A 55,756-nucleotide genomic window follows, 5' to 3' on the forward strand; every position below is an offset into this window, starting at 1 on the left:
AGATGATCCATGATCTCGTCGAGCGATTCCTCGGCCGCGGCGCGGCCGATCTCGGGAAGCGATCCGGCGCCCAACCCTTCGGTGACATGCGCGCCAAGCTGGATCAGCCGCGTTGCCTTCGACATGGTCAGCGCCTGCGCGTCGGTGTTGGCGGCGATGAATTCGGTCCCCTGAAGCTGCTCCGCGATCATGTTGTTGACGGCGTTGCCGCCGCCACCGCCGACGCCGATAACGGTGATCTTGGGTCTCATCTCGGAGATTTCGGGCTTCTTGAACTCGGCCATGCCTGTTTCTCCTTCGCCAATTGCGCGCGCTTCACGACCCATCCGCAGACTGCCTTGGGGAGATTGCAATCGAGCGGCATGACGCGAATCAGTCCGTCCGGATGGGTACCTCAAAAAGCCAGAGAGCGGCCAGAGGTGCAAGTGCGTGCAAGGTCAAGATTTGTGATGATGGTTTTGCACACCGTGGCATGGACGCCGGCAGCCAGGGTCCCGGCTGTGCCGACACGGCTTGCGGCGCTGCGATCGGTGCGTCTATCATGCCGCCTAGAAGTCGCTGACTTCGGCGTTCTCGCCGCGTTCGGCCAACCAAGACTATCTGCGGCTGATGTCGTCAGGGTCAATTTCAGAACGAATGAAGTAGCGCCCCCCGCTAATGGCCGACAAAACACAATTCGGGTTGACCGCCGTCGACACCGTCCCCTTGCATGAGAAGGTCTATCTCGAGCTCGTCAGAGCCTTGATGTCCGGCCAGTTCTTGCCTGGCCAGAAACTGACCTCGCGCAAGCTCGCCAAGGAACTCGGTACCAGCGACATGCCGGTGCGCAGCGCCTTCATGCGGCTGCAGGCGCTGCGGGCGCTCAGCCCGATGCCGAACGGCAGCGTGGAAGTACCGGTGATTTCGGCTGAGCGGTTCTCACAGCTGACCGCCGTGCGGACGATCCTCGAAGGCTCGGCGACCGAATTTGCGACAAAGCTCATCAACGGCAACAACCTGCGGACGATCCGACGCCACTCCACCGACCTGACTTTGGCGGCCCGCAAGGGCGACATCGATGACTATCTGCGGAAGAACTACGACTTCAAATTCTCGATCTATCGCCATTGCGGCAACGAGCAGATGATCTTCCTGATCGAAACCGTCTGGATGCAGGTCGGCCCTTTTTTGAGGAACCTGGCCATGGGTTTCGAGGACGATCTCGCCTCTATTCTCGACATCGACTATCACGACGAAGTTGTCGCGGCGATCGAGGCCCAGGACGGGGTGCGCGCGCGCACGGCCATCGTTCGCGACATCGACGAGGGCGCCACGCACATCCTTCAGCAGGCACGATTTCCGCAACCGAGAGCCTAGAGCGGTTCACCGTTTCACGGAAACGCCGAACCGCTCTATCTCTTCGTTTTGACGCAATTCCGGACGGAAAACCGTTTCACACTTTTCCTGGAATTGCTCTAGGGCGCTAGACCACGGCCATGATCACGTGGGCCTGAATTTTGGCGGCAACCTCGCCGCCGCCATGTCTGTCGGCAATCGCGGAGGCGGCGTAGTCGGTTGCAGCTTCCAGTTCTCCCGCGCCCCTGGCCTCGATTTCGTTGCGAAGAGGAGTTCCCTGGCAATAAGCAACGGCCGCAAGGCGCGGCGAGGATGCACGGCTTTGTTCGGCTCTCGTCTCGATCACCACATGGGAGAAGCCCGCGTCCTCCAGTTCGCTACGGATCAGGGCCGTGTCGTGGTAGCCGTGTGGCGTGCGTGCCATAAAGCGCGGCGGATCGTTCGGAAACATCCTTGCGAGAGCATTCGTCACATCATTGGCAAATACATTCTCCTCGAGGCGATCCCATACGTTGAACAGAAAATGACCTCCGGGCTTCAGGACCCGCTTTGCTTCGCGGTAGCCAGAGGGGCGATCGGGAAAGAACATCGCGCCGAACTGACAACAAACGAGGTCGAAGGCCGCATCTTCGAACGGTAGCGCCAAAGCGTCCGCCTGGCGCCATTCGATGCGACTGTCGGGACCTTGTTGCGAAGCGGCGTAGTCGAGCATCGGCTGGTTGAGGTCGGTGACGACATAGCTTGCGCTCGTGGACAGTTTTGGCGCCAATGCGCGGGTGACGACCCCGGTGCCCGCGGCGATCTCCAAGACGGCACTTGGCGACAGGGACGCCGCTCGTCGTGCAAGATCCGCGGCGAACGGCTCGAAAATCAACGGCACCATATAGCGGTCGTAGTTTTCCGGAATCGAGCCCGCGAACATCTTGTCCGTTTCTGACATCACCACCACCGCCATCATTCAAAAGCGCGCGAGACTAGCACATAATTGTCGGCCTGGTCGCTTTTGACCGAGAGGCTCCAGCAGCATATGCGGCTATGTCGGCGGTGAGCCGCGGCAGTTCAAATGCCCCCTTGGCTTTCCGCCCTCTTGCCTCTATGTTGCGATCGCAGATCGCGTAATTGGTTTTGAAATGCCTCCCGACATCCCGGCTAGTGACTTGAAAAAATAAGAAAAACGCCTGGCAATGGTCAGGTTTCGTTTTCGAAAACTCACGAGCTATTTTTACCAGGGACAGTGTAGCCGATCAGGCTGCGGCACCTTCAAAAACCAGAGGTTACAAATTGAGCGATGCAATTGCGGACGTTTTGAACTGGCTTGAAAGCCGAAACGACATCCAGAGCCTGAGGGCGGCTGTGTGCGACCTCAACGGTGTCATGCGCGGCAAGCGCATCCCGGTCGAGCAGGCGCGCAAGGCGCTCGAAGGCAAGCTGCGCATGCCCTATTCGCTGATCGGGCTCGACATCTGGGGCGAAGACATCGAAGGCAACACGCTCGTTTTCTCGACAGGCGACGCCGACGGGCTTTGCCAATGGACGGGACGCGGCATTCTCCCGGTGGCCTGGACGGCGCATCCGACGGCGCTTGTCCCGCTCTGGCTCGCCGACGAAACCGGCGCGCCGTATCTTGGCGATCCACGGCGGGCGCTGGCCCGCATTCTCGATCGCTACAAGGCCTTGGGGTTGACCCCGGTCGCGGCGACGGAACTCGAATTCTACCTGGTCGATCCGCAGTCGCAGCGGCCGGTCGGACCCGTCTCGCCGGTCACCGGGCGCCGTCTCGATTCCGATGCGGCGCTGTCGATCGACGAGATCGACGACTTCGAATCTTTTATCCACGACGTCTACGAGGCCTGCAGAACGCAAGGCATTCCAGTCGACACAGCCATTGCCGAAAACGGTGTCGGCCAGTTCGAGATCAATCTGAACCATGTCGCCGACGCCCTGCGGGCGGCTGACGATGCGGTGTTGTTCAAGCGCACGGTGAAGGGCATTGCGCGCAAGCACGGCTTTGCCGCCTGTTTCATGGCCAAGCCCTATGGCGACCGCGCCGGCAACGGCTTTCACGTCCACTTCAGCCTGACCGACGCCGAGGGGCGCAACGTCTTCGACGACGGGACGGACCAGGGCTCGGAAATCATGCGCCATGCGGTCGGCGGCCTGCTGGCAGCGATGGCCGAGAGCACGCTGGTGTTCGCGCCGCACTTCAATTCATACCGAAGGCTGCGTCCGAGATCCTATGCACCGACCGCCGTGGCCTGGGGCTACGAGAACCGCATGGTCGCGATCCGCATTCCCGGCGGCCCGACCGGCGCGCGTCGCATCGAGCATCGCGTTTCGGGAGCGGATGCCAATCCCTATCTCGTGCTTGCCGCCATATTGGGCGCCGCACTCATCGGCATCGAACGACAGATGTCGCCTGGCGATCCGACCGGGAGCGACGGGCAAGGGCTTGTGCCGGCCAAGCTGCCGCCGGACTGGGCATCGGCGATCGCCAGTTTTGAGAGCGGAACACATGTGGCCGAGATCTTTCCGGCGATCCTGCGCGACTCCTTTGTCGCCTGCAAACGCCAGGAGTTGAATACGTTCGCCCTCAATGTCAGCGACTTCGAGATCGAGACCTATCTGGAAAGCGTTTGAAGCATTTTACGAGGACAGCTCGGCCTTCAGCACCGAGACCGCCACCTCACTGTTGTGGACATACTCGTTGGCGTCCGGCTGCCTCTGCAGCAGCAGGATGAACAGAAGGTCGGTCAGCGCCAGCTGCGCGTCGCGCGCGGTGATGGAGGACGAGCGCGCACGCTCCTCGTCGGCGATGGTGTAAAGGCAGATGTCGGCCACCCGGCTCAGCGGATTGTCGTGGACGCCGGTGACGGCGATCACCACCGTGCCGCGCTTGCGGGCAAGCTCTGCGATGCGCAAGGTTTCGATGCTGGCGCCTGAATAGGAAAGCGCGAACAGCACATCGCCTGGCCCGAGCGTCGAGACATTGGCCATCTGGATGTGGCTGTCGCTGTCATGCAGGACATTACGGCCGAGCTTCATCAGCTTGTAGGAGAAATCGCGCGCCACCAGCGAGGAGGCGCCGACGCCGACCAGATGGATGCGGCGCGCGCCATCCAGCAGTTCCAGCGCCCTGGAGATGACCCGCTCCGTGTTGGCGGCGACGGTCCGCTGCATGGACAGAAGCTTGCTGCCAATCAGCTTCTTGAGGATGACCTGGTAGCTGTCGCCGACCTCGATCGAACCGTGGATGACGCCGGCCGGTACGTGCCATTCCTGCGCCTTGGCCTCGCTGACCGCGAGCTTGAGCTCCTGATAGCTGGCATAGCCGAGCTTCTGGCTGAACTTGACGACGCTCGACTGGCTTCGTCCGATCTCGGCCGCAAGTGCGGCCGTCGACAGGCGCAGCATCTGGTCGGGATTGTCGACGATGTACCGGCCGATCTCACGATCGCCAGGCGCCATGCCGTCGAGCTTCGCATTGATCCTGTTCAGAACGGACACGGGATCCCCTCTATGCCTTTCAGGCCGGCAAGCCGCACAGCGTGCCACGATAGGAATAAAATATTCCAATTCTGATTGACAGCCAAGAACGCACAATTAATTCTCGAACCTCATCACACAAGGTTTCGGCGCATGGACAGACTGCGGATCGTCGGCGGACAGAGACTGGAAGGCGCGGTCACCATATCCGGTGCCAAGAACGCCGCCCTGCCGCAGATCGCGGCCGCCCTGCTCAGCCCCTACCCGCTCGAACTGACCAACCTGCCTGATGTGACCGATGTCGAAAACATGCTGGGCGTGGTGCGGCTGCACGGCGCCGAAGTGACGAGGTCGGCCCATGCCGCGACGATCGACACCAGCGCCGCCGTTTCCAAGGAGACGTCCTACGACACGGTGCGAAAGATGCGGGCGACGGTGCTCGTGCTGGCGCCGCTGCTGGCTCGGTTCGGCCATGCGCGGGTTTCGCTGCCAGGCGGCTGCGCGATCGGCGCGCGGCCGGTCGACATGCATGTCGCCGCGCTCGCGGCCCTCGGCGCCAGGATCGCCATCGAGAATGGTTCGATCGTCGCATCAGTGCCGAACGGGCTGACCGGCACGCGCATCGTCTTGAGTTCGCCATCGGTAGGAGCGACGGAAACCGCTATGATGGCGGCGGCCACGGCAAGGGGCGAAACTGAGATCCTCAACGCGGCGCGCGAACCCGAAGTGGCGGACCTCGCCGCTTGCCTCAACGCCATGGGCGCGCGCATCGAGGGCGCCGGCACCCACCGCATCCTGATCGCCGGCGACACGAACTGGCATGCCGCCAGACACGACATCATCCCGGACCGGATCGAGGCCGGCACCTATGCCATCGCCGCTGCCATCACCGGCGGCCAGCTGGAACTGACGCATGCCCGGCTCGAGCATATGGCCTCGGTTGTGCAATTGCTGGAAGCAACGGGCGTCAGCGTCTGGCCGGGCGACCGTGGCCTCATCGTGTCACGCGACCGGCCGTTGAAGGCTGTCGACGTCACGACGGAACCCTATCCGGGTTTTCCGACCGACCTGCAGGCGCAGTTCATGGCGTTGATGTGTTGCGCCGAGGGTGCATCGCTGCTGCGTGAAACCATCTTCGAGAACCGCTTCATGCATGTTCCCGAACTGATGCGGCTCGGCGCCAACATCAAGCTGCAGGGCACCACGGCGCTGGTGCGCGGTGGCGCCAAGCTGCATGGCGCGCCGGTGATGGCCACGGACCTGCGCGCTTCGGTTTCGCTGGTGCTGGCGGCGCTGGTCTGCGAGGGCGAGACGACCATCAACCGCGTCTATCACCTCGACCGCGGCTATGAGCAACTGGACCGCAAGCTGCGCCTGTGCGGTGCCGACATCGAGCGGCTGAGCGCATGAGCAGCGGTGCGGATTATTTTCTCGGCGTCGATGGCGGCGGGACCGGGTGCCGCGGCCGCATCGAGGACGCCCAGGGAAACGTGCTGGGACAGGGCCTGTCGGGCCCGGCGACCACGCGGCTCGGCATCGACGCGGCCTGGGCCTCCATCGCGAAAGCCTTTGGCGCGGCGATCGAAGAGGCAGGCTTCGGACCGGCCGACACAGCCAGGATCCGCGCCGGCATCGGCCTTGCCGGCATCGGCCGCAAGGGTGCGCTGGAGGCGTTGCGGGCGATCGCGCATCCGTTTGCCAGCATCGATTTCGTCAGCGACGGCGTCGGCGCCTGCCTTGGCGCGCATTCCGGCCAGGACGGCGCCATCGTCATTGCCGGCACCGGCTCGATCGGCCTCGGTTTTGTCGACGGGCGCGACCTGCGTGTCGGCGGCTACGGCTTTCCGATCTCCGACGAAGGCAGCGGCGCCGATCTTGGACTGAAGGCCGTGCAGCTGGCGTTGCGCGCCCATGATGGCCGGCACGAGCGGACGGCGCTGTTGGCCGAGGTGATGCAGCGCTTCGAGGGCGACCCGATGGCAGCGGTCGCCTGGATGGATCGCGCCAGCGCCACGGACTACGCAGCCCTGGCGCCGATGGTGATGCGCCATGCCGACCAGGGCGATCCGGCCGGGCGGCGCATCGTACAAGGTGCCGCCGAGCAGATCGACACGCTGGTACGGGTGCTGTTCGAACAAGGCGCGCCGCGCGTGACCTTGCTGGGCGGTCTCTCCAGCCCGCTCGAGCCCTGGCTTTCTCCCGATGTCCGTCGTCGCCTGAAGCCCGCTGATGGCGATGCGGTTTCGGGCGCAATCATCCTCGCCAAGCGGTCCTGTGGCGGGCGATAGTGCCTTGTCCAGTTAGGAATATTCTATTCCATATTCCTGTTGACGGTACGAATATTCAATTCTAAAAAGTTAACAAGCGAAAACAGGGTAGCTGCAAACGGACTCTGGATCCGTGTGCGCTGGCGCCGGTCGGGAGCTCTGCTCAACGCCGGCCGTGCAGCATGATTTGAAAGCACTGGGATGACCGAACAAGGGTTGATGTCCGAGCTGGACCGGCTGGTTTCCGAGGGCCGCAACCCAAGGACGATGGACATCGACCTGCTGCCGACCATCGACGTCCTGCGCAAGATCAATGACGAAGACGAGGCTGTCCCGGCGGCGGTCGAAAGGGTCGTGCCGGAAATCGCGGCCGCGGTGGACCGTATCGTGCTTGCCTTCCAGAAGGGCGCGCGGCTCATCTATATGGGCGCCGGCACCAGCGGCCGGCTCGGCGTTCTCGACGCTTCGGAATGCCCGCCGACCTTCGGCGTGCCCGAAGGCATGGTCGTCGGCCTGATCGCTGGCGGTCCCGACGCCCTGGTGCGGTCGACGGAAGGCGCCGAGGACGATCCGAAAATGGGCGCGAGGGCGCTGCAGGAGATCGGGCTCACATCAGACGACGTGGTGGTCGGCATCGCGGTCAGCGGGCGCACGCCCTATGTCATCGGCGGGTTGACCTATGCGAAGCAGGTTGGCGCGACGACGGTCGCCTTGTCCTGCAATCCGGCCTCGACCATTGCCGGTATCGCCGACATCGCCATCTCGCCGGTTGTCGGGCCGGAAGTGCTGACAGGGTCGACCCGGCTGAAGTCGGGAACCGCGCAGAAGCTGGTGCTCAACATGCTGACCACCGCCAGCATGATCCGCATCGGCAAGAGCTACCAGAACCTGATGGTCGACCTCAACCCGTCCAACAAGAAGCTGGTCGCCAGGGCGACCAGGATCGTCATGCAGACGACCGGTTGCGCGGCGCACCAAGCCAAACAAGCGCTCACCCAGACCGGCAATGATGTGAAGCTGGCGATCCTGGTGACGATCACCGGCTTGGGCGTCGAGGAGGCGCGCGTGGCTCTCGGCAAGGCCGGGGGCTTCCTGCGAAAGGCAATCAGCGACACGACAGCATGAAGGTACATCAGACACGACGGCAAAGCCGCATGAGACATGACGGCAAAGCCGCATGAGACAAGACGGCGTGAAGCCGCATAGACTGGGCCGATAACTCCAAAGCATGTGTGTCTTGGAAGCGGTCCGCAGAAACTGCAAGGCATCAAGTTCAATCATAATGGGAGACGAGAATGGTTCACCTCACAAGAAAGCTGCTGTCGGGCATCACGCTGGCGGCGATGCTCGGCGTGGCTGTGGTTTCAACGCAGGCGAATGCCGCGACGCTGCATATGGCCTGGTCGCAGGACGCCACCGGGCTTGATCCGCACAAGCAGACGGCCTTTTCGTCGCTGCGGCTGCTGGAGCTGATCTATGAGCCGCTGGTGCGGGTCGACGCCAGCCTGCAGATCATTCCCGCCATCGCCACCTCCTGGGAATTCTCCAAGGACGGCAAGGAACTGACCTTCAAGCTCGATCCCAAGGCGAAATTCCAGGACGGCACGGCGGTGACCTCGGCCGACGTCAAGGCATCGTTCGAGCGCATCCTCGACGAGAAGACGGGAGCGGCCGCCCGCGCCAACTTCCTGTCGATCGCCGGCATCGACACGCCCGATCCGACGACCGTCGTGTTCCATCTGTCGCAGCCCGACGTGCCGATCCTGACGGCGATGAGCGACGTCAACGCGGCCATCGTTCCGGCAAGCCAAATCAAGGCCGGCTCGATCGGCACCAAGGCGGTCGGCTCCGGCCCCTTCAAGCTCGACAAATGGGACCCCAACGCCAAGGAAGTTCTGAGCGCCAACAAGGATTGGGCCGGCGGCCCGACCGGCGTCGACGGCATCGAGATCAGCGTGCTTCCCGACGAAGCCGCGATCCTGGCCGCCATGCGCACCAAGCAGATCGATTTCGCGCTGCTCAACGACCCGCTTGTCGCCACGCTGGTGCCGAAGGAAGCCAGCCTGCAGCTGAACCGCGTGCCGGTGCTCGCCTATCACGTGCTGCAGCTCAATCCCTCACGCAAGCCGATGACCGAGCTCAAGGTGCGCCAGGCCATCTCCTGCGCCATCGACCGGCAGGAGGTGCTGGACACCGCTTCGCTCGGCGAAGGCAAGGTCACCGGACCGTTGACCATCCCGGCTCTGGCGACCGATCCGAGCCAGCTGTTCTGCTACAAGCGCGACGTCGAAAAGGCCAAGAAGCTGATGTCCGAGGCCGGTTATGCCGACGGCTTTTCGGCGACCGTGATCGGCGCCACCGGCGAGCCGCCGACGGCGGCCGCGGAAGCCCAGGTCATCCAGTCGCAGCTGGCCGAGATCGGCGTCAAGCTCGACATCAAGATGATGGAGCTCAACGTCTATGTCGACGCCTGGCTGAAAGGCGATTTCGACATGGCGATCGCGCTCAACGGCGGCCGTGCCGACCCTTACACCATGTACAACCGCTACTGGACCAAGGCAGGCAATTTGCAGAAGGTGGCCAACTACATCGACGACACGCTCGACAGCCAGATGCAGAAGGGCCGCGCCGAGACCGACCCGGCGGCGCGCAAGGCGATCTTCGCCGAGTTCGAGAAGCACCTCGCCGAGGTGTCGCCGTGGATCTGGCTCTACACCTCGTACAGCTATACGGCGCAGCAGAAGAACATCGCCGGGTTCGTACCGACGCCGACGGGCACGCTGTTCAGCCTGAGCAAGGTGACCATCCAGCAGTAGCCGCCGGAATTGGACGAGAGGACTTCTTCGCGTGAATTATCTGATGCGACGACTGGCGACGTTTCCTCTCGTCCTGCTTGGCGTGTCCATCCTGGTCTTCGTTGCGATCCGGATGGTGCCGGGCGATTCGATCACGGCGATGCTGGGCACCGAGGCCGGCCTGCTGACGCCGGCGCAGCGTGACTCGCTAGCCGTCTATTTCGGCATCGACCAGCCCTGGTTCGTCCAGTACTGGCGCTGGATAGGCGGCATCCTGCACGGCAATCTCGGCATCTCGGTCACCTATGGCAGGCCGGTGCTCGACGTCATCCTCGAGCGCTTCCCGCTGACGCTCGAACTGGCTGTGCTCTCAATGATCATCGCGCTTGCGGTTGGCATGCCTGCCGGGATCTTTGCCGCCACGCACAATGAGAAACTGTCCGATCTCGGGGTGCGCATCGTTGCCATGATCGGCCAGTCCACACCGAGCTTCGTGCTCGGCGTGCTGATCATCTACACGCTGTCGGCCGGCTTCGGCGTGCTGCCGGCGATGGGCGAATTCGCGCCGCTCTGGCAGGATCCCCTGCGCAATCTCAGCCAGCTGATCCTGCCTGCCATCACGCTCGGTTTCGCCTTCGCAGCCTCGGTCACCCGCATATCGCGCTCGGCCATGCTCGACGTGTTGAGCGACGACTATGTCCGGACCGCGCGCAGCAAAGGCGCCTCGGCGCGCAGCGTCATCTGGCGGCACGCGCTGCCCAATGCGCTGATCCCCGTCGTCACGCTGAGCGGCATCGAGTTCGGCTATCTCCTGGGCGGCGCCGTCATCGTCGAGCAGATCTATGCGCTGCCCGGTCTCGGACGCATGGTGCTGGACGCGATCCAGCAGCGCGACTACGCGCTGGTGCAAGGCGCCGTGCTGTTCATCGCCTTCAACTTCATGATCGTCAATCTCCTGGTCGACCTCGCCTATGTCGCGCTCGATCCGCGCATCCGGCTGGGAGAGCCGTGATGCGCATGCTGCGCGCCATCTTCGGACACGGCAGCGGCCGCATCGGCGGCATCATCGTCGGCGTATATCTGCTGGTCGCCATCCTCGGCATGCTGGGGCTGACGCCGCACAATCCCATCACGCAGTACGGTGTCGACCGGCTGCATGCACCCAACGGCGCCTACTGGATGGGCACCGACCTGTTCGGCCGCGACGTCGCCAGCCGGCTGATGGCGGGCGTCGGGCAGTCGTTCACGGTCGCCTTCTTCTCGGTCGCCTTCGCGACGCTTGCCGGCACCGTTCTGGGGCTGGCCGCAGCCTGGCTCGGGCGCCGCTGGGACGGCGTGTTGATGCGCATCATGGATGTGCTGCTGGCCTTTCCGGCAATCCTTCTGGCGCTGCTCATCGTCACGGTCGCCGGGCCGGGCACATGGACCAGCGTCGTTGCCATCGGCATCGTCTACACGCCGATCTTCACCCGCGTGGTGCGCGGCCCTGCTCTGTCGCTCAAGGCGCGCGAATTCGTCGACGCCGCGCGCACCTTCGGCAGCAGTTCGAGCTACATCGTGACGCGTCATTTGCTGCTGAACCTGGTGGCGCCATTGACCGTCCAGGTGACGCTGGCGCTGGCCTGGGCGCTGCTGACGGAAGCCGGCCTGAGTTTTCTGGGGCTCGGCACGCAGCCGCCCGCCGCCTCGCTCGGCCTGATGTTGAGCGACAGCCGCAATCTGATGGAGACCGCACCGTGGCTGATGATCTTTCCGGGCCTGGCGATCATGATCAGCATCCTCGGCTTCAACCTGCTTGGTGATGCCTTGCGCGACATTCTCGACCCGAAGATGCGCAGGGCGCCGGCATGACCCCGCTGCTGTCCGTATCGGATCTGCGCGTCGGCTTCGGCCGCAATCCGCAAGCCAATGAGGTGGTGCGCGGCGTCAGTTTCGACCTGACCGACGGCGAGACACTGGCCATTGTCGGCGAGAGCGGCTCGGGCAAATCCGTCACCGCCTTGTCGATCAACCGTCTGATCGATTTCGGCGGCGGCCGCATCACTGGCGGTGCGATGAAGCTGAAGCGGGCCGATGGCAGCGTCTTCGACCTGATGACCGCTACCGAACCGCAACTGACCGGCATTCGCGGCGCCGAGATCGGCATGATCTTCCAGGAGCCGATGACCTCGCTCAATCCAGTGCTGACCATCGGCAGGCAGATCGAGGAATCGTTTCGGCTGCACCGTGGGCTGACCGGCAGGCAAGCCACGGCGGCGGCCAAGGATGCGCTCGACCGCGTGCGCATTCCCGACGCCGCGCGGCGGCTGAAATACACGCCGAACCAGTTGTCCGGGGGAATGCTGCAGCGGGTGATGATCGCCATTGCGCTGGCCTGCAATCCGCGCCTGCTCATCGCCGACGAGCCGACGACGGCACTCGACGTCACGGTGCAGGCCCAGATCATGGCGCTGCTGGCCGAGTTGAAGCGGGAAACCGGCATGTCGATGATCTTCATCACCCACGACATCGGGCTGGTCGCCGGCATCGCCGACAGGGTGATGGTGATGCAGAACGGGCAGGCCGTGGAGCAAGGCGAGCTGAACCAGATCCTCGACAATGCACGACATCCCTATACGCAGCACCTGCTGCAGGACGTGCCGCATTTCGCCAATGGCAGCGCGACGCGCGCCGACGGGCAGCGCGACACGGGTGCAAGCAAGGAACCGGCCTTGAAGGTGGATAACCTGGTTGTACGATTTCCCCTCAAGAGCAGCTTCTTCAGCCGCGCCACAGGCGCGGTGCATGCCGTCGACGGCGTCGATTTCGACCTGATGCCCGGCGAGACGCTGGCCATTGTCGGCGAGAGCGGTTCGGGCAAATCGACCACCGCGCGCGCCGTCCTGGGGCTGGTGCGCTCGACACGCGGCAGCTTCTCGGTCGGCGTCCGAAAGGCTTCGGCCGAGCAGAGCGCCCTGCCCGTGCAGATGGTGTTCCAGAACCCCTATGCCTCGCTCAATCCAAGGCTCAGCATCGAGAGTATTCTGGCCGAGCCGGTGATCGCCACCGGCGGCCGGGTGAAGGCTGAAACGCGGGCCAGGATGGCAAGCCTGCTGGAGCGCGTCGGCCTGCCAAAGAACAGTCTGGAGCGCTATCCCCACGAATTCTCCGGCGGCCAGCGGCAAAGGCTGTGCATCGCCCGCGCGTTGATGCTCAACCCTTCTGTGGTCGTTCTCGATGAAGCGGTGTCGGCGCTCGATGTTTCGGTGCAGGCCAAGGTGCTGGAGTTGCTGGTCGACCTGCAGCGCGAGTTCGGGCTGGCCTATCTGTTCATCTCGCACGACATGGCCGTCGTCGAGCGGATCGCCCACCGGATCGCCGTCATCTATGCCGGCCAGATCGTCGAGATCGGCGACGCGACCTCGGTGCTGTCGAAGCCACAGCATTCCTATACGAAGAAGCTCATCGCCGCCGTTCCGACCATCGACCGGCGCCACGAACATTTCGAACTCGACACGCGTCAGGTCCCCTCGCTGGTGCGCCCGCAAGGGTTCGAGCCGGCGCCGGCGAGATGGGAGCAGTTTGGGCCGGACCATCGAGCGAGGGCGGAGGCGTGATGGCTGGCGTCCGGACATTTCCAGACTTGGCGGGACAGCACCCCCCTCTGTCCGGCAGGACAGAGGGGGGTGGGACGGAACGCTGCCTTTCGAATGGAGCCTGGCAATGAGCGCCCTCGCCCAACTCTTCGATCGCGCGTTCCAGCCGCTGAAAGCCGCAGTGGTCGCCAAGCGCATTCCCGGCGGCGTGCTCGGTATTGTCGACAAAGATGGCGCACGCGTCGTCAGATCGGTCGGCTCCGCGCAGTTGGTGCCGAATCCAAGACCCATGCAAGACCAGACATGGTTCGATCTGGCGTCCCTGACCAAGGTCATCTTCACGACTCCGCGCATCCTGGCGCTGGCGGAAGACGGCGGTATCGATCTCGATGCGCCGCTGATCTCCGCTTTGCCGGACCTGCGCCAGTATGATCAAGAGGCCTGGGAGCGGAAGGTGACGTTTCGCCAGTGTCTTGGCCACCAGACGCCGTTTCCCGCCGTCGAGCCCATCTACACCTATGGGCGCGATCCCGAGCTGCTGCGTGCCTTCATCCTGCAGCGCGAATGGCGAGCCCGCGACCGGGTCTATTCCGACATCAACTTCATCCTGCTCGGTTTTGCGCTGGAGCGGCTGTCGGGAAAAACGATCCGGGACATGGACCCCGGCCCCGGCTTCGCTTTTTCCGCCGAGCCGGACGCTGCCGCTGCGACCGAGGACTGCACCTGGCGCCATCGCGTGCTGTCGGGCGAGGTCCACGACGACAATTGCTCGGCGTTGCAAGGCGCGGGGCACGCCGGCCTGTTTGGAACAGCCGCTTCCGTCCTCGATTTCGCGCAGGGGCTGTTGGATGGCACCGGTGCGTCCGAGCGTTCGATCGCGCTGATGCGCACGCCCTTGTCCGCCACCCGCACCCATGGCTGGGAGCGCCCCTATGAGGGCTGGTCAGGCGGGGCGCTGTGCAGCCCGGGAACCATCGGCCACACCGGCTTCACAGGCACGGGACTGTGGATCGACTTCGACAGAGGCAAGGCCTGGACCTTGCTCACCAACCGGATCCATCCGACACGTCATTTCGACAGCGGCATCGCCGCGCTTCGGCATGCCGTCGGCGATCTTGTCAACGAGGATTGTTAGGGAAGTGACCATGGAACCAATCTGGGCCGTCGGCCTGATGACCGGCACCGTGCTTGACGGCAACATCGACGTCGCGCTGATCAAAACCGATGGCGAGCGCATCGACGATTTCGGCACCTATCGGCTGATGCCCTATCCCCCGTCGATCCGCTCCCTGCTCGAAGAGACGCTGACCGAGGCAAGAGCCTGGAATTTCACCGGGCCGGAGCCGGCGATCTTTCGCAAGGCGGAAGAAGCCCTGACTCGCGCCCAATCGGCGGCGGTCAAGGAACTGGTGGAAGGCTACGGGATGAAGATGGCCGATATCGGCGTCGTCGGCTTTCACGGCCAGACCGTGTTGCATCGCGCGCCGCAGGTGGGCTGGCTCGGCCAGACCCGGCAGCTCGGCGACGGCGAACTCATGCACGCAATCCTCGGCACCAAGGTCGCCTATGATTTCCGCTCGGCCGACATGCGCGCCGGCGGGCAAGGCGCGCCATTGGCCGCGGCCTATCACACCGCGTTGATGCGCAGCGCCGGCGCCAGTGGCGAGGTGGCGGTGCTCAACCTCGGCGGCGTCGCCAACATCACCTGGTGGGATGGTGCCGACAACGTCGTCGCCTTCGATACCGGACCGGCCAATGCGCCATTGAACGATTTCATCAAATCGAAAGGGCTCGGCGACATGGACCGCGACGGTGCGCTCGGCCGTGCGGGAACGGTCGACGAGGCACGGCTCGCCAAGCTGCTGCAGCATCCTTATCTGACCAAGCCCTATCCCAAATCGCTCGACCGTTTCGACTTCGGCGCCGCCATGGCGGACGGCATGAATGCCGAGGATGGCACCGCCCTGCTCACGGCCTTCACCGCCGCCGCCGTTGGCAAGGCACTCGACTTGTTACCAAGTCGGCCGAAAAAACTCGTGGTCAGCGGCGGTGGCCGCCACAACCCGACAATGATGGCGATGCTCGCCAGCCGCGCTGGCGTCGAGGTGGTGCAGGCCGAAAGCCTTGGCTGGAGCGGCGACGCGGTGGAGGCGGAGTGCTTTGCCTTCCTCGCGGTCCGCGTGCTGAGGGGCCTGCCGATCAGCTTCCCCAGCACGACCGGCGCGCCGCAGCCGATGCGCGGCGGAAAACTGGCTGGCTGATCAGGCAACCAGCGTCTTCCGCAGGAAGATGCGGCTGCGGCCGACAGGGAAATCGGCAAGCGTTCCGAAGGGCTGATAACCCTGGCGCTGATAGACCTTGGCGGCGTGCGGATTGAAGGTGTCGATCCAGGCATTCCGACAGCCGCGCGCCACCGCTTCCTGCTCGGCCGCATCCAGCATGTTGCCGGCCATCTGCTGGCCGCGCAGCCTTTCATCGACCCACAGCCACTGCACGTAGAGCCAGCCCCAGGCGGTGTAGCCCGAGATGCCGGCGACGACCGTGTCGTCCTCGTCGCGCACGAACACGGCCAGGGCCTTCCTTTCGGAAGCGCCGACGTCGCCGTCGTTGAACGCCGTCAGCCGTTCGGCGAGAAAGGTGAGTTCTTCCGGCGAGGGATTTGCCGTCGTTTCAAGTGTCGTCTTCATGGCTCTTTTCCAAGATGCGCAGCATGGCGCTCATGCAATGTCTATATCGGGTCCCGAACAGGGTGCGGATCGGCATCGCCGCCATTGCGAAACTCGGAGGCGGCAATGCCGTAGCGCTTGAGCTTGTCGTAGAATGTCTTGCGCGGCACGCCGAGTGCGTCGATGGCGCTGCGCACATCGCCACCGTGATCGCGCAGCGCGTCGCGGATGAGTTGCGCCTCGTAGTGGCCGACACGTTCGGGCAGTGTGGTCGCGGGCTCCGGCAAGTGCACTGGAATTGCTTTCGTCTCGTCGTCCGGGCCGAGGCCGAGCGCGACGCGATCGGCAAAATGCGCAAGCTCGCGCACATTGCCCGGCCATGCATGCGACTGGAGATGATCGCTGACCGCCACGTTGACCCCGGCGACCGGCCGGCCGAACCGCTCCGCGGCCTTGCCGAGGAAATGGCCGAACAGCATCGGGATGTCGCCGCGACGCTCGCGCAGCGGCGGAATGCGCAGCGTCACCACGTTGAGGCGGAAATAGAGATCCTCGCGAAAATCGCCGCGCTGGTCCTGCCGTCCGAGATCCACCTTGGTCGCCGCGACGACCCGGAGGTCGACGCGCCGGGTCTCGTTCGAGCCAAGCGGGGTGACGCTGCGCGTTTCGAGCACACGCAGCAGCTTGACCTGGAGGGCCGGCGGCATGGATTCGATCTCGTCGAGGAACAGCGTGCCGCCGCTGGAATGCTCGATGCGGCCGATCCGCCGCCGCTGCGCGCCGGTGAACGCGCCCGCCTCGTGGCCGAACAGCTCGCTTTCTATGACGGTCTCCGGCAGGGCGCCGCAATTCAGCGCCACGAAGGGTTTCGCGCGCCGTCGCCCCCATCTGTGCAGGAGGTCGGCCACCACCTCCTTGCCGGTTCCGGTCTCCCCTTCCACCAGCACGTCGACGTCCATGTCGGCGATCTGCCGCAAAGTCTCGCGCAACCGCCGGATGGCCGGTGCTTCGCCGATCAGCGGCAGGCCGTCGGCAGCCTGCGCCGCGGCTTCGCGCAGCCGCCGGTTCTCCATCACCAGCCGCCGCTTCTCCGATGCCCGTCTGAGTGCCTCGACGAGGCGATCTCCGGCATAGGGTTTCGGGATGAAATCGTAGACGCCATCCTTGAGCGCGGCGACCGCAAGATCGACGTCGCCATGCCCGGTGACCAGGATCACCGGTATGTCCGGGTCGATCGCCTTGATGCGATCGAACAGCTGCAGCCCGTTCATGCCCGGCATGCGGATGTCGCTGACGACCACGCCCTCGAAATTCCTGTCGACGATGGCAAGCGCCGCCTCGGCGGCGTCGAGCGCGACCACCGCGAAGCCGCCAAGTTCGAGCAATTGCGTGGTGGCGTGAAGCAGGTCCGCATCGTCGTCGACGAGCGCCACCAACCCTGATGCGTCTGTCATTCAATTCGCCTCAAGTCGATGGTGAAGGATGCGCCGCCGGCGCTACTGGGATCGAGCCGGAGCGTACCGCCCAATTCCTGGGCGATCTCCTGCGAGATCACCAGTCCGAGGCCAAGCCCCTTCTCCTTGGTGGTCTGGAACGGCATGAACAGATTGCCGGCCGCTTCCGGTCCGAGGCCAGGGCCGTTGTCGCGCACCGAAATCAGCACCCTGTCGTCGCGCTCGGCGATGTCGATCTGGATGCGGGGATTGGGCTGGTCCTTCATGGCGTCCAGCGCATTCTGCAACAGGTTGACGAGGATCTGCTCGAGCCGGATTCGGCTGGCCATGACCACCGGCGACGCACTGCCGCGCGGCTTGACGATGGTCACGCCGGAATCACGGATGCGGCCGGACAGAAGCGACAGTGCGCCATCGATCGCCTCGCGAACCGGCAATGGCGAGGCGGCGACGCCTGGCCGCCGGGCAAAGGTGCGCAAGGTGCTGGTGATCGCGCCGATGCGCTCGGTCATCGAAACGATCGATGTCAGATTGCCGCTGACCGGCTCGCTCTTGCCGGTGTCGAGAAAGCGGCCGGCGTTCTCGGCATAGGTGCGGATGGCGGCGACAGGCTGATTGATCTCGTGCGCCACGCCGGCGGCGATCTGGCCGAGGATGGAAAGCCGGTTGGCCTGGGCGAGATCGTCACGCAATCGGCGGACCTTGGCTTCCGCGTTCTCACGCTCGGCGATTTCGCCGGCAAGCGCGGTGTTGGAGCGCGTCAGTTCGGCCGTTCGCGTGCTGACCCGGCTCTCCAGTTCTGCATTCATGCGCGCCAGGGCTTCCTGTCGCAGCCGGCGGGCGCGCCGGCGCCGGGTCAGCACGAAGGCAAGCAGGCCCATGAGCAGCAACCCGAGCAGCGTGGTCAGGCGCGCCGTGTTGGCGGCGGACGACAAAGCCGCGTCGGCGGGCGTCAGCAGCCACAGACGCCAGCCGGGCACCGCACCGGGCAGGTCCTGTACCACTTCGACGAACTGGCGCGGCTTTCCGGAGCTGTCGATTGTCGCCAGGCCGTCACCGGCACCGCGTTGCAACGGCAGCGGTTCGAAGCCGGCATCGGACAGCTGAAGCTGCTCGCGGGCAGCAGCAGCATCCGCGGCCGAGAGTGGCGCCAGGGCATGAAACCGCCATTCGGGCTGGCTGGTGGCCAGCACCACGCCGCGTTCGTCGGTGACGAAAACAAGAAAGCCGCTGGAGCGCCAATTGGCTTCGACGCGGTCGAGTTCGACCTTCAGCACCGCAACGCCAAGCGGCTTGCCGCCATCGTCGACGCGGCTGGCGAGGTAAAGACCCGGCCGGCCGCTGATCGTGCCGAGGCCATATTGGCTGGCGGCCCCCTTGGCCATCGCCTCCTGGAAATAATGCCGAAAATTATAGTCGATGCCGACAAAGCTCGTCGGCTCGCCGGCATTGCTGGCTGATATCGCGATGCCGGCCGTGTCTATGACATAGATGGCTGACGCCGATGCATCGCCGGCAATCGCTCTGAGCTTGTCGTTGAGGGCCGCTTCTTGCATCTTTCCGGCCCGGCGCAGCGCCCCGCGCACGGCATCGTCGCGTGACAGCACCAATGGAACCAGGCGCTGCTTTTCGATTTCGCCGGTCAGGGTTCCCGCCGCCAGTGGCAGGGCGGCAAGTGCTCCGTCGCGCAGATTGTCGGCCGCCTGGCCGGTGGCGATGCGACCGGCGATGGCGATCGCGCCTGCCAGAACCGCAAGAGCGACGACCACGACACGCCAGCGGCCATCGCGCAGCCAGGCCACCGCTTCGCGCAGCAATTCACGGACGGCCGCGTATCCCCTTTCGATGCCTGCTTGTGACGTCTGCCCTCTCCCTTTTCCTCGCGGCCCGTTTTTCCCCGCAGCCTTGCGGTCCAGTGTAATGCGAAATTCCGCCCAGGCAAACGCTGCCTGTGCGGAAATCCGCACAGGCATTCGCGGCAAAGCGCCTGACAACCGCCGAAATCCAGGGATTCCGGCCTTTCACCGATCTGGCACAGCGCTTGCAAAAGTCCTTGCAGCGGCGCGCGACCGGAGCGCCGCGATGGGAGAAGTCACGCAGGGCGGTGCATTTCCGCCCATCCGGCAAGGGAGAGTTCGATGCACATCGCAGACCAATCAGGCGCGGCTTCCGCGCAGCGCAAGCCTTTCTACGCCCAACTCTACGTGCAGGTGCTCGTCGCGATCACCGTCGGCATCCTGCTCGGTCACTTCTATCCGTCGATCGGCGAGAGCATGAAGCCGCTCGGCGACGCCTTCATCAAGTTGGTCAAGATGATCATCGCCCCGGTCATCTTCCTGACCGTGGCGACCGGCATCGCCGGCATGAGCGACCTGCAGAAAGTCGGGCGTGTCGCCGGCAAGGCGATGCTCTACTTCCTCACCTTCTCGACGCTAGCGCTCATCATCGGCCTTGTCGTGGCCAATGTCGTCCAGCCGGGTGCCGGCTTCAACATCGACCCGGCGACGCTCGACGCCTCGACCGTCAACACCTATGCCGCCAAGGCTCATGACCAGTCGGTCACCGGGTTCCTGATGAACATCATCCCGACGACGATCGTCGGCGCCTTCGCCGACGGCGACATCCTGCAGGTGCTGTTCTTCTCGGTGCTGTTCGGCATTTCGCTGGCGCTGGTCGGCGAAAAGGGCACGCCAGTCCTCAATTTCCTGCAGGCCCTGACGACGCCGATCTTCAAGCTGGTCAGCGTGCTGATGAAGGCCGCACCCATCGGTGCCTTCGGCGCCATGGCGTTCACCATCGGCAAATACGGCATCGGCGCGGTCATCAACCTCGCCATGCTGGTCGGCACCTTCTACGTCACGTCGCTGCTGTTCGTTTTCGTCGTGCTGGGTGCTGTCTGCCGCTACAATGGGTTCTCCATCCTGTCCTTGATCCGCTACATCAAGGAAGAGCTGCTGCTGGTGCTGGGCACGTCCTCGTCGGAAGCCGCCCTGCCCTCGCTGATGGAAAAGATGGAGAAGGCCGGCGCCAAGCGCTCGGTGGTCGGTTTGGTCATCCCGACCGGCTATTCCTTCAACCTCGACGGCACCAACATCTACATGACGCTGGCGGCGCTGTTCATCGCGCAGGCGACCAACATCCACCTGTCGATGGGCGACCAGATCCTGCTGCTGCTGGTTGCGATGCTTTCCTCCAAGGGCGCCGCCGGCATCACCGGAGCCGGGTTCATCACCCTTGCCGCCACGCTGTCGGTCGTTCCGGCGGTGCCGGTCGCCGGCATGGCGCTGATCCTCGGCGTCGACCGCTTCATGTCGGAGTGCCGGGCGCTGACCAACTTCGTCGGCAATGCCGTCGCCACGCTGGTGGTGGCCCGCTGGGAAGGCGAACTCGACGAAGCCAAGCTCGCCAGGGCATTGGCGGGCACGGCCGACGACAGCCTGGCGGCTGATCTCGTTCCCGCCGAGTAATCCGAGCGCTTCAACACCAATCAGCGGCCGGAACCCCCAGGCTTACCGCCAGCTCGCTGTCTCGTGCAAGCGCGCCCGCCTCGACCGGAACGACCAGGCTGGATCCGCCCGGCAGGGCGACGGCAACGCCATCCGCGTTGGCGGAGAGAACCCGCACGGGCAGCATATTCATCTTCGGCGAGCCGATGAAGCCGGCGACGAAGACATTGGCTGGCCTGGCATAGAGGTCGAGCGGCGAGCCGACCTGCTCGATCGTGCCGCCGCTGAGGACGACAATCTTGTCGGCCATGGTCATCGCCTCCGTCTGGTCGTGCGTGACATAGACGATGGTGGCGGCGAGCCGCTCGTGCAGTTGCATCAGCTCAAGCCGCATGTTGACGCGAAGTGCTGCATCGAGGTTCGACAGCGGTTCGTCGAACAGGAACACCTTCGGCTGGCGCACGATCGCGCGGCCGATGGCGACACGTTGGCGCTGGCCGCCGGACAGCTCCTTCGGCCGCCGCTCGAGCAGATGCGACAATTGCAGCACCTCTGCCGCCGCCTTGACCTTGGCGTCACGCTCGACGACCGGCAGCCCGGCGATCTTCAGCGCAAAACCCATATTCTCGGCGACCGTCATATGCGGATAGAGCGCATAGGACTGAAACACCATGGCGAGGCCGCGCTCGGAGGGATCGACCTCATTGATGCGCGCGCCATCGAGCATCAGCTCGCCGGCGGTGATCTTCTCAAGACCGGCGATCATGCGCAGCAGCGTCGACTTTCCGCAGCCCGACGGGCCGACGAAGACGACGAACTCGCGGTCGCCGACATCGAGGTCGACGCCCTTGATCACCTCGGCATTGCCATAGGATTTGCGCACGCCGCGCAGCTTGAGCTCAGCCATTGAAGTCCCTCCTCGCATCCGGATATGTGCTTGGACCGACAGGCATGCGTGCCGCCAGCGTACCTCCGTCATCGAACAGGACAAGGCTGGCAGCACCAACCAGCCCGGCGTGACGGCCAAGCTGGGCCTGAACGACCGGCACGTCGCGATAGGCACGCATGGCCCGCTGGCTGATGGTCGCCTCGATGGCAGGTGCCATAAGGTCGAGGCCATTGGCAATGCCGCCGCCGACGACCAGCACGTCAGGCGAATAGAGATGCAAAAGATTGGTGAAGCCGATGCCCAGCCATCGGGCCTCCTCCTCGAGCAGGGCCAAGGCAAGCTCGTCCTGTAGCCGCGCCGCCTCAACCACGTGACGGCCGGTCACCTCACCGTTGCCCGAGAGGCGCCGCAGCGCCGAGCCATCAAAGGGTGCTGTCGCGGCGTTGGCGCGGCGGCCGAGCGCGGTGCCCGAGGCGATGGCCTCGAAGCAGCCGACGACACCGCACATGCAACGCTCGCCTTCGTTGGTGATGGTCATGTGGCCGATCTCGGCGGCAAGGCCACGGCGGCCATGCAGGATGCGCCCGTCGACGACGACGCCGCCGCCGATGCCGGTGGAAACCGTGACGAAGACCAGCGAGCGGGCGCCGTGACCGGCGCCGAAGCGCCATTCGCCGAGTGCGGCGGCATTGGCGTCGTTCTCCAGCCGCACCGGCAGGCCGAGCCGCCGTTCGAGGATATCGGCAAGCGGCACGTCGAGCCAACCGGCGAGTGTCGGCGGTCCGACGGCGATGCCGGCCAGCGGATCGAGCGGGCCCGGCGCGCCGACGCCGACGCCGACGATGGCGAGCGTCGGGGCCTCGGCGTGGATGGTCGCGGCCAGCGCCTCGATCTGGCCGATCACCACGTCGGGACCGGCTTGCGCCTGTGTCGGCACTGCGGAGAACGCCAGGATCTTGCCGTCACGGTCGACCAGGGCGGCACGAAGCTCGGTGCCACCAAGATCGATCGCAAGGGCCGCTTCGTTGTTCATGCCGCGACCTTCAGGCCATGCAGCCAGCCGATGCGGCCGGCCAGGTCCTTGTCACCAAAGGCGAGCGAACCGAGAACCACGGTCTCGGCGCCGGCGGCACGCAGCAACGGCACCGTCTCGTGGCGGATACCGCCGTCGGCGGCAAGAACCATGGCCGCCTCGCGGCCGGCCTGTCTCAGGATGGCGCGGGCAGCGCCCAGCCTGTCGCAGGCCTTGTCCGACAGGCTCTGGCCCTTGACGCCGATGGCAGTGCCAAGCAGCGTGACGAAGGCGACTTCGGAGACGAAGGGCGTCACCATCTCGACCGGTGTCTCCAGCCTGAGCACGACGCCGGCTTCGGCACCGAGTTCCCGCGCCAGCCGGACGGCGCGCAGTCCCGCCTCGCCGTTCTCGGCATGGACGCTGATCATGTCGGCGCCGGCCTCGATGAACTGGCGCGTCTGCGACACGACAACCGCCGCATCGACCATCAGATGGACATGGATTGGTTTGGCCGTCAGCCGAGCGATGCGGGCGACAAGATCAGGAAAGAACAGGAAGGACGGTGCGAAATGACCGTCCGCCACATCGATGTGGTGAAGGTCGACATAGGGCTCGATGCGCTTCAGATCGCGCTCGAAATTGACGAGGTCGGCGGACCACAGCGAGAATTCAGCGATCATGCGATCGCGCGGCAATGCGGCGATGGCGGCCTGGCCTGAGAGAGGTTTCGAGATCATGGCTGGTCCTGGTTGTTGAAACGATCCTCAAGGAAGCCCGCGATAGCGGCGCGGACCTCGGCGAAATGGCGATCCTTGTCGGTGGCCTTCGGCGTCACCTCGGCGAAGGCGGCGTTTGGGATGACGTCAGCGAGGAAGCGCGCGGTCGCCAGCGGATGGATGAGATCGACGTCGCTGCCGATGACGAGCGCGGGGATAGCGAGGTTGCCGGCAGCCGCCGGCGTGACGCCGGGCCCATCGTTTGCGATCGCCCGCATCACCTCGGCGAAGACAGCCGCATTTTCGCGCTCGAAGAAACCAAGCAGGGAAGCAAGATTGTCAGGCGCTTCGCTGCGAAAACGGGCCGCTGTCGCGGAGGCCGCGAAGGCGTTGCGCGCGTCCTCCAGCGGACGGTCGCGGATGAGCTTCGCCACCTCCGAGAAGGGCCGCATGTTCTGCGGCGCGGGATCGAAGCTCCAGGCTGGGCGCACCAGCACCAAACCCAGGACACGGTCCGCGTGATGGCTTGCAAGCCTGAGCGCGATCGCCGCGCCCATCGAGACGCCGCCGGCGACGAAGCGGTCGAGCCCGGCCGCGTCGGCGGCGGCCAGCACGTCATCGGCAAACATGGCGATCGAAAAGGGCCGTCTGGAGCCGGCGCCGGAGCCGCCCTGTGCGCAGCATTCGACGGTCAGCCGGCGGTACGACGGACTGTCGGGAAAATTCTGCGCCACCTGCGCCGCATCACCGCCGAGACCATGCTGGAAGATGACCGGAAACCCCTGCCCTGTATCGAAGACACAAAGCGCCGCATCGTCGCGAAGCATGACCGTCGGCGCGGTGTCCATCACAGGAGCCTCCGCAGGAAGGCGGCGACGCCGGGGGCCTCGTCGGCGGACAGCCCATGGGTGACGAGCGCCCCGTCGAAGCCCACCGCCTTCAGCCGAGCGACGAAATCCGGGAAGTCGACGATGCCTTGGCCGGCGCTGGCAAAACGGCCGTCACCATAGCGGTCCTTGGCGTGCGCCATGACGACGTGGCCGGCCGCTTCGCCGATCGCGGCGGCGACAATGGTGCGCGCCTCGCCGGGTGTCGCATGTTCGAACAGGTTTGCCGGATCAAGCACGATCTTCAGGCGCTTCGATCCCATCTCGGCGATCAGCCTGGTGGCATCCTTCGCCGAGGTGACGATGTTGGCCTGCTCGGGTTCGATGCCGAGATCGACACCGGCGGCTTCTGCCAGCACCAGTGCTTTCGCCATCTCGGTGGCCATGTCGGACCAGGCCGCCGGATCGGCATTGTCGGGATGGTACGCCCATTGGTCGGCGGCGTTGCGTGAGCCGGTGCAGAGCGTGACCAGGGGAATGCCCAGGGCGGCAGCTGCCTCGATGACGATGGCCAGGCGCCCGAGGCCGTCGTCGCGAACGGCCTTGTCGGGATGCGCCATGTTGTAGGTGCCCGAAAGTGCTGCAAGCGAAAGACCGGTCGACTGCGCGGCGGCACGGATCGCCGCGAGGGCTTCCGCCGGCACGGCATCCGGCATCGACGGCACGCCGGCGCAGGCGAGATTGAACTGCGTGGTCTCATAGCCAGCGTGCCGCACGGCGGCCAGCACGGCGGCCGGCTCGGCGCCGGGAAAGGTCTTGGCGAAAATGCCGAGACGCATCAGACCGCCCCCGAAACCGAGGCGAGTTCAACCCGCTCGCCTGATACCACCGAGCGCGCGATGGCGACCATGGCGCGGATCGAGGCGATACCGTCCTCGACATTGGCGCCGCGCATCGGCGCGCCTTCCAGCACCGTTCGGGCAAGACCTTCCAGCTGACGGCGGAAGAAATGGCCGTCGGCGCCGAGCGGCTTGTGGGCCGTGGCGGTCTTCTCGTGAAAGATCTCGACCTCGCTGGCGCGGAAGTACCAGGGGTTGAAGGTCTTGGCGATGACAGAGCCGTTCTCGCCATAGAGCTGGAAACCTTCGTGCCAGTCCATCCGCACGGCGACGGTGAGATCGAGATGGCCGAGCGCGCCGCTGGCGAATTCGGTCTCGACAAACCAGCAATAGGCGCCGAAACGCTCGTTGAGGCGGGCGCGCACGGCGACGATATCGCCGCACAGGAAGCGCGCAGTGTCGACGAGGTGCGAGCCATGCGCCAGCATGAAATACTGCCTGAGATCAGCCTTCGGATTGCCGCTCGGTTTCCTCGCCAGCCTGCTGGTGACCGGCAGCGGCTGGATGGCATCGGTGTTGGTGTAGCGGTGGGTGGAATCGCAGTACCATGCCTTCAGCGCCAGCACCTCGCCGATCTCGTCGCGGACGAAATCGCGCGCCGCCTCCAGCGCGGGATCGAAGCGCTTCATGTGGCCGACCTGCAGGACCTTGCCGGAGCGTCTGACCGCCTCGGCCAGCGCCTCGCCCTCCTCCACCGAGGTGCCTATCGGCTTTTCGCACAGCACATGCTTGCCGGCATCGAGCGCCTTGATCGACATCGGCACGTGATAGGCGTCCGAGGTGGCGACGATGACCGCTTCCAGTTCGGGATCGGCGAGCATCGCGTCATAGTCGGCATACATTTTCCGCGGTTCGTAGGTGGCACCCATGCGGGCGAGGAGGTCGGGTGCCGCGTCGCAGATGGCGTAGAGATCGGCATTGCTGGCCTTGGCGCAGGATTGCAGATGCGCAAACTGCGCAATGGGGCCGCAACCGAGCACGCCGACCCTGAGGCGTCTGTCCTGTTTCTTGATCATCGTCTCGTTCTTCAGGCGCCGTAGGCGCGCATTGTCTGGCGGTTGGTCTTGACCGCGCCGGCGGGGTCGGCGGCGGCGGTGTCGGATTCCTCTTCGAGCACCAGCCAGCCGGTGAAGTGCGGCGCGGTGCCGGCGATCTCGATGACCGCCGGGGTGTCGCAGACGCCTTGACCGAGCATGGCCCAAGTGCCCTTGGCGTCGACGTCCTTGAGATGGATGTAACGGATGCGGTCGCGGTGGGTGCGCAGCGTGTCGAGCATGTCCCTGTGGCCGCGCAGGATGTGGCCGGTATCCGGCACCCAGCCGACCAGATCGGGGTCGAGCAAGGCAAAGATCTTGTTGTAGTCGGCGCGGTCGAACAGCAGCGTGTTGTGGTGCGAACTCGGATGCACCGCGACATCCACCCCGGCCTTGCGGCCGATCTCGGCGGCGCGATTGTAGAACTCGGCCGATATGGCGAACTTGTCTCCACGCGGGCCGTCGGAGACAACCGTCGCCGAGCCGATCGATACCAGCGCGCCGGGAAAGTTCGCGGCAAAGCCTGTCCAGCGCCGGGCGGCTTCGAGGTCGCTTTCCAGCGCCTCTTTCAACGTGAAACCGCTCTTCGAGCCAAAAGCAAAGGAAACGAGGGTAAGGGCTCGGGCGTCGAGCGCGGCAGCGAATTCGGTCGGCCTCTCGGCATAGCGGCCGATCATGGTGTCGGTGATCTCGATGCCGGCATAGCCGCCATCTTCTATCGCCTTCAACAGATCGTCGGGACCGCCGATCCAGCCCTTGCCCAGCATTTCCCAGGTGAAGGTCTGGCAGCCGACCTTGAGCTTCGTCTTCGTCATGTCGTTCATTCCTTGACGCCGCCCTGGGTCAGTCCTTCGATGATGTGGCGCTGGAAGAACAGCACCAGGAGGATCAAGGGCACGGTCACCACGGCGGAGGCCGCGGCGATGTCACCCCAGGGGACGTAGTAGAGGTTGGTGAAGTTGGCGATGCCGACCGGTATCGTCTGCCGGTCGATGTTGGAGGTGAAGGCGAGCGCGAACAGGAATTCGTTCCACGCGGTGATGAAGGCGAGCAGGCCGGTGGTCACCAGGCTCGGCAGCGACATCGGCAGGATGATGCGCCAGAGCAGGCCGGGCACGCTGACGCCGTCCATGCGCGCCGCCTCGTCGATCTCGCGCGGCAGCGTCTCGAAATAGCCGAACAACACCCAGGTCACCAGCGGCAGGCCGAGCGCCAGGTAGGTGATGATCAGCGCCGTGTAGGTGTCGAGCAGGCCGAGATTGGTGGCGACCAGATAGAGCGGCCCGACCAGCGCAATCTGTGGGAACATCGAAACAGAAAGGATGACCATGAGAATGCCGAAGCGGCCCTTGATGTTGAGCCGCGACAGCGCGAAGGCGGCCAGCGAGCCGACGAACAGGCAGAGGAACGTCGTCGCCAGCGAGACCACCAGCGAGTTCCAGACATAGCGGTGAAGCTGCTTCTCGACGAAGGCGTTGTAGTAGTGCTCCAGCGTGAAGGGATGCGGGATCAGCGACGGCGACCCCGAGGTCAGCGCCTTGTCTAGCTGGAACGAGGTCGAGAACTGCCAGATGAACGGACCGCCCGACCAGATGAGGATCAGCAAAGCGCCGAGATAGATGGCGAAGGTCTGCAGCGGCGAGCGCGTGTCGTTCATTGCGCTCTCCTGATCTGGCGGACGAGGTACAGGCAGAACACCAGCGCGATGATGCCCTCGGTGACGAACATCGCCGTCGAGACGGCCGAGCCGTAGCCGAACTGCAGCGTCGAGAAGAGCACCTTGTAGGACAGCGTCGACAGCGTTTCGGTCGAATCGGCCGGGCCGCCGCCGGTCAGCACATAAACGAGATCGAAGACGCGGAACGCGTCGAGCGCGCGGAATAGGCCGGCGATCAGCAAGGTCGGCATCAACAGCGGCAGGCGGATATACCAGAAGGTGATCCAGCCCTTGGCGCCATCCATGCGCGCCGCCTCGATCAGCGAATTGGGCACGGTCTGCAACCCGGTCAAAAGCAGCAGCGCCATGAACGGCGTCGTCTTCCAGACATCGGCGATGATGATGGTGATCATCGCCGTGTCGGTGGAGCCGTACCAGTTGATGTTCTGGTCGATCAGCCCGGCATGCAGGAGGATGTAGTTGATGATGCCGTTCTGGCCATCGAACAGCCAGCCGAACATCTTGGAGGTGACGACGGTTGGCATCGCCCACGGCACCAGCATGGCCGCGCGGACGAGCCCCCGTCCCTTGAAGGCTTCGCACAGGATGAGCGCCATGCCGAGCCCGATCACTGTCTCCAGCACGGTCGAAGCTGTGGTGAACCAGATCGTGTGCCACCACGCATTCCAGAACTGCGGGTCGCCCCACAGCTCGACGTAGTTGGAGAAGCCGGTGAAATCCTGTTCCTGCGTGATCAGCGAGGTGTTGGTGAGCGAGAGGTAGAGCCCGTTGACGATCGGGTAAAAGGAAACCGACGCCAGCGACACAAATGCCGGCGTCAGCAGGAGCAAGGCCCACAAGGCGCCCGGGAGCGCCTTGCCTAGACGCCGCGGCCGGCCAACACTGGGAATGGTGGCCGCCGCGGACATTGGTTCAGCCTACGATCTTGTCGATTTGCGCCGCCGTCGCGTCCATCTCGGCCTGGACGTTGCCGGAGACCAGCGCCTTGGAGATGCCGGACTGCAGGGCAAGCGTCACTTTCGCGTATTCGGGCGTGATCGGCCGCGCCGTGGCGCCGGTGAAGACTTTCTCGAGGCTGGCCATGAACGGCTGTTCCTTCTTGATCTGCGCGTCCTGGAACAACGCCGGCCGCGTCGGTGCGAGGCCGAAGTTCAGCGCGATGCGGTGCTGGACTTCTGTCGACGACAGCCAGGTCAAGAGCTCGATCGCGGCTTCGCGCTGCTTCGAGTTGGCATTGACGCCGAGCTGGTAGCCGCCGAGGCAGGCCGAGCTCTTGCCGCCGGGGAACGACGGCAGCGGCGCTACGCCGACCTTGTCGACGACCTGGGAAGCCTTGGCGTCCTGGGCGATCGGGTAGACATAGGACCAGTTGCGCATGAACATCGCCTTGCCCGAGGTAAAGGGCTGACGCGACGGCTCCTCGTCCCAGGACAGCACGTCCTTCGGGCTGATCTTGTTGGTGGCGAGGGTGTCGTGCAGGAACTGGATCGCCTCCACCGCGCCCTTCTGGTTGATCAGCGACGACTTGCCGTCGGGCGCCAGGATGGCGCCGTTGTTGGAGGTGATGATCTCGACCGCATCGCAGACCAGAACCTCGGCCTGCTTGCCTTGCCAGAGATAGCCGTAATCGATGTCGCCGGCCTTCTGCGCGGCGGCGGCAATGGTCGCCATGTCGGCCCAGCTTTCCGGCACCTTGCCGCCATGCTTTTCCAGCACGTCCTTGCGGTAATAGAACATGCCCGAATCCATGAACCAGGGAAGGGCGGTGAGCTTGCCGCCATAGGTACAGGCATCGAGGGTCCCGGTGAAGTAGGCGCTGCGCTTGTCGGCCGGGAAGTACTCGTCCAGCGGCAGCGCCCATCCGGCGGCGGCAAAGCCGGCGATCCAGATCACGTCCTGGCTGAAGACGTCGGGCGTGCCGGTGCGGCGGGCGAGCTGCTGCACCAGGCCCTGGTAGACCTCGGTCGAGGAGCTCGGCGGCGGCAGCTCGATGTTCTTGACCAGGATGCGGTCCTGCGATTCGTTGAAGGCCTTGATCAGGTCGCCAAAGGTCTCCTTGCCGAAGAAGGCAGCGCTGGCGAAGCTGATCTCGGCCCGGCTCTGGGCACGAGCCTGGCCAATGCCGAGCGACGTCCCTGCCCCGAAAGCCGCCGCGCCAAGAAGGCCGGCGGAACCGATGAGAAATTGCCGGCGATCGGCGATGGTGACATGCCCAATCGACTTGGAACCGCTGCGCGGCCCCTTCCTTGACTCGTCCATTTGTAGTCCTCCCAGAGTTGACGGCAGCCACTCCCGCCCGTCCAACTTCGCACATGATTCATAAAAAATTGTCGCGCGTCAAGATTTAAACTGCATAATGGTGCATCAATATGCTTATGACGTGGGCGAAGGATGGCCACGTGAACAAAGAATCGCCGATCCTGACGGACGGGCGCCGACTGGAGGAATGATGGAAAAGCTTGGTGTAGGGGTCATAGGTTGCGGCAACATCGCCATGACCTACATGCGCAACGCAGCACTTTTTGCAGGCGTGGAGTTGAAGGCCTGCGCCGACATCTCCGCGGACGCGGCCGCCCTGCGGGCCCGCGAATACGGCATCAGGGCAATGGGCGTCGATGCCCTGCTTGCCGATCCCGAAATCGGCCTGGTTCTCAACCTCACCATTCCCGCCGTGCATTTCGACGTCACCATGTCGGCGCTTTCTGCCGGCAAGCACGTCTTCACCGAAAAGCCGCTTGCCACCTCGGCCGCCGACGGACAACGACTGGTCAGCGAGGCGAAGTCGCGCGGCCTGCTGCTTGGCTCGGCGCCCGACACCTTCCTCGGCGCTGCCGGACGCCGTGCGCGCCGGCTGATGGACGCAGGTGCCATTGGCCGTCCGGTCACCGGCACCGCCTTCATGATGGGCCGCGGCATGGAGCACTGGCACCCCAACCCGCAATTCTACTACCAGCCTGGCGGCGGCCCGGTGTTCGACATGGGGCCCTATTATCTGACCATGCTGGTCAACCTGCTTGGCCCGGTCGAGCGTGTCATGGCGATGGCGACGCGCGGCCAGGAGGAAAGGCTGATCACCGCCGACGGACCGTTCAAGAACACCACATTCAAGGTCGGCACGCCGACCAACGTGCTGTCGCTGCTTGAATTCCGCTCCGGCGCGACGGTCACCTTCGGCGCCTCGTGGGACGTCTTTCGCCACTCGAACCACCCGATCGAGCTGCACGGCACGGAAGGCTCGCTGCGCCTGCCCGATCCCGACACGTTCGGCGGCACGGTGTCGCTGTCGGAGCGCGGCGCCGACTGGAAGGACTTTCCCAGCGAAGGCGACCTCTACGGCGCCCGCAACTGGCCCTATGCGGCGCCCGACCGCGCCAATTACCGCATGCTCGGCGTCGCCGATCTGGCGCGTTCGCTTCAAACCGGCAACACGCCACGCGCCTCCGGCAACCTTGCGCTGCATGTGCTTGAGATCATGGAGGCGATCCTGCGTTCCGGCGAGGGCCAGGGCTCGGTCGCAGTAGCGGGCGACGTCACTCAGCCGTCTCTGCTGACCGAAGAAGAGGCAGGCGACCTGCTTGCCTGAGGATATGACGATGACACTCGACCCGGATGCGCTGTACGTCCTCGAAATCGGCCGCGCGGCTGGCGGAGAGCCGTTCGAGAATGGGGACGTGGCGGCGGCGCGGGCCGCTTACAACGCTTCGTTCCCGACGCTGCAGGGCGAGCGCGAAACGGTCGCTGCGACCTTGGAACAGCGGATCGAAGGGCCGAACGGCCCCATCTCGGTCCGCATCCATCGCGGCCTCGGCGCACCACAAAGCGGGGCGCCGGCGCTGCTCTACCTGCATGGCGGCGGCTGGGTCGTCGGCAACCTCAATTCGCATGACGAGATCTGCCGCTGGCTGGCCAATCTCGGCGGCGCCGTCATTGTCTGTCCCGACTATCGCCTGGCACCGGACCACAAATTTCCCGCCGGGCTGGAGGATTGCCTGGCAACACTGCGTTTCACAACGCGGAACGCCGCCGCTCTCGGCATCGACCCATCCCGCATCGGCGTTGCCGGCGACAGCGCCGGCGGCAATCTCGCCACCGTGCTGGCGCTGCTTTCTCGCGACGGGCTGGCGCCATCCCTCGCCGCACAGATCCTGATCTATCCCAACACCGATGCGCGGCAGACGGCCGACAGTTACCGGCGTTTCGGCGACGGCTTCGGGCTGACGGCAACCACCATGGCATGGTTCCGCGACCACTATGTGCGAACGCCTGACGACATCGTGGACTGGCGCGTCTCGCCCCTGCTGGCGCCCGATCTCACAGGCGTCGCGCCGGCTTTCGTCGCACTTGCCGGCTGCGACATCCTTGCCGACGAAGGCGAAGCCTATGCCGAACGCCTGCAAGCCGCGGGCGTGCCACTGGTCCTGCGGCAATGGCCGGGTAAGATCCACGGCTTCGTCTCGATGGGACGCCATATCCCCGCCGCGCGGCAGGCGGTGGCCGAGGCGGTGGCGGCCTGGCGCCAGTTCGAGAAGGATCGCTGAAGCTGGACGCTCAGGCCGACTGACGCATCACCAGGGTCGCGCCGAGCTTGACCCTTTGCGCCATGCCCTGCCTTGGCGGTTCGGCCTCGTCCAGCAGGGCCAGCAGGATCTCGACGCTGCGGCCGGCCATGGCGGCGAAATCCTGCGCCATGGTGGTCAGTGCCGGACAGGTGTAGCGGCTCAGCGGATGATCGTCATGCGCGGCAACGCGCAGATCGCAGTCGGGTCTGCGGCCGATCTTCAGTCCGCGCGAGAACGCGGCCGCCATCACGCCGAAGGCGAGACGATCATTGGCACACAGTATCGTGCGGCCGGGCAGGCCGCCGACGTCGAGTGTCCTTTCCATCCATTCATGGCCGATGCGCTCGAAGTCCCAGGTATAATCGCGCGCCGCATCGATGACGACGGGTTCAAAACCGGCGACTTTCATCGTCGCGATGTAGCTTTGCAGCCGCTCCCCCGAATTGTGGTTCACATGCGGAATGTCGACATAGACAGGCGGTTCTCCGGACCGGTTGAGGTAATCGACCATGGTCGACGTGCTCTGGTGGTTGTCGTTGCCGACGAAAGGCGTGTCGCCCTCGATATAGGTGTCGAAGTACACGATCGGAATGTCCTGCCCCAACTTGTCGAAAACGCTGCGGTCAGAGGCCAGGCCGAGCGGCGCGATGATCGCGCCGGCGACCTTCAGCGACAGTAGCGTCCTGACCGATTCCGCCTCCAGCTTCTGCGAGCCATGCGAAGAAATGACGATCGGCCAGTAACCCTCGTCGCGGCAGCGAAATTCGATGCGGCTGACCATCTCGGCATAGAACGGATCGGTGATCGTCGGCACGACGATGCCGATGTTGCGGGTGCGCTTGCGGTTGAGATTGCGGGCGAAAAGGTTCGGCTGATAGTCCGAGGAACGCAATGCGGCTTCGATGCGCGCGCGCGTTGCCGGCTTCACGCTCGCAGGATCGTCAAAATATTTCGACAGCGTCGGCCGGGACACGCCACATGCCCGGGCGAAGTCATCCATGGTGCGGTGCGTCTTCTCCGCCATCGAACGTCAGGTCCTCTTGCCTACACCCGCCGATCGGGATGATACGCCCCTCACCAGTCATGCGGCCGTTGTCCGAGAGCGGCAATGCTTGGCCGAACTTATTCAGTCAATTTTCACAGTTTCCAGTACAGCGCAAAAACATTACGGGCGTCAATTTATTTGTTGACGATCTGAAAAATGATGACTCCACGATCAGAGTTGCGGCAGCAGGACCAAGGCGGCCGTCGTGCGGCGGGATTCCAGATCGCGGTGTGCGTCGGCGGCGTTGGCAAGGTCGTAGCGGGTCGGCACGTCGACCTTGGCGATGCCTTGAAAGGATAGGTTCCGACGAGATGCTTGCCGCGCGGGCCACGGTCCGGCTTGCCAAATGCCGCCATGCCGCCCATACACGGCTGATCAAACGCCCCCGCCCCGTTCACGCCCCACCTGCCAGGATGCTGTCCGATGTCTGCGACGCCGTACCCCCGGGCAAAGCCGTGACGGATCCCTCCTTGCCAACTCTCGCCAGCCTGGGTTGGACGGATTTTTTCGGCGACCAGCTCGAGCCCGGCGAAACCAATCTCGTGCCTGCGCGGATCGCCACGGTCCATCGCGACCGCCTGACCGGCCTGTCCCAGGCAGGGCCAATCGATCTGACGCTGCCGGCGCAGGCGAACACCGGCGACTATGCGGTCGGCGACTGGGTGCTCGTCGACGCGCATGACCGGCTTGTGCAGCGCCGCCTGACCCGCAAGACGGTGCTGGAACGCCGCACCCAGGGCGGCAGGGTACCACAGCTGGCAGCGGCCAATGTCGACACGCTGTTCATCGTCACCTCATGCAATGCCGACTTCAATCCGGCCCGGCTCGAACGCTATCTGGCGCTGGCCAATGAGGCCGGAACGACGCCGGTGATCCTATTGACCAAGGCCGATACCGCGGCCGACGCCGAGGCGTATCAGCGGCAGGCTGCCGCGCTGCAGCGCGGCCTGGCGGTGGTGACGCTGAACCCCCGCACATCGGATGCGGCAACCGCGCTCGCTGCCTGGTGCAGTGCTGGCCAGACGGTCGCGCTGGTCGGCTCTTCCGGGGTCGGCAAGTCGACGCTGGTCAACACGCTGGCCGGATCGACACAGCGCTTGCCGCAACAGACCGGAGACATTCGCGAACACGACGCCAAGGGGCGCCACACCACCACGTCGCGGTCGCTGCACGCGATTGCCGGTGGCGGCTGGGTGATCGACACACCGGGAATGCGAACGCTGCAGGTCAGCGACGTCGCCTACGGCATCGACACGCTGTTTGCCGAAATCACCGAGCTCGCGCCGCTCTGCAAGTTCCGCGACTGCACCCACGTGCATGAACCGGGTTGCGCGGTGCAGGCTGCGCTGAAGGCCGGCACGCTCGATCCGGAGCGTCTTGCCCGCTGGCGAAAACTGTCCGACGAAAACCAGAACAACACGCCGGTTCAGAGCGGACCTCGCGGAGCCAAATCTCCCGGTGGTCGCGGAAAAAGGCGCTGAGGCACGCCCCCTGGCTTCAGAGCCGCGCCGTGCCGAAAACACGGTCCCAGAATATGGACGTGACACCGAAGTTGACCGTTTCGTCGACATGATGATGCACGGCGTGACGGCGCTTGAGTGTGTAGAGATAACTCGGATGGGAGGGGTGCCAATGATGGATCATGTGATGGACGCTGATGTACCAGAGGTAGCCCATCATCAGTCCGCAACTTACCGCGCATGCGGCGGCGAAACCTGAAATCATCCAGACCGGGAAAAACGCGACCAGCGCATGCACTCCCAGACTGAGCCAGGTCGGCGTGCCCACCGAACTGCGCTCTTCGACATGGTGACGATCATGCAGGTCTTTGATGTAGGGAATGTGGTGCAGGACGAACCTGTGCAGGACGTATTCGGTCAGCGTCCAGAGCAAGAGGCAGGCGACGACAGTGACGATCCAGCCCGGCGCATTGTCTTCGCCGGCCTCGATCAACCCGGCCACTGCCAGCACGGCGATCACCAAGGGATACGCCACGAAGTCGCTGTAGTAGCCAATAAGACCGAGTTGCATCGTCACGCCTCATCTAGCCTTCGAGCCGCCAAATAAGCCATGGTCAGATTGCCGGACTCGCGGGAGAGGAGCAATGCAGTCGCACCTGACATAGCGTCGCAATCATTCGGCGCAAGGTCGGCGCCCATGATCCAGGGGAATCGGTGGACCGCCGCCTTCGCAATCAGCTTTACAAACGGACATTAAAAAATGGCAAAACGTAGTGCGGGGTTGCTGATCTACCGCCAAGACGACAGCGGCCTTCGGGTGCTGCTGGTTCATCCGGGCGGACCGTTCTGGGCGAAGAAGGACGATGGTGCGTGGTCGATACCGAAGGGCCTCGTCGATGAGAACGAGGACGAGTTGTCCGCGGCGCGACGCGAGACCGAGGAAGAGCTCGGCATCAAGGTCGATGGTCCCTTCTCGCGGCTCGGCGACTACAGGCAGCCGGGTGGAAAGATCGTCGTGGCGTGGTCCGTCGAGGCGCGTATCGACATCAATGTGGCAGCCATCAGGAGCAACACCTTCACCATGGAGTGGCCGCCAAGGTCGGGATCGATGAAGGAATTCCCGGAAGTCGACAGAGCCGGCTGGTTCGCCTTGCCCGAGGCCGAGGTCAAGATCCTCAGGGGGCAGCGACCGATGCTGTCGGATCTTGCCAGGCAAAAAGACGCTGAACGATGATCGCCGGCGGTGCGGCCCTTAAAGCGCGCCGCGCTTCAAGGCTTTGTTTTATGCATGTCGTTGTCCCAAAACCGGGACCACTTTTGGACGACATGCATCAGGCTGCGGACCCATAAAAGCGAACGACAATCTGATGGCCGCCAAGGCCATGCTCGACAAGAAGGCGCCGGTTGGCACTGAATGCAGCTTGAAAGCAACTCCTCGCGCACGCGAGAACAGTCGCTGGCGCCGAGTGTCGCAAATGAGTGCCAGCTCGGGGCATCTCATGGCGACTCTCTCACTACGCCCGGTACAAAGTATTGGTCAGGGTCAGTTGACTCAAGGAGAATTTGCATGCGTGGTCATTGCTTATGTGGCGCTATTGCTTTTGAAGTCGATGGCCCGGCACAAGCATGCGTGAGCTGTCATTGCGAAAGTTGTCGGCGGCAATGTTCTGCGCCAATGACCACCTACATTGGCGTCTTGGACAGCCAATGGCGATGGCTGGGCAAGTCGCCGAAGGTATTCAACTCTTCTCCCGGTGTGGAAAGAACATTTTGCGATAGATGTGGCTCGCCGCTGTCCTTCCGCTCAAAGAACATGTCCGGTGTCATGCATTTTTTTGCCGCGGCCATGGAGGAGCCGGAAAAATTTGCACCCACGCTGCATGTCGCTTTTGAGGAGAAGCTCCCTTGGTTGAAACTCGCCGACGGCCTGCCGACACGGTTTGGGCCTGACTATACGAAAAACTAGTAAGGCAGGCCGACATAGTTCTCGGCGAGCGCAGTCGACGCTGCACGCGAGTGTACGAGGTAGTCGAGTTCGGCCTCCTGGATGCGCTGACCGAAATCGCCGGTGTCGGGAAAGCGGTGCAGCATCGTCGTCATCCACCAGGAAAAGCGCACCGCCTTCCAGACCCGTGCCAGCGCCTTGCCTGAATAGGCATCGATGCCGGCCATCGATTTGTCACGGTAGAAGTCGCGCAAACCGGCAAACAAATAACGCACGTCGCTGGCGGCGAGGTTGAGGCCCTTGGCGCCAGTCGGCGGCACGATGTGGGCGGCGTCCCCAACCAGGAACAGCCTGCCGAAACGCAGGGGCTCGGCAACGAAGGAGCGCAGCGGCGCGATCGACTTCTCGAAGGAAGGCCCGGTGACCACGCTTGCCGCTGTCTGCTCCGGCAGACGGCGACGCAACTCGTCCCAGAAGCGGTCGTCCGACCACGCCTCGACGCGGTCGCCCTCGGGGCATTGCACATAGTAGCGGCTTCGGTGTGTCGAGCGCATCGAGCACAGCGCGAAGCCCCGCTCATGGTTGGCGTAGACCAGTTCGTGATCGGCCGGCGGAACTTCGGCCAGCACGCCGAGCCAACCGAACGGATAGTGGCGCTCGAAGGTTTTCAGCGCGTGCTCAGGCACCGATTTGCGGCTGATGCCGTGATAGCCGTCACAGCCTGCAATAAAATCGCAGTCGATGCGACGGGTGACGCCGTCCTTGTCATAGGTGGCAAAAGGCGTCTCACCATCGAAATCACGCAGCGTCACGTTTGCCGCCTCGTAGATCGTGGTCAGTCCTGCCGCATCGCGCTTGTCCATCAAATCATGCGTCACTTCGGTCTGGCCGTAGACGGTGACATGCCTGCCGCCGGTCAGCCCCTCGAGGTCGATGCGGTGCAGGCGTCCGTCGAAAGCAAGCGAGATGCCGGAATGCGGCAGCCCCTCGGCGTGCAGCCGTGCCGCGGCACCCGCTTCCTCCAGCAGTTCGACGGTGCCCTGTTCGAGCACGCCGGCGCGCACGCGGCCGAGCACATGCTCGCGGCTGGCGCGCTCCAGAATGACCGTCTCGACGCCGATCGTGCTGAGAAGCTGGCCAAGCAGCAGGCCGGACGGTCCAGACCCGACAATGAGGATTTGCGTGCGCATCAGCGTCCCAGGCTTTCGATCTGCCCGGCCAGTCCGGCGGCAAGCCGCAGCGAAGCGGCTGTCGCCACCACCATCTGCGGCAGCAGCAGCCATTCCAGCGTCCAGGCGGCGCCCGAGCGCTCCTGCTCATGCACCACGGCCTGATGCATGCCGGAAAGCTGCGTGGCGTTGAAACGGGCAAGCGCCACCAGCGCCTCGGCCTTTACCGGATTCTGCTTGTGCGGCATGGCCGACGAGCCGCCACCGCCAGAGAGTTCGATGTCGGCGCCGCCTTGCGCCATCAAGGCAATGTCCTGGCCAAACTTGCCGAGGCTGCCCGTCACCAGCGACAACCAGCCGGCGAAATCGGCGAGCGCGTCGCGCTGGCTATGCCATTGCGGCGCATCGGCAAGGCCGAGCTTTGCCGCGAGGGCGGCCCGCACCGCCGGCCCCTTGCCATCCAACTTTTCCAGAGTGCCGGCCGCGCCGCCGAACTGCACCACCAGCAGGCGCCTCGACTGTTCCGATAATCTCTGCTGATGCCGTTGCAGCGGTGCGCGCCACGCCATGATGCGATCCGCCACCTTGATTGGAACCGCCGGTTGCATGCGCGTCATCCCGGTCAGCGCCCTGCCCCCAAAACGCTCTTCGAGCGAGGCGAGGCGCATGCCGGTTTCGGTCAACAGCAGGCCGAGATGTTCGACGACGGATTTGAGCCGAAGCATCAGGCCTGTGTCGACGACATCCTGGCTGGTCGCGCCGAAATGAACGGAGGCACCATGCGGTTCGCCGACCGCCGCCCGGATCTGGCGCACCAGTTCCGGCACCATGACGCCGTCCCTGGCGACACCGGCGCGCAGCAAGGCGGTATCGGGCCGGAATGTGCTGAGCCCAGCCACGATGGCTGCTGCCGCCTCTCCGGTGATCAGTCCGTTTTCCGCCTCCACTTCCGCCAGCGCGCGCTCGAGGGCCAGCATCGCCTCGATTTCCGCCTCGACGGAAAAATGCCGGCTCGCCTCTTCGTCGCCGAGAAGAGCGGAGAGCAATGGATGGTCGAAGGGCGAAACGGTCATGGCGCGGGCCTCCTAGCTGTCGAAGAAGACCGTTTCCTTCTCCCCCTGGAGATGGACGTCGAAGAGATAGATATCGCCCTTGCGCTCGGCGATCAGCGTCCGCACACGAATGCGGTGCTCGATGCGCGCCAGGATCGGATCCTGCGCATTGGCCTCTTCCTCGTCGGAAAGGTACAGCCGGGTGTGCAGGCCGAGATTGATGCCGCGGGCGACGATCCAGAGCGTGATGTGCGGCGCCATCAGGCGGCCATCCCTCGAAGGCACGCGGCCCGGCTTGATGGTGTCGAACGTGCACAGGCCGGTGTCCATGTCGGTCGGGCAACGGCCCCAGCCGACGAAATTCGGATCGGCCGTGCCGCGCAGTTCCGCCGGCGAATTGTAGAGCCCGTCCGCATCCGCCTGCCAGATCTCGACCAGCGCGTCCTTGAGCGGCGTGCCGGTGCCGTCGAGCACCCGGATGCGCAGGCCGATGCGCTCGCCCTTGGTCTTGTCGTTGACCATGGTCGCACCAAGGTCGCTCGCATAGACGCCGCCGATGCCGCAGAAATTGGGCGTCAGCCCGATATGGACGTAGGGTCCCGCGGTTTGCGAGGGGCTTTCCCTGAGCCGGTCGAGCGACTGGGCCATCAATTGCCCTCCAGCCTGTTTTCGAACAGCGAGGAGCGGCGCCCGCGCAGCACGATGTCGAACTTGTAGGCGCGCGCGTCGAAGGGGATCGTCGCCTGAATGTCGAGCGCAGCGATCAGCGTTTCGATGGCTGCCTTGTCGGGAATGCCGCGCGCGATTGGGCAGTGCCAGATCAACGGGTCGCCCTCGAAATACATTTGCGTGATCAGCCGCTGCGCGAAGCCATGGCCGAAGACCGAAAAGTGGATGTGCGAGGGCCGCCAGTCGTTCGGCCCGTTCGGCCAGGGATAGGGACCGGGCTTGACGGTGCGAAAGGCATAGCCGCCGTCCTCACCAGTGATAGCGCGGCCGCAGCCGCCGAAATTCGGGTCGAGCGGCGCCAGATAGCCGTCCTTCTTGTGGCGGTAGCGGCCACCGGCATTGGCTTGCCAGAATTCGAGCAGCGCGCCGGGTACGCCAACACCACGTTCGTCGAGCACCCGCCCATGGACGATGATGCGCTCGCCGATGGCGCTCTCGCCGGGTCTGGCGAAATTGTGGATCAGGTCGGCGTCCAGTTCGCCGAGCATGGCGTGACCGAAGACCGGGCCTGCAATCTCCGACAGCGTGTTGTCGAAGGCGAGCAGCGCCTTCTGTGGCGAACGCAGCACGGAAGTCTTGTAGTGCGGCGTCAGCGCCGGCGGATGCCATGTCCGGTCGCGCTGAAAGAAGGCGCCGGTCTCGGGCCTCCGGTTCGATCCGGACTCAGCGGGCATCCTTGGCTCCGTCCATTTCCGAAAACACGTCCTTGGCGATCTTGAAGGCTCGGTTGGCAGCCGGCACGCCGGCATAGATGGCGACATGCAGGAACGCTTCGCAGATATCGTCGCGCGAGGCACCGGTGTTGGCGGTGGCGCGCACATGCATGGCGACCTCCTCATCATGGCCGAGTGCTGCCAGCAGCGCCAGCGTGACGATCGAGCGCTCGCGCTTGGTGAAGCCCGGCCGTGCCCACACCGTTCCCCAGGCGGCCTCGGTGATCAGTTCCTGGAAAGGCTGGTCGAAATCGGTGGCGGCGACCTCGGCCCGATCGACATGACGGTCGCCGAGCACGGACCGCCGTACGCCAAGGCCCGTGCGATATCTGGCGGCGTTGCCGGGGACTTCATCCATGGGTTTCGGCTCCAAGGGCAAGCGATGCGATAAAATGGCGGATCAGGGCGACAAGTGCTTCGGGCTGTTCGACACAGGGAATATGTCCGGCGTCGCGGATGATCTCGAAGCGCGCGCCGGGAATGAGAGCGGCCAGCGAACGGACAAGGTCGGGAGGCGTCGAGCCGTCCTGGTCGCCGGCGATGCAAAGCGTCGGTACGGAGATACGGCGCGCGGCCTCGGTGAAATCGGCGTCGCGAACGGCCACGCATGTCCCGAGATAGCCTGCGAGCGCCTGCCTGGTCAGCATGTTCCAGTAGCCGTCGAGCTCGGCTGAACGCGTTGCGTGGAAGCCGGGTGTGAACCACACTTTGAGCACCCCATCGGCAATCTCCTGGATCCCCTTGCTTTCGACCGTTGCGATGCGCGTGTTCCAGCTGTCCATGGTGCCAATCTTGTGGGCCGTGTCGCAGAGGATCAGACCTTCGACGCCTTCGGGGCGCCTGGCATGAAATCCCTGCGCAATCAGACCGCCGACCGACAGGCCGCACAACACCACCTTGCCAAGGCCGAAGTGATCGATGAGGCCGCAGAGATCATCGACATGGTCGTCGATCGACCTGATGTCGCCGATATCGGAGAGCCCGTGGCCTCGCTTGTCGTAGGCCAGCAGCGGCATTTCCCCGCCCAGGATCGACAGGACCTGGTCCCATATCCGGAAGTCGGTGCCGAGCGAATTGATGAACACGATCGGGCGCGCATTGCCGTTCGCCTCGACGTGACGGTGATGCAGCGTGATGCCGCCGATGGTGACGAATGGCACGATTTCGATCCTCCGTCTCCACATTGCACAAGGCATTTGGTTCGGTAAAATGATATTTTGCGCCGTTTCATTAACTCAGGGGTTATCAAATCCATGTCCGAGAGCCGCATCCGGTTCCGTCACCTGCAGGCATTCCTGGAAGTTGCACGGCAGGGCAGCGTGGCGAGGGCGGCGGATTTTCTGCATGTCAGCCCACCGGCGGTGACCAAGACGTTGCGCGAACTGGAAGAGGCGCTCGGGGTGGCGGTGGTCGAACGCGACGGTCGCGGCATCAGGCTGACGCGCATCGGCGAGATCTTCCTTCGCCATGCCGGCACGGCGATCACGGCGCTCAAACAAGGCGTCGATTCCGTCCGGCAGGATGGGGCGATCAACCGGCACCCCATCCGCATCGGCGCGCTGCCGACGGTGTCGGCGCGGGTGATGCCGCTTGCCATGACCCTGTTCCTCAAGGAGGGCACCGGGGCGGCGATCAAGATCGTCACCGGCGAGAACGCGGTGCTGCTCGAACAATTGCGCACCGGCGCGCTCGACCTGGTTGTCGGGCGACTGGCAGCGCCGGAGAACATGACCGGCTTCTTCTTCGAGCACCTCTACTCCGAACAGGTGCTGTTCGTGGTGCGAGCGGGACATCCGCTGCTTGATCCCGAGCAGGACGTGTTCGCGCGCCTCGACGAATTCCCGATGCTGATGCCGACACGGGAATCGGTCATCCGTCCTTTCGTCGACCGGCTGTTCATCACCAACGGCATGACCGCGCCGGCAACCGAGATCGAAACCGTCTCGGACTCCTTCGGCCGCGCCTTCCTGCGGCAGAGCAATGCCGTCTGGATCATTTCGGCCGGCGTTGTCGCCAACGAACTGGGCAGCGGCGCCTTTGTCGCCTTGCCGGTCAACACCGAGGAAACGAAGGGCCCGGTCGGCCTGACGATGCGGACGGACACCGCGCCCTCGCCGGCCTTCTCCATCCTGCTGCAGACCATCCGCGAAGCGGCAAGGCAAGGCAGCTGAAGCCTCGGAACATTCCAACCGGACATCGTCCCGGCCGCAGAATTCCCTAACCCAGAGGTTAATGAAACACCGCAAAATATCATTTTACCGAACCAAACCGGTGGTGCACTGTGACGATGGAGGAGCCACAGAGGGAGGAAAACATGACCCACGCCATTGGCAGCAGATCCACCATTACGGGCCTATCGCGACGCCAGTTCATCGCCACATCGATTGCCGGCGGCGCTGCGCTTGCGCTTGGCGGCCGCAGCGCCTTTGCCCAGGCAGGCGACACGCTTAAGGTCGGCTTCGTCAGTCCGCGCACCGGGCCGCTCGCCGGTTTCGGCCAGACCGACGGCTACGTGCTCGATCTGGCCCGCAAGGCGCTGGCTGGCGGGCTCGACTTGGGCGGCAAGAAGTACAGCGTCGAAATCCTCGATCAGGACACGCAGTCCGACCCGTCACGCGCCGGCCAGTTGGCCAAGGACCTGATCAACAACCAGGCCATCGACCTGATGCTCGCGGTGTCGACGCCCGAGGTGATCAACCCGGTGGCCGACGCCTGCGAAGCCGCCGGCGTGCCGTGCCTGTCGACAGTCATGCCGTGGGAGGCCTGGTACTTCGGCCGCGGCGCCAAGCCCGGCGCGCCCTCGCCGTTCAAATGGACCTATCATTTCGGCTTCGGCGTCGGTGAGTTCTTCAAGACCTACATCTCGCAGTGGAACCTGATCGAGACCAACAAGAAGGTCGGCGTCATGTATCCGAACGACGCCGACGGCAACGCCATCCGCGCCAATCTGGCGCCACTGCTGGCCAAGCAGGGGTTCACGATCGTCGATCCCGGCGCCTATGAAACCGGCACCACCGACTATTCCTCGCAGATCGCGCTGTTCAAGCAGGAAGGCGTCGAGATCTTCAATTCCTTCCCGATCCCGCCAGATTTCGCGGCGTTCTGGCGCCAGGCGGCACAGCAGGGGTTGATCAAGCAGATCAAGATCTGCCAGGTCGCCAAGACCGGGCTGTTCCCCTCCGATATCGAGGCACTCGGCGATCTCGGCATGAAGATTTCGAGCGCCGCCTACTGGCACAAGGCCTTTCCCTACAAGTCGCCGCTGACCGGCGTTTCGGGAACCGAACTGGCCGACGGCTACGAGGCGGCGAGCGGCAAGCAGTGGACGCAGCAGCTTGGCGCCTCGATGTCGCTGCTCGACGCCGGCTTCGAAGCGCTGAAGGCAAGCAGCGACGCCAAGGACAAGGCGGCGGTGGCCAAGGCGCTGAGCCAGCTCAAGACCGAGACGATGATCGGCAAGGTCGACTTCACCAGCGGCCCGGTGGCCAATGTCTCGCCCGGCCCGATCATCGGCACGCAATGGGTGGCCGCCAAGGAAGGAGCCAAGTTCCCGCTCGACTATGTCGTGACCGAGAATGCCACGGACCCGAAAGTGCCCGTCGAAGCCAAGCTTCTGCCTTACAACGGCTGATGGACCGCTGACGAGGATCGCCTGGTGACCCATCCGCAACAACAGGCGATCCTCGCCGCCGCCGCTATCCATAAGCGCTTCGGCGCACTCGTGGTGCTGGATGCCGTCGACTTCACCATGGCCGCCGACGAGGCGGTCGGCATTGTCGGCCCGAACGGGGCTGGCAAGACCACGCTGCTCAGCGTGCTGGCCGGGGCTTTTCCACCAAGCTCAGGCACGGTCAGCTTCAGGGGCGGCGACGTGACACCGCTGTCGGCGACGCAGCGCTGCCGGCTCGGCCTGGTGCGCACGCACCAGGTGCCAAAACCGTTCAGCGGCATGACCACCTTCGAGAATGTCTTCGTCGCTGCCTCGCATGGCGCCGGCCTCGGCCGCGACGAGGCTTATGAGGAGGCGCTCGGCTCGCTGAAACTGTGCGGCATGCTGGGCGTCGCCAACCGGCGCGCCGAAACGCTCGGGCTGCTCGACCGCAAGCGGCTGGAACTGGCAAGGGCGCTCGCCGCAAGACCGACGCTGCTGCTGCTCGACGAGATCGGCGGCGGACTGACCGATGGCGAAGCGGGCGAACTTGTCGACACGATCAAGGAATTGCGCCGGCGTAAGATCGGCATCGTCTGGATCGAGCACATCGTGCATATCCTGCTGCAGGTGGCCGAGCGCCTGATCTGCATGGATGCCGGCAAGATCATCGCCGATGGCGAGCCGCAAGCGGTGATGGCCGACCCCGAGGTCGTGCGCGCCTATCTCGGCGGAGGCCCGAAATGAGCCTGCTGTCGGTCGAGAACCTGGTTGTCCGGCACGGCCTGCTGCAGGCGGTGCGCGGCGTGAGCTTCACGATCGAACGCGGCGAGACGCTGGCACTGGTGGGTGCCAATGGCGCCGGCAAGACGACGCTGCTGCGGGCCGTCGCCGGCGCCCATCAGCCGGCGGCCGGTCGCGTGCTGCTCGACGGCGCCGATCTCACCAGCGTGCCGTCGCACAGGCGCGTCGGCATGGGTGTCGCGTTGGTGCCAGAGGGGCGAAAACTGTTCGTGCAGATGACGGTCGAGGAGAACCTCCTGCTCGGCAGGACCGCCGGCCGGCCGGGCGACTGGAGCGTCGACAAGGTGCTCGAGATGTTCCCCAACCTGAAGCCGCGCCGCCATGCCAGGACGGGCCACCTCTCGGGTGGTGAGCAGCAGGCGACGGCCATCGGCCGGGCATTGATGAGCAACCCGGAACTGCTGCTGCTCGATGAGGTTTCGCTCGGGCTGTCACCACTGATCGTCGACCGCGTCTATGCCGCGCTGCAAGGGTTGATCGCTTCGGGCACGACAATCATCCTTGTCGAACAGGACCTCAACCGGGCGCTCGCGGTATCCGACAGGGTCATTTGTATGCTCGAGGGGCGTGTCGCGCTCGAAGGGGCGAGCAAGGCGATTTCGCGCGACGAGGTGACTAAGGCCTATTTCGGCCTGCACCGGAAAACCACCGGGAGCGTTCCCGCATGAGCAACCAGATCATCCAGGGCATCCTTCTCGGCGGCTATTACGCGCTGATCGCCTGCGGCCTGTCGTTCATGTTTTCGGTGATGCGCATCATCAACCTCGCGCATGGCAGCCTTGCCGTGTTTTCTGCCTACGCGCTGTGGTGGCTCGCCTCGCGATTCCACGTCTCGCCCTTTGTCGGGCTGCTCATCGTCCTGCCGTTGATGGCGGCGATCGGCTGGGCGTTGCAGCGCTTCCTGCTCGAACGCAGCGCGCGGGGCGGAGCCCTGCTGCCGATCCTGACGACGTTCGGCCTGGCCATCGTCATCGACAATCTGCTGTTCGAGCAGTTCGGCGCCGACACGCGGTCGCTGGCTCCCTATATCGGCAGTCTGTCCTATGATTCCTGGGAGTGGCCGGGGAGCATTTATGTCGGCAAGCTCGCGGTGATGATGTTTGCCACCGCAATAGTCCTGCTCGGCGGGCTGCAATTGTTCCTCACGCACACCAAGCTTGGCCGCTCGATCCGCGCCACCTCGGAAGACCCCGATACGGCCGGCCTGGTCGGTGTCGATGCCCGCCTCGCCAACGCCATTGCCGCGGCCATCGCGATGGTCACGGTCGGCCTTGCCGGCGCATTCCTGGGCATGCGCGCCACCTTCGATCCCTATGCCGGGGCGCCGCAATTGCTGTTCGCCTTCGAGGCGGCGGTGATCGGCGGCGCCGGTTCGCTGTGGGGAACGCTGATCGGCGGTATCGTGCTGGCGCTTGCCCAGACGCTCGGCGCGCAGGTGCATCCGCAGGGGTTTCTGATCGGCGGCCACGCTGTCTTTCTCGTCGTGCTTTTCGTGCGGCTGTCCGCGTCCGGCCTCGGCCTGCGCGGCCTGCTGCGCCTCGGGAAGACGTCATGAGTGCTCCCGCCACCATGCCTGTCATCGAGCGCGGCACGGCGACGTCGCGGATCGCCGCGATGGCCGTCGCCGTCATCATCGCGTTGCTGGCGATCGCACCGCAGTTCCTCTCCGCCGGTGCGGTCGACCGCATGACCGCACTGTTCATCTATGTGATCCTGGCAGCGATGTGGAATGCGCTGGCCGGCTTCGGCGGCCTGGTCTCGGTCGGCCAGCAGGTGTTCTTCGGGCTCAGCGCCTATTTCGCCATCCGGCTGGCCGATGCGGGCCTCAACCCGTTCCTGGCGCTGTTCGCCTCGGGACTTGTCGTTGGCGTGGTGTCTATCCCGCTCTCGCTGTTCATGCTGCGGCTGAGAAACGGCGAGTTCGCCATCGGCATGTGGGTGATCGCGGCACTGACGCATCTGCTGGTCAATCTCGACCGGCTGGTGCAGGGCGAAACCGGCACCTCGCTGATCTCGCTCAATGTCTATGATGCCGGCACAAGGCGAGCGACGATCTACTGGCTGGCGCTGGCCTCGATGACCGCGCTGCTTGCCATCCTATTTGGTCTGCTGCGCGGCAGCACCGGTGCCGCGATCCGGGCGATCCGGGACAATGAGGACGCCGCCGCCTCGGTCGGCGTGCGCGTCACCGGCACCAAGCGGCTGCTGTTCGTGCTCGCCGCCTTCGGCATCGGCATTGCCGGCGCGCTGTGGCTGGCGACCTCCATCACCTTCCAGCCGAAGACTTACTTCAACGTGCAATGGACCGCCTACATGATCTTCATGGTGCTGGTCGGCGGCATCGGCACGTTCGAGGGTGCTATTCTCGGCGCGCTGGTGTTCTTCCTCATCGAGACCTGGTTCGGCGGCACCGGCGTCTGGTACCTGGTCGGGCTTGGCGCCACGGCGGTGCTGTTCTCGCTCTTCCTGCCGCGCGGCCTGTGGGGGACGATAGAGGAGCGCTTCGGTCTTCGCCTGCTGCCGGTCGGTTATCGCGTCAGGCTCGCGGCAGCTGATGGCGACGTGACGGCTTCACCACAACAAACCACGATGCATCAGGAGAAGGCATGACCATGCTCTTCGGCAAGACCGTCCTTGTCACCGGTGTCGCTTCAGGCATCGGCGCGCGCACCGCGGAACTCGCTGGCCAGCTCGGCGCCGATGTGATCGGCGTCGATGTGCGTGAGCCGGCTGCAGCGGTTGGCAGTTTCGTCAAGGCCGACATCTCGTCGAAGGCCGGTGTCGACGATCTCATCGCGCGTCTGCCGTATCCTATCGACGCCCTCTGCAATATCGCCGGCCTTTCCGGCAGCACCGGCGCGGCGGCGACGCTGGCCGTCAATTTCTTCGGGCTGCGGGCGCTTTCGGAAGGTCTCGTGCCAAAACTTCGCGAAGGCGGTGCCATCGTCAACGTCGCCTCGATCGCCGGTTATGGCTGGCGCGCCAATCTCAATCGCGCCGCCTCGATTGTCGGGATCGAAGGTTTTCCCGATGTCGCCGAGGTGGTCTGCGACCACGCGGTCAGGAACGAGGAAGGCTATCCTGTCTCCAAGGAACTGCTGCTCTTGTGGACGTTCCGCGCCGCACATCAGGATCTGTTCAAACGCCGCGGCATCCGCGTCAATGCGGTGAGCCCCGGCCCTGTCGAGACACCAATCCTCAAACAATTCCGCACGGTGCTCGGAGACGCCCGCGTCGACAGCGACATTGCCAGGGTCGGACGCGCCGGCACAGCGGGCGACATCGCGCCAGTGGTGCTGTTCCTGTGCTCGGACGGCGCGCGCTGGATCAACGGCGCCAACGTGCCGGTCGATGGTGGCCTCGAGGCATCGATCAACGCCGAAATGTTCGGATTCTAGACCATGATCCCGAAAAGTGGGAACCGGTTTTCGGAAACGACCATGGTCAAACAAGAATAGAGGGATGGAGACAGTGATGGACATCGGACTTCTGATCGACGGCGACGAACGGGCTGCCTTGGGTGCGGCGTCCTTCGAGCGCATGGACCCGTTTACCGGCAGGCTGGCGACACGCGCCGCGGCAGCCAGCGTCGCCGACGCCAATGCCGCGGTCGAGGCCGCAGCGGCCGCCTTTCCGGCCTGGTCGAAGACCGGGCCCGGTGAGCGCCGCGCCTTGCTGGGCAAGGCGGCCGACGTCATGGCCTCGAAGGTCGGCGAGTTCACCAAGCTGATGATGGAAGAGACCGGCGCGACCGCCCCGTGGGCCGGCTTCAACGTCAGGCTGGCGGCGAACATGCTGCGCGAGGCGGCGGCGATGACGACGCAGATATCGGGCGAGATCATCCCATCCGACAAGCCGGGCACGCTGGCCATGGCGATCCGCCAAGCGGCGGGTGTCTGCCTCGGTATCGCGCCATGGAATGCGCCGGTCATTCTCGGCACCCGCGCCATCGCCATGCCGATCGCCTGCGGCAACACGGTGGTGCTGAAAGCATCCGAAATGTGCCCCGGCACGCACCGGCTGATCGGCCAGGTGCTGGTCGAGGCCGGCCTGCCGAAGGGCGTCATCAATGTCGTCACCAACGACCCAAAGGACGCCGCCGGCATTGTCGAGGCGCTGGTCGCGCATACCTCGGTCAAGCGCGTCAACTTTACCGGCTCGACCAAGGTGGGCAGGATCATCGCCGAACTCGCCGGACGGCACCTGAAGCCGGCGCTGCTCGAACTCGGCGGCAAGGCGCCGTTGCTGGTGCTGGACGATGCCGACATCGACGCGGCCGTCAACGCCGCCATCTTCGGCGCCTTCATGCATCAGGGCCAGATCTGCATGTCGACCGAGCGACTGATCGTCGACGAGAAGGTCGCCGATGAATTCGTTTCCAAGCTCGCGGCGCGCGCGTCGCAACTGCCGGCGGGCGATCCGCGCGGCCATGTCGTGCTGGGCTCGCTGATCAGCAGCCAGGCGGCCGACAAGATGGAGGAACTGATCACCGATGCCGTCGTCAAGGGCGCCAGGTTGGTGGCCGGCGGCAAGCGTACCGGTACCGTGGTGGAAGCGACGTTGCTCGACCACGTCACGCCGGCCATGCGCGTCTATGCCGAAGAATCCTTCGGGCCGGTCAAGCCGGTGATCCGGGTCAAGGGCGAGGACGAGGCTGTGCGTGTCGCCAACGACACCGACTACGGCCTGTCGTCAGCCGTCTTCAGCCGCGACATCAAGCGCGCCATGGCGGTCGCCGCGCGCATCGAAGCCGGCATCTGCCATATCAATGGCCCGACTGTCGGCGACGAGGCACAAATGCCGTTCGGCGGCGTCAAGGGCTCGGGCTATGGCCGTTTCGGCGGCAAGGCATCGATCGCCGAGTTCACCGATTTGCGCTGGGTGACGATCGAGGATCCGGGCCAGCATTATCCGTTCTGACTGCCTTCATTCGGACGGTCAGACCGCCTGTGAGGGCGTGAAGCGAACACTGGCGGATCGCATCTGGCCGGGCGCCAGCACGATGCGGCCGGTGTCGATGCCCGCGTCGCGGTTAAAGGCATCGGTGATGTTGGTGACCGGCTCGGCGCAAAAGAACGGCTCGCCGGGCGGCGTGTAGAGAACGAGGAAATCGAGCGGCACCTCGGCCTCGATCTCCAGTTGCCGTCCATGCTCCGGCCAGCAAATGCGGGCCCGGCGCGTCCATCCGGTGAAGACGGTATCGAAGTCCGTCTCGGACACATCGAAGCCCGTGGTCGGGTTGGCACCGGCCGGCGGCAGGACATGGCGGGTTGGCAAGATGTCCATATCGGTCTCCCACATGCCGGACACCGGCGCCTGGACATGCGTCCACGGCGTCGACGGAAAATAGGGATGCAGGCCGAAGCCGGCCGGCATCGGCGTGTCCGAGAGATTGCGCAGCGAGATGGTGATGCCCAGACTGCCATCGGCCAGCGAGATGACTTGCTCGGCCTCGTAGCTCCATGGCCAGGAATCGGCGGCGTGGCGATAGCGCAAGACGACAGCGCTGGGTTCGTGCCGCTCGACTGTCCAAGGCCGACGCCAGCCGTGGCCGTGCTCATGATGCGGGTCATCGGGGCTTGTCGGCAGCTCAATGGTACGGTCGGCGAAGGCGAAGCGACCACCCCTTATGCGGTTGGAATAGGGAACCAGCGGGAAGCAGGCCATGGCGCCGGCATCGCGGCGGCTGATTGCCGCCGGATCGGCCGGGCGCAGCCAGTCGACGACAGAGCCGTCTTGCCGCCAGCGATACGACGCTACCGCACCGCCGGCGGCCGGAGCAATCTCGGCCGTCGCAATGCCGTCGCTGATCGAAAGCAGCTCCTGTGTGCTGCTCGGCAACGGCTGCTGAATTCTTTGTCATCGGCATGTCCCCATCCCTTGACTCCAATCGCCATGGCTATAAAACATATCATATGAATAGTATGAAGAATAAGAAATCTTTTAGCACAGCGCGGACTTCGCGCGTCGCCGTCGCGGTTTCCAGCGGCTCAACGGCACTGCATGCAACTGTTGTCGAGCAGATCGGGCTGCGCATCGTGCAGGGCGATTTCCTGCCGGGCGAGGCTCTGCCCAATGCGGACGATTCCAGCGAAATGCTGGGGGTCAGCCGCACCGTGCTGCGCGAGGCCATCAAGGTGCTGGCCGGCAAGGGGCTTGTCGAATCGCGGCCGAAGACCGGCACAAGGGTGCGTCCCCGCTCCGACTGGAATTTCCTCGACCCGGACGTCCTGTCGTGGCGTTACGCCAGCGGCGTCAGCGCCGACGATGTGCGGGCGCTGTTCGAACTGCGCCGGGCCATCGAGCCGATGTCGGCCGCACTTGCCGCGCAGCGCGCCACACCGGCGCAGATCGCCGAGATCAACGCCGCGCTCGCCGAAATGGAAGCCGTTGTCGATGACGGCGACCGCTTCGCCAAGCCTGACCTGCTGTTCCACCAGACCATTCTGCGCATGACCGGCAACGAGCTGATCGGCTCTCTCGCGGCACTGGTCGAAACCGCGCTGGTGATGAGCTTCCGCCTCTCCAACGACAATCCGGAAGGACAGCGCCACTCTTTGCCGCTGCACCGGGAAGTGGCTGAGAAGATCGCCGCGCGCGATGCCGCCGGCGCGCAAAAGGCGCTGCTGGTGCTCATCGACGATGCCGAGGAAGACGTGCGCCGAAGTGTCGAGAACCGCAACAGGCGCCGCACCAATCGGGAGCTGGCATCGTGACCGAGACCAAACGCAAGCTGCGGTCCGAGGCCTGGTTCGGCGGCGAAGGCAAGAATGCCTTCATGCACCGCAGCTGGATGAAGAACCAGGGCATTCCCGCCGACGCTTTCGACGGCCGCCCCGTGATCGGCATCTGCAACACCTGGTCGGAATTGACGCCATGCAACGCGCATCTGCGCGCCCTGGCCGACCACGTCAAACGCGGCGTCTATGAAGCCGGCGGCCTGCCGCTGGAATTCCCGGTCATGTCATTGGGCGAGAGCAACATGCGCCCCACCGCCATGCTGTTTCGCAATCTGGTCAGCATGGATGTCGAGGAATCCATCCGCGGCAATCCTATCGACGGCGTCATCCTGCTGGTCGGCTGCGACAAGACCACGCCTGCGCTGCTGATGGGTGCTGCGTCATGCAATCTGCCGACCATCGCCGTTTCGGGCGGGCCGATGCTCAACGGCAAGTTCCGCGGACAAGATATCGGCTCGGGCACGCATGTCTGGAAATTCGCCGAAGAGGTGAAGGCCGGCCGCATGCCGGTCGCCGATTTCCTTGCCGCCGAACAGGGCCAGAGCCGGTCGGCGGGCAGCTGCATGACGATGGGCACGGCTTCGACCATGGCCAGCATGGTGGAGGCGCTCGGCATCGGCATGCCGGACAATGCCGCGATCCCGGCGGTGGATTCACGCCGTGGCGTGCTCTCCCAGATGGCCGGACGCCAGATCGTCGAGCTGGTCCGCAAGGATGTGACTATTGCGCAGATCCTCACCAGGCAAGCGTTCGAGAACGCCATTCGCGTCAATGGCGCGATCGGCGGCTCGACCAATGCAGTGCTGCACCTTATCGCTATCGCCAACCGGATCGGTGTCGATCTCAGCCTCGATGACTGGGACCGCCTTGGCCGCGACGTTCCGACCATTGTCGATCTGATGCCATCGGGGCGCTTCCTGATGGAAGATTTCTACTATGCCGGGGGGCTGGCTGCGGTCATGGCGTCGCTTGATGAAGTGGGGCTTCTTCATCGCGACGCCATGACCGTCAGCAACAAGACCATTGGCGAGTTGATCGACGGCGCGCCCAACTACAACAGCGAGGTCATCCGCCCGCTGAGCGACCCGCTGACCACAGAGGGCGGCATCTCGATCCTACGCGGCAATCTGGCGCCCAACGGGGCGGTCATCAAACCATCGGCGGCAACGCCCGAGCTGATGCAGCATCGCGGTAAGGCGATCGTCTTCGAAAACATCGAGCACTACTACGCCCGCATCGACGATCCAGGGCTGGATATCGACGCCTCTTCAGTGATGGTGCTGAAGAATTGCGGACCGCGCGGCTACCCCGGCATGGCCGAGGTCGGCAACATGCCGCTGCCGGCCAAGCTGCTGAAGCAAGGCATCTCAGACATGGTGCGCATCTCGGACGCGCGCATGAGCGGCACCGCCTACGGCACCGTGGTGCTGCATGTGGCGCCGGAAGCAGCGGCCGGCGGGGCGCTGGCACTGGTGCGCGATGGCGATCTCATCGAGCTGGATGTGGCCGGCCGGCGCCTGGAGCTTTTGGTGTCGGACGAGGAACTGGCTATCCGCCGGCACAACTGGCAGCCGCCGACGCCGCCCGAAGGCGGCTACCAGAGCCTCTATGTCGAGCGCGTTCTGCAGGCCGACAAGGGCTGCGATTTCGACTTTCTCGTCGGTCGGCGCGATGCCGGCATCCCCCGGCATTCCCACTAGAGAGGCGCGCGCGCGATGGATGAAATCGGCGGCTACGCCACCTACCCCAGCCTCAAAGGCCGCAGCGTCTTCATAACCGGCGGTGGCAGCGGCATCGGCGAAAGCCTGGTGCGCCATTTCTGCGCGCAAGGCAGTCGCGTTGCCTTTGTCGATCGGGCCGAGGAGCCGTCCCGGCGCCTGGTCGACGCGATCGCAGCGGATGGACATCGTGCGCCGCTGTTCATTGCCTGCGACCTGCGCAACGTCGAGCAACTGCAGGCGGCAACGGTGCAAGCGATGCAGCACAACGGCCCGATCCAGGTCCTGTGCAACAATGCCGGCAACGATGATCGCCATCAAACCAGTGACGTGACGGTCGCCTATTGGGACGACCGCATGGCGGTCAATCTGCGCCACCAGTTCTTTGCGGCGCAAGCGGTGCGCCCGCAGATGGGCTCGTTGGGCGGCGGCTCGATCATCAATTTCGGTTCGATCACCTGGATGGTCGGCGATCCCGATTGCCCCGCTTATGTAACGGCCAAGGCGGCGGTTTACGGCATGACGCGGGCGCTGGCCCGCGAGCTTGGTCCCGAGCGCATCCGCGTCAACTGCATGGTGCCTGGCTGGGTGATGACCGAGCGCCAGATGCGCCTGTGGCTGAATCCGGCCGGAGAGCGGCAGATCGAGGAGAGGCAGTGCCTGCCCGACCGGCTGCAGCCCTCCGACATAGCGCGCATGGCGCTGTTCCTCGCCGCCGACGACAGCCGCATGTGCACAAGCCAGCAATTCATCGTCGATGCGGGCTGGGTGTGACCCGCACGGCCTCAAGGGAAGAAGGGTACCTCATGCGTCTTGTTCAGTTCAGAATGTCCGATGGCAACAGGCGGGTAGGCCGTGTCTCCGACGACGGCAATCACCTGCACCCGCTCGAAAAGACCAGCACCGTGCTGGAACTTGCTGAAGCGGCAATTTCTGAGGGCGTTTCCATCGCCGCACTTGTCGAGAAGCGGACGGGCACTGCGACGGTCGACTATGACGAGCTGTTGCGCGATGGCCGCGTACTGGCCCCGGTCGATCATCCAGAACCGGCGCGCTTCCTGGTCACCGGCACGGGCCTGACCCATACCGGCAGCGCCGCGGCACGCGACAAGATGCATGTGCTTACGCATGGCGAGGACGCCGAGGAATCCGATTCACTGAAGATCTTCCGCATGGGTCTGGAGGGCGGCAAACCCGCCGCCGGGCAGATCGGAATCCAGCCCGAATGGTTCTTCAAGGGAGTCGGCACCTGTGTCGTGCCGCCCGGCGCGGCGCTGCCGATGCCGGCCTTCGCGCGCGCCGGCGCGGAAGAGGCCGAAATCGTCGGGCTCTATCTCAATGGGCCGGATGGCCGCCCCTATCGCATCGGCTATGCGCTCGGCAACGAATACTCCGACCATGTCACGGAAGCCGAGAACTACCTCTATCTTGCCCATTCAAAACTTCGCTCCTGCTCGATCGGCCCGGAGCTTTTGATCGGCGACCTGCCCGATGAAGTACGCGGCCATTCCCGCATCCTGCGCGACGGCACAGTCATCTGGGAGCAGGAATTCCTGTCGGGCGAGGCGCACATGTCGCACTCGATCGCCAATCTCGAACATTTCCATTTCCGCTACCCGATGCACCGCAGAGCGGGCGACCTGCATGCCTACTTCTTCGGCGCGGCGGTGATGAGCTACGCCTCCGGCATCAAGACGGCTTCCGGCGACGAGTATGAAATCCAGGCACAGACATTCGGAAAGCCACTGCGCAACCGGATGGAGTCGGTGCCGGACGAGGGACTGGTCGCCGTCACCCAGCTGTGACGGCAAAGGTCCGGAAACTGCGGTCCATCAGAACGACAATGGGAGATTAAAAATGGGACTGAAAAAACTGTTTCTAAGAATGGCGGCAATCGGGCTCGGCATCGGCCTGATGACTTCGGCAGCCTTGGCCGCGAACCTTCGAGTTCTGGCCTGGGACGGCTACGCCGACCCGGACTGGGTCAAGGATTTCACCGCGGCAACCGGCGTCGGCGTCGATGTCGTGTTCATCGGCAGTGACGACGAGATCTGGGCCAAGATCAAGGGCAGCGAAGGGCAGGACTTCGACGTC

General features: G+C 64.6%; 55 protein-coding genes and 1 pseudogene (2 of these 56 running past the window's edge). 31 read left to right on the top strand and 25 right to left on the bottom strand.

The window, feature by feature from the left end:
• A protein-coding gene (gene ftsZ / locus AC1DZU_RS09465; RefSeq protein WP_095088258.1) for a cell division protein FtsZ crosses the window boundary here: on the bottom strand, nucleotides 1-284 show its start. 754 nt of this gene lie to the left of the window's left edge; only the first 284 of its 1,038 coding nucleotides appear in the window; the start codon lies at nucleotides 282-284; the stop codon falls past the left edge of the window.
• A gap of 373 nt (nucleotides 285-657) precedes the next feature.
• On the opposite strand from ftsZ, the gene AC1DZU_RS09470 reads away from it, so the two are divergent.
• Nucleotides 658-1,356, top strand: a complete 699-nt coding sequence (locus tag AC1DZU_RS09470) for a GntR family transcriptional regulator (protein ID WP_477283929.1) — start codon at nucleotides 658-660, stop codon at nucleotides 1,354-1,356.
• A gap of 106 nt (nucleotides 1,357-1,462) precedes the next feature.
• Here AC1DZU_RS09470 and AC1DZU_RS09475 read toward each other — a convergent pair whose 3' ends face one another.
• Nucleotides 1,463-2,275, bottom strand: coding sequence for a class I SAM-dependent methyltransferase (locus AC1DZU_RS09475; protein WP_477284208.1), 813 nt, complete (start codon nucleotides 2,273-2,275; stop codon nucleotides 1,463-1,465).
• Between the two features lie 341 nt (nucleotides 2,276-2,616).
• Between AC1DZU_RS09475 and AC1DZU_RS09480 the strand changes: the two genes are divergently transcribed.
• A complete protein-coding gene (locus tag AC1DZU_RS09480) occupies nucleotides 2,617-3,972 on the top strand; it encodes a glutamine synthetase family protein (RefSeq protein WP_379016972.1) in 1,356 nt (451 codons plus the stop codon).
• Between the two features lie 6 nt (nucleotides 3,973-3,978).
• On the opposite strand, the gene AC1DZU_RS09485 is transcribed toward AC1DZU_RS09480, so the two are convergent.
• Complete coding sequence (locus AC1DZU_RS09485) at nucleotides 3,979-4,839, bottom strand: MurR/RpiR family transcriptional regulator (protein ID WP_477283931.1); 861 nt, start codon at nucleotides 4,837-4,839, stop codon at nucleotides 3,979-3,981.
• A gap of 132 nt (nucleotides 4,840-4,971) precedes the next feature.
• Between AC1DZU_RS09485 and murA the strand changes: the two genes are divergently transcribed.
• From murA to AC1DZU_RS09530, 9 genes are all read left to right on the top strand, one after another.
• Nucleotides 4,972-6,228 (top strand): UDP-N-acetylglucosamine 1-carboxyvinyltransferase, encoded by a 1,257-nt coding sequence (murA, locus tag AC1DZU_RS09490; RefSeq protein ID WP_477283933.1) that lies wholly within the window; start codon nucleotides 4,972-4,974, stop codon nucleotides 6,226-6,228.
• Entirely contained in the window at nucleotides 6,225-7,106 is an 882-nt protein-coding gene (locus tag AC1DZU_RS09495) for a glucosamine kinase nucleotide-binding domain-containing protein (protein ID WP_477283935.1), read from the top strand. The genes murA and AC1DZU_RS09495 overlap by 4 nt, the downstream gene beginning before the upstream one ends.
• Nucleotides 7,107-7,286: 180 nt before the next feature.
• Nucleotides 7,287-8,210, top strand: a complete 924-nt coding sequence (gene murQ / locus AC1DZU_RS09500) for an N-acetylmuramic acid 6-phosphate etherase (protein ID WP_477283937.1) — start codon at nucleotides 7,287-7,289, stop codon at nucleotides 8,208-8,210.
• A gap of 170 nt (nucleotides 8,211-8,380) precedes the next feature.
• A complete protein-coding gene (locus AC1DZU_RS09505) occupies nucleotides 8,381-9,901 on the top strand; it encodes an ABC transporter substrate-binding protein (RefSeq protein ID WP_477283940.1) in 1,521 nt (506 codons plus the stop codon).
• Between the two features lie 31 nt (nucleotides 9,902-9,932).
• The gene (locus AC1DZU_RS09510; RefSeq protein WP_477283942.1) at nucleotides 9,933-10,892 is read left to right on the top strand and encodes an ABC transporter permease; all 960 of its coding nucleotides are present in this window, start codon (nucleotides 9,933-9,935) and stop codon (nucleotides 10,890-10,892) included.
• Nucleotides 10,892-11,731: an ABC transporter permease gene (locus AC1DZU_RS09515; protein ID WP_477283944.1), complete on the top strand. Its 840-nt coding sequence runs from the start codon at nucleotides 10,892-10,894 to the stop codon at nucleotides 11,729-11,731. Before AC1DZU_RS09510 ends, AC1DZU_RS09515 begins: the two co-directional genes overlap by 1 nt.
• Nucleotides 11,728-13,476 (top strand): ABC transporter ATP-binding protein, encoded by a 1,749-nt coding sequence (locus AC1DZU_RS09520; protein ID WP_477283946.1) that lies wholly within the window; start codon nucleotides 11,728-11,730, stop codon nucleotides 13,474-13,476. Before AC1DZU_RS09515 ends, AC1DZU_RS09520 begins: the two co-directional genes overlap by 4 nt.
• Nucleotides 13,477-13,582: 106 nt before the next feature.
• A complete protein-coding gene (locus AC1DZU_RS09525) occupies nucleotides 13,583-14,590 on the top strand; it encodes a serine hydrolase domain-containing protein (RefSeq protein ID WP_477283948.1) in 1,008 nt (335 codons plus the stop codon).
• Between the two features lie 10 nt (nucleotides 14,591-14,600).
• Nucleotides 14,601-15,716, top strand: coding sequence for an anhydro-N-acetylmuramic acid kinase (locus AC1DZU_RS09530; RefSeq protein ID WP_477283950.1), 1,116 nt, complete (start codon nucleotides 14,601-14,603; stop codon nucleotides 15,714-15,716).
• Here the strand turns inward: AC1DZU_RS09530 and AC1DZU_RS09535 are convergent, their stop codons facing one another.
• Genes AC1DZU_RS09535 through AC1DZU_RS09545 form a run of 3 tightly spaced genes read right to left on the bottom strand, consistent with a single transcriptional unit; the run spans nucleotide 15,717 to nucleotide 19,542 of the window.
• Complete coding sequence (locus AC1DZU_RS09535; RefSeq protein WP_477283952.1) at nucleotides 15,717-16,142, bottom strand: GNAT family N-acetyltransferase; 426 nt, start codon at nucleotides 16,140-16,142, stop codon at nucleotides 15,717-15,719.
• A gap of 41 nt (nucleotides 16,143-16,183) precedes the next feature.
• Complete coding sequence (locus tag AC1DZU_RS09540) at nucleotides 16,184-17,575, bottom strand: sigma-54-dependent transcriptional regulator (RefSeq protein ID WP_477283954.1); 1,392 nt, start codon at nucleotides 17,573-17,575, stop codon at nucleotides 16,184-16,186.
• Nucleotides 17,572-19,542, bottom strand: a complete 1,971-nt coding sequence (locus tag AC1DZU_RS09545; protein WP_477284211.1) for a sensor histidine kinase — start codon at nucleotides 19,540-19,542, stop codon at nucleotides 17,572-17,574. The genes AC1DZU_RS09540 and AC1DZU_RS09545 overlap by 4 nt, the downstream gene beginning before the upstream one ends.
• Before the next feature lie 171 nt (nucleotides 19,543-19,713).
• Between AC1DZU_RS09545 and AC1DZU_RS09550 the strand changes: the two genes are divergently transcribed.
• Entirely contained in the window at nucleotides 19,714-21,042 is a 1,329-nt protein-coding gene (locus AC1DZU_RS09550; protein ID WP_477283956.1) for a dicarboxylate/amino acid:cation symporter, read from the top strand.
• A gap of 37 nt (nucleotides 21,043-21,079) precedes the next feature.
• Here the strand turns inward: AC1DZU_RS09550 and AC1DZU_RS09555 are convergent.
• From AC1DZU_RS09555 to AC1DZU_RS09600, 10 genes and pseudogenes are all read right to left on the bottom strand, one after another.
• A pseudogene (locus tag AC1DZU_RS09555) lies at nucleotides 21,080-21,928 on the bottom strand (ABC transporter ATP-binding protein); the annotation flags it as partial.
• Nucleotides 21,921-22,943 carry an ROK family protein gene (locus AC1DZU_RS09560; RefSeq protein WP_477283958.1) on the bottom strand — a complete coding sequence of 341 codons (1,023 nt, stop codon included), beginning with the start codon at nucleotides 22,941-22,943 and terminating at the stop codon, nucleotides 21,921-21,923. The gene AC1DZU_RS09560 and the pseudogene AC1DZU_RS09555, both read right to left, overlap by 8 nt.
• Nucleotides 22,940-23,662 carry a ribulose-phosphate 3-epimerase gene (locus tag AC1DZU_RS09565; RefSeq protein WP_477283959.1) on the bottom strand — a complete coding sequence of 241 codons (723 nt, stop codon included), beginning with the start codon at nucleotides 23,660-23,662 and terminating at the stop codon, nucleotides 22,940-22,942. The genes AC1DZU_RS09560 and AC1DZU_RS09565 overlap by 4 nt, the downstream gene beginning before the upstream one ends.
• A complete protein-coding gene (locus tag AC1DZU_RS09570) occupies nucleotides 23,659-24,489 on the bottom strand; it encodes an alpha/beta fold hydrolase (protein WP_477283961.1) in 831 nt (276 codons plus the stop codon). Before AC1DZU_RS09570 ends, AC1DZU_RS09565 begins: the two co-directional genes overlap by 4 nt.
• Nucleotides 24,489-25,307 (bottom strand): sugar phosphate isomerase/epimerase family protein, encoded by an 819-nt coding sequence (locus tag AC1DZU_RS09575; protein WP_477283963.1) that lies wholly within the window; start codon nucleotides 25,305-25,307, stop codon nucleotides 24,489-24,491. Before AC1DZU_RS09575 ends, AC1DZU_RS09570 begins: the two co-directional genes overlap by 1 nt.
• Entirely contained in the window at nucleotides 25,307-26,383 is a 1,077-nt protein-coding gene (locus tag AC1DZU_RS09580; protein WP_477283965.1) for a Gfo/Idh/MocA family protein, read from the bottom strand. Before AC1DZU_RS09580 ends, AC1DZU_RS09575 begins: the two co-directional genes overlap by 1 nt.
• Nucleotides 26,384-26,394: 11 nt before the next feature.
• Complete coding sequence (locus AC1DZU_RS09585; RefSeq protein WP_477283967.1) at nucleotides 26,395-27,216, bottom strand: sugar phosphate isomerase/epimerase family protein; 822 nt, start codon at nucleotides 27,214-27,216, stop codon at nucleotides 26,395-26,397.
• Nucleotides 27,217-27,221: 5 nt separating this feature from the next.
• Complete coding sequence (locus tag AC1DZU_RS09590; RefSeq protein WP_477283969.1) at nucleotides 27,222-28,058, bottom strand: carbohydrate ABC transporter permease; 837 nt, start codon at nucleotides 28,056-28,058, stop codon at nucleotides 27,222-27,224.
• Entirely contained in the window at nucleotides 28,055-28,987 is a 933-nt protein-coding gene (locus AC1DZU_RS09595) for a carbohydrate ABC transporter permease (RefSeq protein WP_477225902.1), read from the bottom strand. The genes AC1DZU_RS09590 and AC1DZU_RS09595 overlap by 4 nt, the downstream gene beginning before the upstream one ends.
• A 4-nt stretch (nucleotides 28,988-28,991) precedes the next feature.
• Nucleotides 28,992-30,338 carry an ABC transporter substrate-binding protein gene (locus AC1DZU_RS09600; protein ID WP_477283970.1) on the bottom strand — a complete coding sequence of 449 codons (1,347 nt, stop codon included), beginning with the start codon at nucleotides 30,336-30,338 and terminating at the stop codon, nucleotides 28,992-28,994.
• A gap of 187 nt (nucleotides 30,339-30,525) precedes the next feature.
• Here AC1DZU_RS09600 and AC1DZU_RS09605 point away from each other — a divergent pair, with 187 nt between their 5' ends.
• Both AC1DZU_RS09605 and AC1DZU_RS09610 read left to right on the top strand, forming a co-directional pair.
• Entirely contained in the window at nucleotides 30,526-31,662 is a 1,137-nt protein-coding gene (locus AC1DZU_RS09605; protein ID WP_477283972.1) for a Gfo/Idh/MocA family protein, read from the top strand.
• Nucleotides 31,663-31,672: 10 nt separating this feature from the next.
• Nucleotides 31,673-32,617 (top strand): alpha/beta hydrolase, encoded by a 945-nt coding sequence (locus tag AC1DZU_RS09610; RefSeq protein WP_477283974.1) that lies wholly within the window; start codon nucleotides 31,673-31,675, stop codon nucleotides 32,615-32,617.
• A gap of 10 nt (nucleotides 32,618-32,627) precedes the next feature.
• Here AC1DZU_RS09610 and AC1DZU_RS09615 read toward each other — a convergent pair whose 3' ends face one another.
• Nucleotides 32,628-33,662: a LacI family DNA-binding transcriptional regulator gene (locus AC1DZU_RS09615; protein WP_477283976.1), complete on the bottom strand. Its 1,035-nt coding sequence runs from the start codon at nucleotides 33,660-33,662 to the stop codon at nucleotides 32,628-32,630.
• 434 nt (nucleotides 33,663-34,096) lie between these two features.
• On the opposite strand from AC1DZU_RS09615, the gene rsgA reads away from it, so the two are divergent.
• Nucleotides 34,097-35,164, top strand: coding sequence for a ribosome small subunit-dependent GTPase A (gene rsgA / locus AC1DZU_RS09620; protein ID WP_477284213.1), 1,068 nt, complete (start codon nucleotides 34,097-34,099; stop codon nucleotides 35,162-35,164).
• Nucleotides 35,165-35,180: 16 nt separating this feature from the next.
• On the opposite strand, the gene AC1DZU_RS09625 is transcribed toward rsgA, so the two are convergent.
• On the bottom strand, nucleotides 35,181-35,714 hold the full coding sequence (locus tag AC1DZU_RS09625; protein ID WP_477283978.1) for a sterol desaturase family protein: 534 nt from the start codon (nucleotides 35,712-35,714) through the stop codon (nucleotides 35,181-35,183).
• Between the two features lie 189 nt (nucleotides 35,715-35,903).
• Between AC1DZU_RS09625 and AC1DZU_RS09630 the strand changes: the two genes are divergently transcribed.
• The 3 genes from AC1DZU_RS09630 (at nucleotide 35,904) to AC1DZU_RS09640 (ending at nucleotide 37,109) form a co-directional block, all read left to right on the top strand.
• Complete coding sequence (locus tag AC1DZU_RS09630; RefSeq protein ID WP_477283981.1) at nucleotides 35,904-36,377, top strand: NUDIX hydrolase; 474 nt, start codon at nucleotides 35,904-35,906, stop codon at nucleotides 36,375-36,377.
• 133 nt (nucleotides 36,378-36,510) lie between these two features.
• Entirely contained in the window at nucleotides 36,511-36,777 is a 267-nt protein-coding gene (locus tag AC1DZU_RS09635; RefSeq protein WP_477284233.1) for a hypothetical protein, read from the top strand.
• Nucleotides 36,711-37,109, top strand: a complete 399-nt coding sequence (locus tag AC1DZU_RS09640) for a GFA family protein (protein ID WP_477283983.1) — start codon at nucleotides 36,711-36,713, stop codon at nucleotides 37,107-37,109. Before AC1DZU_RS09635 ends, AC1DZU_RS09640 begins: the two co-directional genes overlap by 67 nt.
• Here the strand turns inward: AC1DZU_RS09640 and pobA are convergent.
• From pobA to pcaD, 6 genes are read right to left on the bottom strand one after another with little or no spacing between them, the layout of a single operon-like run.
• Complete coding sequence (pobA, locus tag AC1DZU_RS09645; RefSeq protein WP_477283985.1) at nucleotides 37,106-38,278, bottom strand: 4-hydroxybenzoate 3-monooxygenase; 1,173 nt, start codon at nucleotides 38,276-38,278, stop codon at nucleotides 37,106-37,108. The two genes, AC1DZU_RS09640 and pobA, sit on opposite strands and share 4 nt — an antisense overlap.
• Complete coding sequence (locus AC1DZU_RS09650; RefSeq protein ID WP_477283987.1) at nucleotides 38,278-39,330, bottom strand: 3-carboxy-cis,cis-muconate cycloisomerase; 1,053 nt, start codon at nucleotides 39,328-39,330, stop codon at nucleotides 38,278-38,280. The genes pobA and AC1DZU_RS09650 overlap by 1 nt, the downstream gene beginning before the upstream one ends.
• 12 nt (nucleotides 39,331-39,342) lie before the next feature.
• A complete protein-coding gene (pcaG, locus tag AC1DZU_RS09655) occupies nucleotides 39,343-39,957 on the bottom strand; it encodes a protocatechuate 3,4-dioxygenase subunit alpha (protein ID WP_477283989.1) in 615 nt (204 codons plus the stop codon).
• Nucleotides 39,957-40,712 (bottom strand): protocatechuate 3,4-dioxygenase subunit beta, encoded by a 756-nt coding sequence (gene pcaH / locus AC1DZU_RS09660; RefSeq protein WP_477283991.1) that lies wholly within the window; start codon nucleotides 40,710-40,712, stop codon nucleotides 39,957-39,959. Before pcaH ends, pcaG begins: the two co-directional genes overlap by 1 nt.
• A complete protein-coding gene (gene pcaC, locus AC1DZU_RS09665; RefSeq protein ID WP_184871577.1) occupies nucleotides 40,702-41,109 on the bottom strand; it encodes a 4-carboxymuconolactone decarboxylase in 408 nt (135 codons plus the stop codon). Before pcaC ends, pcaH begins: the two co-directional genes overlap by 11 nt.
• Entirely contained in the window at nucleotides 41,102-41,911 is an 810-nt protein-coding gene (gene pcaD, locus AC1DZU_RS09670; protein WP_477283993.1) for a 3-oxoadipate enol-lactonase, read from the bottom strand. Before pcaD ends, pcaC begins: the two co-directional genes overlap by 8 nt.
• Before the next feature lie 93 nt (nucleotides 41,912-42,004).
• Between pcaD and pcaQ the strand changes: the two genes are divergently transcribed.
• The 8 genes from pcaQ (at nucleotide 42,005) to AC1DZU_RS09710 (ending at nucleotide 50,124) form a co-directional block, all read left to right on the top strand.
• Entirely contained in the window at nucleotides 42,005-42,922 is a 918-nt protein-coding gene (pcaQ, locus tag AC1DZU_RS09675) for a pca operon transcription factor PcaQ (RefSeq protein WP_477283994.1), read from the top strand.
• Nucleotides 42,923-43,065: 143 nt separating this feature from the next.
• Entirely contained in the window at nucleotides 43,066-44,382 is a 1,317-nt protein-coding gene (locus tag AC1DZU_RS09680; RefSeq protein ID WP_477283996.1) for an ABC transporter substrate-binding protein, read from the top strand.
• Nucleotides 44,383-44,403: 21 nt separating this feature from the next.
• The gene (locus AC1DZU_RS09685) at nucleotides 44,404-45,147 is read left to right on the top strand and encodes an ABC transporter ATP-binding protein (protein ID WP_477284215.1); all 744 of its coding nucleotides are present in this window, start codon (nucleotides 44,404-44,406) and stop codon (nucleotides 45,145-45,147) included.
• Nucleotides 45,144-45,872: an ABC transporter ATP-binding protein gene (locus AC1DZU_RS09690; protein ID WP_477283998.1), complete on the top strand. Its 729-nt coding sequence runs from the start codon at nucleotides 45,144-45,146 to the stop codon at nucleotides 45,870-45,872. Before AC1DZU_RS09685 ends, AC1DZU_RS09690 begins: the two co-directional genes overlap by 4 nt.
• Nucleotides 45,869-46,759, top strand: a complete 891-nt coding sequence (locus AC1DZU_RS09695) for a branched-chain amino acid ABC transporter permease (protein WP_477284000.1) — start codon at nucleotides 45,869-45,871, stop codon at nucleotides 46,757-46,759. Before AC1DZU_RS09690 ends, AC1DZU_RS09695 begins: the two co-directional genes overlap by 4 nt.
• On the top strand, nucleotides 46,756-47,814 hold the full coding sequence (locus AC1DZU_RS09700; RefSeq protein ID WP_477284002.1) for a branched-chain amino acid ABC transporter permease: 1,059 nt from the start codon (nucleotides 46,756-46,758) through the stop codon (nucleotides 47,812-47,814). The genes AC1DZU_RS09695 and AC1DZU_RS09700 overlap by 4 nt, the downstream gene beginning before the upstream one ends.
• A gap of 2 nt (nucleotides 47,815-47,816) precedes the next feature.
• Nucleotides 47,817-48,602, top strand: coding sequence for a coniferyl-alcohol dehydrogenase (locus AC1DZU_RS09705; protein ID WP_477284217.1), 786 nt, complete (start codon nucleotides 47,817-47,819; stop codon nucleotides 48,600-48,602).
• 76 nt (nucleotides 48,603-48,678) lie between these two features.
• Nucleotides 48,679-50,124 carry an aldehyde dehydrogenase gene (locus tag AC1DZU_RS09710; RefSeq protein ID WP_477284004.1) on the top strand — a complete coding sequence of 482 codons (1,446 nt, stop codon included), beginning with the start codon at nucleotides 48,679-48,681 and terminating at the stop codon, nucleotides 50,122-50,124.
• Between the two features lie 18 nt (nucleotides 50,125-50,142).
• Here AC1DZU_RS09710 and AC1DZU_RS09715 read toward each other — a convergent pair whose 3' ends face one another.
• Nucleotides 50,143-51,045 carry an aldose 1-epimerase gene (locus tag AC1DZU_RS09715; RefSeq protein ID WP_477284006.1) on the bottom strand — a complete coding sequence of 301 codons (903 nt, stop codon included), beginning with the start codon at nucleotides 51,043-51,045 and terminating at the stop codon, nucleotides 50,143-50,145.
• An 83-nt stretch (nucleotides 51,046-51,128) separates the two neighbouring features.
• Here AC1DZU_RS09715 and AC1DZU_RS09720 point away from each other — a divergent pair, with 83 nt between their 5' ends.
• The 5 genes in view from AC1DZU_RS09720 to AC1DZU_RS09740 are tightly spaced (at most 52 nt apart) and all read left to right on the top strand, a layout consistent with a single transcriptional unit that may run on beyond the window.
• On the top strand, nucleotides 51,129-51,920 hold the full coding sequence (locus tag AC1DZU_RS09720) for a FadR/GntR family transcriptional regulator (protein ID WP_477284008.1): 792 nt from the start codon (nucleotides 51,129-51,131) through the stop codon (nucleotides 51,918-51,920).
• On the top strand, nucleotides 51,917-53,644 hold the full coding sequence (locus tag AC1DZU_RS09725; protein WP_477284010.1) for an IlvD/Edd family dehydratase: 1,728 nt from the start codon (nucleotides 51,917-51,919) through the stop codon (nucleotides 53,642-53,644). The genes AC1DZU_RS09720 and AC1DZU_RS09725 overlap by 4 nt, the downstream gene beginning before the upstream one ends.
• Nucleotides 53,645-53,659: 15 nt before the next feature.
• Nucleotides 53,660-54,436 (top strand): SDR family NAD(P)-dependent oxidoreductase, encoded by a 777-nt coding sequence (locus AC1DZU_RS09730; RefSeq protein WP_477284012.1) that lies wholly within the window; start codon nucleotides 53,660-53,662, stop codon nucleotides 54,434-54,436.
• 32 nt (nucleotides 54,437-54,468) lie between these two features.
• Nucleotides 54,469-55,467, top strand: coding sequence for an AraD1 family protein (gene araD1, locus AC1DZU_RS09735; RefSeq protein ID WP_477284014.1), 999 nt, complete (start codon nucleotides 54,469-54,471; stop codon nucleotides 55,465-55,467).
• Between the two features lie 52 nt (nucleotides 55,468-55,519).
• Nucleotides 55,520-55,756 carry the beginning of an ABC transporter substrate-binding protein gene (locus tag AC1DZU_RS09740; protein WP_457150976.1) on the top strand. 789 nt of this gene lie beyond the right edge of the window, so the window shows 237 of its 1,026 coding nt (coding positions 1-237); the start codon lies at nucleotides 55,520-55,522; its stop codon lies beyond the right edge, outside the window.

This window comes from Mesorhizobium sp. P2_A12 (genome assembly GCF_056405075.1).

Coding starts and splice junctions, on each gene's coding strand:
- AC1DZU_RS09470 (WP_477283929.1), top strand. CDS start 658: ATGGCCGACAAAACACAATTCGGGTTGACCGCCGTCGACACCGTCCCC.
- AC1DZU_RS09475 (WP_477284208.1), bottom strand. CDS start 2,275: ATGTCAGAAACGGACAAGATGTTCGCGGGCTCGATTCCGGAAAACTAC.
- murA (WP_477283933.1), top strand. CDS start 4,972: ATGGACAGACTGCGGATCGTCGGCGGACAGAGACTGGAAGGCGCGGTC.
- AC1DZU_RS09495 (WP_477283935.1), top strand. CDS start 6,225: ATGAGCAGCGGTGCGGATTATTTTCTCGGCGTCGATGGCGGCGGGACC.
- murQ (WP_477283937.1), top strand. CDS start 7,287: ATGACCGAACAAGGGTTGATGTCCGAGCTGGACCGGCTGGTTTCCGAG.
- AC1DZU_RS09505 (WP_477283940.1), top strand. CDS start 8,381: ATGGTTCACCTCACAAGAAAGCTGCTGTCGGGCATCACGCTGGCGGCG.
- AC1DZU_RS09515 (WP_477283944.1), top strand. CDS start 10,892: ATGCGCATGCTGCGCGCCATCTTCGGACACGGCAGCGGCCGCATCGGC.
- AC1DZU_RS09520 (WP_477283946.1), top strand. CDS start 11,728: ATGACCCCGCTGCTGTCCGTATCGGATCTGCGCGTCGGCTTCGGCCGC.
- AC1DZU_RS09525 (WP_477283948.1), top strand. CDS start 13,583: ATGAGCGCCCTCGCCCAACTCTTCGATCGCGCGTTCCAGCCGCTGAAA.
- AC1DZU_RS09530 (WP_477283950.1), top strand. CDS start 14,601: ATGGAACCAATCTGGGCCGTCGGCCTGATGACCGGCACCGTGCTTGAC.
- AC1DZU_RS09535 (WP_477283952.1), bottom strand. CDS start 16,142: ATGAAGACGACACTTGAAACGACGGCAAATCCCTCGCCGGAAGAACTC.
- AC1DZU_RS09540 (WP_477283954.1), bottom strand. CDS start 17,575: ATGACAGACGCATCAGGGTTGGTGGCGCTCGTCGACGACGATGCGGAC.
- AC1DZU_RS09550 (WP_477283956.1), top strand. CDS start 19,714: ATGCACATCGCAGACCAATCAGGCGCGGCTTCCGCGCAGCGCAAGCCT.
- AC1DZU_RS09560 (WP_477283958.1), bottom strand. CDS start 22,943: ATGAACAACGAAGCGGCCCTTGCGATCGATCTTGGTGGCACCGAGCTT.
- AC1DZU_RS09565 (WP_477283959.1), bottom strand. CDS start 23,662: ATGATCTCGAAACCTCTCTCAGGCCAGGCCGCCATCGCCGCATTGCCG.
- AC1DZU_RS09570 (WP_477283961.1), bottom strand. CDS start 24,489: ATGGACACCGCGCCGACGGTCATGCTTCGCGACGATGCGGCGCTTTGT.
- AC1DZU_RS09575 (WP_477283963.1), bottom strand. CDS start 25,307: ATGCGTCTCGGCATTTTCGCCAAGACCTTTCCCGGCGCCGAGCCGGCC.
- AC1DZU_RS09580 (WP_477283965.1), bottom strand. CDS start 26,383: ATGATCAAGAAACAGGACAGACGCCTCAGGGTCGGCGTGCTCGGTTGC.
- AC1DZU_RS09585 (WP_477283967.1), bottom strand. CDS start 27,216: ATGACGAAGACGAAGCTCAAGGTCGGCTGCCAGACCTTCACCTGGGAA.
- AC1DZU_RS09590 (WP_477283969.1), bottom strand. CDS start 28,058: ATGAACGACACGCGCTCGCCGCTGCAGACCTTCGCCATCTATCTCGGC.
- AC1DZU_RS09595 (WP_477225902.1), bottom strand. CDS start 28,987: ATGTCCGCGGCGGCCACCATTCCCAGTGTTGGCCGGCCGCGGCGTCTA.
- AC1DZU_RS09600 (WP_477283970.1), bottom strand. CDS start 30,338: ATGGACGAGTCAAGGAAGGGGCCGCGCAGCGGTTCCAAGTCGATTGGG.
- AC1DZU_RS09605 (WP_477283972.1), top strand. CDS start 30,526: ATGATGGAAAAGCTTGGTGTAGGGGTCATAGGTTGCGGCAACATCGCC.
- AC1DZU_RS09610 (WP_477283974.1), top strand. CDS start 31,673: ATGACACTCGACCCGGATGCGCTGTACGTCCTCGAAATCGGCCGCGCG.
- AC1DZU_RS09615 (WP_477283976.1), bottom strand. CDS start 33,662: ATGGCGGAGAAGACGCACCGCACCATGGATGACTTCGCCCGGGCATGT.
- rsgA (WP_477284213.1), top strand. CDS start 34,097: ATGCTGTCCGATGTCTGCGACGCCGTACCCCCGGGCAAAGCCGTGACG.
- AC1DZU_RS09625 (WP_477283978.1), bottom strand. CDS start 35,714: ATGCAACTCGGTCTTATTGGCTACTACAGCGACTTCGTGGCGTATCCC.
- AC1DZU_RS09630 (WP_477283981.1), top strand. CDS start 35,904: ATGGCAAAACGTAGTGCGGGGTTGCTGATCTACCGCCAAGACGACAGC.
- AC1DZU_RS09635 (WP_477284233.1), top strand. CDS start 36,511: ATGGCCGCCAAGGCCATGCTCGACAAGAAGGCGCCGGTTGGCACTGAA.
- AC1DZU_RS09640 (WP_477283983.1), top strand. CDS start 36,711: ATGCGTGGTCATTGCTTATGTGGCGCTATTGCTTTTGAAGTCGATGGC.
- pobA (WP_477283985.1), bottom strand. CDS start 38,278: ATGCGCACGCAAATCCTCATTGTCGGGTCTGGACCGTCCGGCCTGCTG.
- AC1DZU_RS09650 (WP_477283987.1), bottom strand. CDS start 39,330: ATGACCGTTTCGCCCTTCGACCATCCATTGCTCTCCGCTCTTCTCGGC.
- pcaG (WP_477283989.1), bottom strand. CDS start 39,957: ATGGCCCAGTCGCTCGACCGGCTCAGGGAAAGCCCCTCGCAAACCGCG.
- pcaH (WP_477283991.1), bottom strand. CDS start 40,712: ATGCCCGCTGAGTCCGGATCGAACCGGAGGCCCGAGACCGGCGCCTTC.
- pcaC (WP_184871577.1), bottom strand. CDS start 41,109: ATGGATGAAGTCCCCGGCAACGCCGCCAGATATCGCACGGGCCTTGGC.
- pcaQ (WP_477283994.1), top strand. CDS start 42,005: ATGTCCGAGAGCCGCATCCGGTTCCGTCACCTGCAGGCATTCCTGGAA.
- AC1DZU_RS09680 (WP_477283996.1), top strand. CDS start 43,066: ATGACCCACGCCATTGGCAGCAGATCCACCATTACGGGCCTATCGCGA.
- AC1DZU_RS09690 (WP_477283998.1), top strand. CDS start 45,144: ATGAGCCTGCTGTCGGTCGAGAACCTGGTTGTCCGGCACGGCCTGCTG.
- AC1DZU_RS09695 (WP_477284000.1), top strand. CDS start 45,869: ATGAGCAACCAGATCATCCAGGGCATCCTTCTCGGCGGCTATTACGCG.
- AC1DZU_RS09700 (WP_477284002.1), top strand. CDS start 46,756: ATGAGTGCTCCCGCCACCATGCCTGTCATCGAGCGCGGCACGGCGACG.
- AC1DZU_RS09705 (WP_477284217.1), top strand. CDS start 47,817: ATGCTCTTCGGCAAGACCGTCCTTGTCACCGGTGTCGCTTCAGGCATC.
- AC1DZU_RS09710 (WP_477284004.1), top strand. CDS start 48,679: ATGGACATCGGACTTCTGATCGACGGCGACGAACGGGCTGCCTTGGGT.
- AC1DZU_RS09720 (WP_477284008.1), top strand. CDS start 51,129: ATGAAGAATAAGAAATCTTTTAGCACAGCGCGGACTTCGCGCGTCGCC.
- AC1DZU_RS09730 (WP_477284012.1), top strand. CDS start 53,660: ATGGATGAAATCGGCGGCTACGCCACCTACCCCAGCCTCAAAGGCCGC.
- araD1 (WP_477284014.1), top strand. CDS start 54,469: ATGCGTCTTGTTCAGTTCAGAATGTCCGATGGCAACAGGCGGGTAGGC.